This is a genomic window from Pullulanibacillus pueri, from assembly GCF_014639255.1.
Lineage (GTDB): Bacteria > Bacillota > Bacilli > Bacillales > Sporolactobacillaceae > Pullulanibacillus > Pullulanibacillus pueri.
Window position 1 is genome coordinate 57,672 of record NZ_BMFV01000015.1, and the last position, 43,878, is coordinate 101,549.

Sequence of the window (43,878 nt, forward strand, 5' to 3'; positions counted from 1 at the left end):
CGTGTTTTCTCTATGAACGATTTAGTCTAATATCTTTTCAATCCATAGGTTCATCAACGTTACTGAACTGGACATAGGAAGGGAGACAAGTACGAGACTGGTCTCCTTTTTAGTCTGGTTTTGTGAAAGATCTTAAAAGGGAGAAATTAGCCATCGCCATTAAGCCGTGGTGACAACTTTTATCGGGAAATCGTATGCCTGAACGTCAGGCTGTGCTGAGGGAAGCGGTGGATGTGCAAGTCAAGCTTTCTCAGCTTGGAAGACTGTTAGAAAATAAGACATAGATTATTGTTATTACAAAATTCATTTAATTTTGGATATGATGATTAACAAGAAGTCAACAAGGAGGGGAAATGAAGATGAGGTTAGTGGAAAATACAATTGAGACATTAGCGCCTTTAATTAAAAGCAAAGAGCTCTCCCCAGTCGAACTCGTTAAGGATTGTTTAGAGAGAATCAATGAAACAGAGCCTGCATTGAATGCTTATATTACGGTTCTTGAAGACCAGGCGATGTTAGCGGCCTATAAAGCTGAAAAAGAAATCATGAACGGGCAGTATAGAGGCCATCTCCATGGCATCCCTTATTCTGCTAAAGATCTTTTTACAACAAAAGGGGTTTTAACGAGCGCGGGTTCCAAAGTGCTGTCTGATTATGTTCCTGATGAGGATGCAGCTGTTATTGAAAAGCTCACCGAAGCAGGGGCCGTTTTAGTAGGCAAAACCAATTTGCACGAATTTGCTTATGGTGGCACCAATGAAAATGAGTATTACGGACCGGCACGAAATTATTGGAATACAGAAATGATTCCTGGGGGATCAAGCGGCGGATCGGGAACCTCAGTGGCGGCTTCAAGCTCTATTTTTTCATTGGGAACAGATACGGGCGGCTCAATTCGTATGCCAGCTTCTCTTTGCGGTGTTGTTGGCATTAAAGCGACCTATGGAAGAGTGAGCAGACGCGGTGTGCTGCCGTTAAGCTCATCACTTGATCATGCGGGACCGCTTGCGAAATCAACATGGGATGTGGCGGCCGTTCTATCGGTTATTGCTGGTGAAGATAAAAAAGACCTCACATCATCAAAACTTGATGTCCCTGATTACATAGAGACCTTGAATCAGGGGGATGAGGGATTAAAGGGGCTGACCATTGGTATTTGTGAACGCTACTATTTCGAAAATATTGATCCCGAAGTAGAACAAGCAGTAAGGGCGTCCATCCCTGTTTTTGAAGCATTGGGAGCCCATATTATTGAAGTGGATATCCCCTCATTATCGGAGGTCACTCAATTACAAGGTGTGATTACATCAGCGGAGGCTTATAGCTACCACGCCAAGCACTTAGCTGAGCGAGCAGAGGACTATGGGAGTAATATTCGTGGTCGTCTATTAATGGGTCACTTTACACCTGCTTGGGCCTATGTTCAGGCTCAACGTTTGAGAAAAGAGTACCAAAAACAGTGGTCAGAGATATATAAAAATATGGATATTTTGTTGGCACCGACAACGGCCATTACTGCTTTCCCCATTCATGCGGAGACCATTACTTTAGGCGGTAAGGTGGTCAATCCTCGTGATCTTGGTGTATTGGGAAGAACTTCTCCAAGTAATTTTAATGGCTTTCCGGCTCTCTCAGTTCCCTGTGGTTTTAATCGACAGGGCTTACCGATTGGGCTTCAATTGCAAGGAAGACCTTTTGAAGAAGCTATTCTATTAAAGGCTGCTTATGCTTATGAACAGGCTCAAACCTTTGTGAAGACAACGGCGAGTTAATCTTGTTAGAAATGGAGGAACCGTAAATGGAATTGGAGATGCTCAAGCAGATGAGTGAGTATATCAATAATCGTTCATGGGATCCCGCGTTTGCCAAAGAAATCGAAAAATCAATAGAAGAATTCCCTGAAACGATGAAAGCACTCTTTAATCTCACTAAAGATTTCCCAATGGATCTAGAGCCTGTACCAATATTTATGCCCTTAGTTATGGATACAGGGTCTATTGATAGGGAGTGAGGGAGCAAAAGAAAAGGACGACGAACCAAAGAAAGCAAGAGAGAAACAAAAATCGAGAAAGCGAGTGATGAGAATGTCGAAAATCAAGGTCGCCACAGTTGCGATGGGGGTTACCTTTAACAAAGAAGACAATTTAAAAAAGTATTTAGCTTTTATTGAGCAAGCAGCCCTGCAAGAAGTTGATTTGATCGTTTTTCCAGAACAATCGCTCCAAGGGTATCTAAAAAATTTATTTGCGCTTGATAGGGATAATGTAACCTATCAATATGAGCAAGCTGAAACTGTCCCAGAGGGTCCTTCTGTCCAAACCGTGATTCAAGCTGCTGCAAGATACAATATGCATGTTGTTTTCGGTATGACGGAAAGAGAGCGGGGAAAGCCTCACGTTTTATATAATTCAGCTGTACTCGTTGGCCCAGAAGGTTATATTGGGACGTACCGCAAAGTCCATCAACCGGGAGATGAAGTACATGTTTATTATCCTGGAAAAGATTTTCCCGTTTTTGATACGTCATTGGGTAAAATCGGAATGCTTATTTGTTACGACAAAATGTTCCCGGAAAGTACACGTGAACTCACGCTTAAAGGGGCAGAGTTATTGATTATGCCGACCGCTTGGCCCTTAGAGGAAGTGGGGGCCGATCCTAAGACAGACGCTAATGGTTTCTCCTATGATTTATTAGACAGAGTAAGAGCGTTGGAAAATCAATGTTGGTTCATTTCGTCTGATATGTCTGGGATTCATGGCGATCATGACTTTTATGGACATAGTCGCATTGTTGCTCCGACAGGCGAAACGTTGGCTGAATGTGGCTATGAAGAAGGGATGGCTGTCGTGGAAATTGACGTGATGGGGGAGATTGTTCGCTCGCGCATGTCACTCAATGTTTTAAAGGATCGACACGCCCAGCATTATACAGCGTTAAAAGGGTTAGAGACTCAGGTAAGCCCTCCCCGCGCAACTATTCCGCTTTCTACTAAGCAAAAGCTGTCAACGACTTTGGTTTTAAATGAGTAACAGATCTTAAAAGCACTCGTTTGCTTTGACAAAGAATAATAACACCTAAATAACCTTATCCCTGAGCAGGGATAAGGTTATTTAGTGTCGATACCAATGCTCGAAAGGAGGCTTAGAAGGAGAAGGAGCCTATATGTCTCTTAATGGTTACTTTTAATGGTATTGTAACCTTCCTGAAGCTTGTTGAGTTCAGTTTCAATTGCATTGAGCTCCTTTAAAATCCTTATAGCGTGTTTTAAAAATAATGATCCCTCTTCTGTCAGTTTAATGCCCTTTGAACTTCTTAAAAGGAGTTGCACCCCTAATTTTGCCTCTAATTTTTGCAGTCTTGATGTGAGTGCCGGTTGTGTGAGATGCAAATGGTGAGCCGTTCTAGTGATGCTTTTTTGATAGGCAACTTTAACAAAACAATATAGGTCCATCGAATCAATATCCAAAAAACAACCTCCCTAGATGCCCCCTTTGATTAACCGAATGAATATTTTATATCTTTTATATTTTTAAAAATAACTGAACATACGGGCGATGTCTTTAGTTTTGTAAGGAAATATGACATAAAATTTAACTATTACCCGTTTCAACAGCTTTATAGTATGCTTGAAAACATAAAACCTGAGTCATCTAAAGCATTAAAGCATTAGGGTATGTAAGAAAAGTTAACAAGGAAGAATAATGGCAACATTTAAGAGTATGAAGAATGCTGATGACCTTCACTCATGTTTAGTGAAACAGACATTGGTTTGATTAATAAATGAGAGGGTGTGTCTATTATGTCAGAGGTTTTACAAATTAAGGATCTCGTGACCAAGTTTTCAACTAAAAAAGGAATGGTCCCTGCTGTCCGCGGCGTCAATCTATCAGTAGAGAGAGGCAAGACCTTGGTCATTATTGGAGAATCAGGATCAGGCAAGAGTGTGACATTACGCTCAATCTTAGGATTGTCACCGCAAGGGACTGAAATTACGGGTTCAATCAAATTCCAGGGCGATGAACTACTGGTGAAAAACGAGAAGCAAATTCAGAAGATTCGTGGGAATAAAATCGCGATGGTGTTTCAAAATTCATTATCTGCCTTTGATCCCTTGTATCGGGTGGGCAAACAAGTGGAAGAAACGATTAAAGCCCACCGTAAAATTTCGAGAAAAGAAGCAAAATCAATAGTGATCGACTTATTCCGAGAAGTGGGGATCCCTTCACCTGAAGAAAGAAGGAGGGTCTATCCCCATGAAATGAGTGGTGGCATGCGGCAGCGGGCGGTTATTGCCATGGCATTAGCTTGTAATCCCGACATCTTATTAGCAGATGAACCGACTACTGCTTTAGATGTCACCATCCAAGCACAAATTCTTAACCTCTTTAAGAAAATCCAAAAAGAGCACGGTATGTCTATTATTCTAGTGACTCATGATATTGGTGTCGCTATTGAAATGGCCGACCAGATAGCCGTGATGTATGCAGGGAAAATTGTGGAATACGGCGAAGCGCGTCAAGTCCTTTCAGAGCCCTCCCACCCTTATACGCAAGCGCTAATGGCTTCTACTCCACAGAAAGAGATGTCGGGGAAGATTGTCACGATTCCGGGTCAACCACCACTGATTACCAATATGCCTGAAGGATGCGCATTTAGTGACAGATGTCCTTATGCTGAGTCCGCTTGTACAAAAGCAAGTCCGGAGTTGGATCTATTGACTGAACAGCATCGGGTGGCTTGTTTTATGCAAGACAAAATGAGTAAAGAGGCTTAAACGCTAAAGGAATCGTCTTTTTCAAAGGGGGATATCGATGAGATCAAAAAAGATACGTTGTGTTGCATTACTTATCATGATAATGAGCTTGTTCATTTTTACAGGGTGTGGAACAAACTCTTTAGGCAGCAGCTCTTCTACAAGTCAAACCTTAGTGATTGGCATGTCAGCATCTAATATCCCGACCACGGATGTCTCCCCTAGTGAAGGATACGAAGGGTGGCGATTTGTAGGCTTTCAACTTTATGAAGGTTTAACAAAATGGAATCTTACCCAAAGCGATCAGCCGGCCGAAGTAGAACCTGGATTGGCGACCTCTTGGGAAGTTTCAAAGAGTGACCCTACATTATGGACCTTTCATCTCCGTAAGGGTGTCGTTTTTCATGATCAAACCCCATTTAACGCCGACGCCGTTATTTTTAACCTTAATCGTGTTCATAACTCAAAATCTAAATATTTTAATCCGACATTAGCCGGAGGACTTTCAACCAGTCTTAAATATATTAAGGACTATAAAAAGATTGATGAGGATACGGTGCAAATTAAAACAAAAGAGCCTTATAGCTCCCTTCCATACGATTTAACGCAAGTTGTTTTTGCAAGTCCGACGGCGATAAAGAAATATGGAAAGGACTATCAAGAGCATCCCGCAGGAACGGGCCCTTTTAAATTCAAAAGTATCACCAAAGGTCAAGAACTCGTACTTGAAAAGAATGAAGACTATTGGGGAAATGTGCCAAAACTTAAACAATTGGTCTTGCTCCCAATGCCGGATGCTTCCACCCGACTAGCGGCTTTGAAGTCAGGGGATATCAATTGGGCCGAGGTTCCGCCTTCTGAGGCTATTAAACAACTGAAGAAGGATCATTATCAAGTCCTTGAAAATGAATATCCACACAATTGGGCTTACGTTCTTAACTTAAACGAAAAACCATGGAATGATAAACGCGTGCGTCAGGCTGCCAATTATGCGATCAATCGTGAAGGCTTATCAAAAGCGCTATTAAACGGTGCGGCGACTCCGGCAACGCAAGTCGATTATCCGGGAAGCACTTGGTATAGCGATGATGCTATTCAATATAAGTATGATCCAAAGAAGGCCAAAGAACTGCTAAAAGAGGCAGGCTATCCTAAAGGATTTAAAACCACCTTTATGGTGCCAACGAGTGGTTCCGGAAATATGTGGCCGATAGAGATGAACGAATACATTCAAAAAAATCTTAAAGCCGTCGGCATTAATGTCACCATTGAAGCGGTCGAATGGCAAACTTTACTCAATCAATATCTTTCCGGTTTTCCAAAAGATAACTCAGTGGGGGCTATCAATATATCTTTACCGACGAATACACCGATGATTTTTGACCGCTATTTTTCAACACGTTCAAAGTTTCCAAATGGCAGTAATATCGGAGGCTATTCCAATCCAAAAGTCGATCAATATATCCAAAAGGCGACCGGGACTTTTGATACCGCGCAGAGAGATAAAGAGGTCCAGCAAGCTGCAAAACTTATCGCTGAAGATGCGCCCTGGATTTTTGTGGCCCATGACTTGAACCTCAGAGTCCTGGCACCAGATGTTCAAGGTTTCGTGCAACCTCAATCTTGGTTTGCTGATCTCACGACAGTTTCCATCAACCAGCAAAATAAATGAGGAGGTGTAAGTCGTGCTGAAATTTTTGACCCATAGAGTATTATTAATGATTCCCACTTTAATTGGGGTATCGATTATCGTCTTTTTAATGCTACAAATTGTCCCTGGTGATCCTGTAGACTCTATTGTACCTGTTGATGCGAGTAAGGAAGTGCGCGCTCAGATAACAGAGCAATTAGGACTTAACCACCCCCTCTATATTCAATATGTCGATTGGTTAATGCGCAGTCTCCACGGGGATTTTGGTCAATCGATTGTAAGGCAATTAAGTGTGAATGCCTTATTGTTCCCGGCGTTATTGAATACTCTTATTCTTGCGTTAGGGGCGGGGATCTTTGCCTTCGTCATTAGTCTCGTGATTGGTGTCTACAGTGCCTATAAACCGAAGTCTTGGCTCGCTTCGATTGGCAATTTAATCGGTCTAACGGGGATCAGTATCCCCAACTTTTGGGCAGCCCTCATTTTAATCGGGATATTTTCCGTTTTGTTTGGCTGGTTACCTCCAATAGGTATGAAATCGAGTGTGAATGGCGGGAGCTTTGCTGATGTGTTTTATCACATCATAATGCCAGCAGTTGCAGCTGGGATGACGACACTAGGGGTTATGACGCGAATGGTTCGGAGCGCTGTCTTTGATCTATTGCACCAGGATTTTGTCCAAACATTGCAGGCTAAAGGTCTAAAACCCTTTCGGATCCTACTGCATGTCTTAAAAAATGCGACGCCCAATCTGCTTACGGTTGCTGGCTTGCAATTAGGTTATCTCATAGGGGGATCTGTTCTAGTTGAAACCGTCTTTGCTTGGCCGGGGATAGGACAATTAATCTATCAATCGGTAAGTCAAAGAGATTATCCGATTATTCAAGCGGGGGTTCTGATCGTAAGTGTCATTTTTATTTTATTAAATTTAATTGTCGATCTTCTGCATTCCATTATCGATCCAAGAGTGAGAGGGTCTTAAAGGAGAGGTTAGCATGTTAAATGAATCAGAATTAACAAATCCATCTCTGCTAAGCAATGAAATAAAAGAAGATTCCCTGTTGAAAAAGGTATGGCTTGAATTTTATAAAAATCGCATTGCTTTTATTGCTTTAATTGTTCTTGGTATTGTTGTTCTTTCTTGCCTATTAGCCCCTCTCATTGCTCCTTTTGGCCCTTTGGATGGCGAGATAACGGATAGATTATTACCTTTAGGCTCAACAGGCCATATTCTCGGGACCGATGAACAAGGGCGTGATATGCTCACGCGGGTGTTGTACGGCGGGCGTTTAAGTTTATATGCTGGCTTTCTCCCTGTTGTTATTTCCATTGTCATCGGAGGCGCCTTAGGAGTGATCGCAGGTTACTTTGGCAGGATCCTCAATACGATCATCATGCGAACACTTGATATCTTTTATTCTTTCCCAGCTATTTTATTAGCTATTGGTATTTCAGCAGCGTTAGGACAAGGGATTAATAACATCGTGATTTCGATTTCTATTATTTTTATCCCGCCTGTTGCTAGGGTTGCAGAATCAGCGGTAAAGGGGGTGAGAGAAGAAGAGTTTATAGAGGCTGCAAAGTCCAGCGGTGCTCAAAGCATTTCAATTATTCGATATCATGTGATCAAAAATATCTTTGCTAAGGTGTTTGTTTATGGGACGACTCAGATCAGTATTAGTCTTGTGCTTGCCTCAGGTTTAAGCTTTTTAGGTCTAGGTGTCTCGCCCCCCACACCCGAATGGGGGATCATGCTGAACAACCTTAAGGGGCAAATTTTTATTAATCCTTTAGTGACGATTATTCCTGGGCTCTTTATTTTTATTACAGCTCTGACTATTAATCTCGTAGCAGATGGGCTGCGTGATGCACTAGAGATCAATTCTTGACGGGAAGGTGATTGGAATGAATACGATTTTAGAGGTTAAAGGTGTGAGTAAGTCATTTCCTGTTAAGGGGAGTTTCGGTAAAAGTAAAGGGGCTGTTTCGGCGGTTAGTGATGTGTCCTTCTCGCTTAAGGAACGAGGCACACTGGGCATTGTCGGAGAGTCAGGATGTGGGAAATCAACACTCGCTCGTTTGCTTCTGAGACTGATTGAACCTGATGAAGGGGAGGTGCTTTATCGCGATCAAGATATCCTTACATTAAAAGGAAGGAAATTAAATCAAATCAAAAGAAAAATTCAAATGGTCTTCCAGAATCCTTACTCTTCCATCAATCCGAAAATGACCATAGAAAACAATGTCGCATTTAGTTTATGGACGAATGGCGTATCCAAAAAAGAGGCGAGAAAAAAAGCGAATGATTATTTGGAAGCCGTCGGATTACCACGTTCTTATGCCCATCGCTATCCACAAAGTCTAAGTGGCGGGCAAAGACAGCGAGTAGCTATTGCGAGAGCCTTAGTGTTAGAACCTGAAATAATTATTGCCGATGAAGCTGTTTCCGCGCTTGATAAATCCATTCAAGGGCAAGTGCTTAACTTATTTCAAGATCTTAAAAAGGATTTTAATCTTTCCCTGCTCTTTATTTCCCATGATCTGAATGTTGTGGAGTATATGAGTGATGAAGTGATGGTCATGTACTTGGGAAAGGTGGTCGAGAAAGGGTCCGCTCAGCACATTTATTCCAATGCCAGACACCCCTACACGAAAGCTCTGTTAAATTCAGAGCCTTCAATGAAGGTTGGTGTCTCCAACTTAGATAAGCATCAACTCATAAAAGGGGAATTGCCGAGTCCCCTAAACCCACCAAGTGGATGCCGATTTAGAACCCGTTGTCCCCATGCCACCGCACAATGCGGAAACGCTCAATTACCAACAATCGAAGTAAACACAGGTCACCATGTCGCCTGTCATTTGTGGGACATGGGGACAGGATCCTTGTCCCAAAATAAACAATCTGATGTTTTGCCTATCTAAAAAATATGAGGAGGCTATTTAAATGAAAGCACATTTAAATCCGGAGGAAGCTGCACTTATTCTTGTTGATATCCAGAATGATTTTTGTCATGAAGCTGGCGCTTGTGCCAATCGAGGAAGTGATGTCACTGATGCTCAGGCCATCATTCCTCAGGTTCAAAAATTAATCACAGAGGCAAGAAAAATGAATGTTCCCGTCATCTTTATTCAGATGACATTAGACGAGAATACGGTGTCTGAGGCTTGGAAAACACGTCTGAGTCTACAAAAACCCTCTCAAGACCCTTTGGGTATCGTGAAAAAGTATTCATGGGGAACGGAATTCTATAAACTTGAGCCTCAAGCTGAAGATATCATAGTAGAGAAGCATCGATACAGCGCCTTTATCGGAACTGATTTGAATATGATCCTACAAAATTTAAAGCGAAAGTCGATCATTATGACAGGCGTAGCAACAAATGTATGCGTGGAATCTACCGCCCGTGATGGATTTATGCTCGATTACAATGTCACGCTTGTTAAGGACGCCAGTGCTTGTTACTCAAGGGAACTCCATGATTCCACCATCATGAATATCGAGAATACCTTCGGGCTTGCGCTTGATACCGATGACATCATCAATTATTGGTCGAAAACACTGACAATGAATGTGTAGTGAAAGGAAGAGGCTGGGACAGAAGTCTTTCACTCAAAGAAAAATCCGAACATTCTTGAAGTTACCCCAAAAGGTTAGACATTTAGACAGGTTAGTTATTAGACAGCCTGTTGGGCAAGGGTTCGATATTGTATCGGATTCTTGCCTTTTAATTTCGCCTTAATCCATTTGTTATTATAGTAATCCATATATTTATCCAGCTCTTGCTTAAAGTGATCAATGCTTTCAAATGCTTTGAGATAAAGGAATTCAGATTTCATAATGCCAAGAAATTCTCAATCACGGCGTTGTCATAACAGTTCCCTTTACGTGACATACTTTGGGTTATCCCACGTTCTTTTAGGCCCAGTCGATACTGCTTCATCTGGTAATGCCATCCTTGGTCAGAGTGAATAAGTAATGTATCACCATCTGTTAATCGCTCAAAAGACTTCTCCAACATCTCTACCACAACCAAAACTCTCCGTTATATCTCAGATTTGAAGGTGAGAAAACCTCAACTCCATTTGATTGTGAGTGATCGATTAAGGAGAGCTTTTATCAATGGCTAAAATAGGGGAGATGTTAAGTCCCATTGACCGCTTGAGTTTTTAGTCAATCTCATTCATTTCATGTTCAATGCCTCTGGACACTTTAAACATCCTTGCCTCACTGCTTGCAATTTTATACTTTTTTTTTAAGAGGAATAAAAAGTGCACTTATTGTAAATTTTTTCTAAATTTAGATTAATCTCCTCGGATTACTTATAAAATCTCGTGCGAAACTTTTTGAAAAATGCTTCACATCGGCTCTTTAGATGATGGTGACGGTAACGCAACTAGGGACAAATTAACGAAATAATCGCGAAGTTCTTCGCATACATTGTAATAATGAAAAGTGGGACAGGGAAGCAAAGCTGGGCGATTATAATTTAAATTTTAAAATGGGGTTGTCAGCCTAGCGGACAGTGCGATCACCGCCCAAATGATTGGAAGGCTAACGTGCAAATGATAGGAGGGATATTTTTATGATGAAACATGAGATAGGTTTAACGCTTTTAAGAATCATGTTAGGGATTACCCTTTTTGTTCACGGCTTAGTAAAGTTTCAGGGGGGGATCGGCAATGTTGCTGGATGGTTTCAAAGCATAGGTCTCCCGGGTTCTTTGGCTTATATTGTGGCTTGCGTTGAATTAGTCGGCGGGATTTTCTTGATATTAGGACTCTTTACTCGAGTTGTCGCGGCTCTAGGCGTCGTCATTATGATCGGTGCCATTATCTTCGCACATTTATCTTCCGGATTCTTAGGTGGTTATGAGCTTAATCTTCTAGTTATGGTGATCGCTTTTTATCTTGCTTTATGTGGCAGTCGATTTTTGGCGTTGGATGCTTTAAGGGCAAGAAAATATTAAAATAACTTAAGAGAAAAGTCTTCTAGAAACAAAGTTTTCTATTTTTAAAGCACAAAAGGACTTGAAATGTAACTATATTAGCACTACAATCTGTAGTGGAGGCTCGTTTTAGATGAATATTAAAAATTTTAAATATGATAAAGTCGGGTTAGACCGTTTTTTTGGCTCCTTAGAAGCGAAAATAATGGATTATTTGTGGGAAGTCGAAAGTGAACAACCGATTAAGAGTGTTCAGCAGCATTTAGAAAAGGACAAGCCGATCAATTTTAATACGGTGATGACAGTGATGAAGCGCCTAGTTAATAAAGGTGTTTTGGTTAAAAGAACAGAGGGCAGAATTTCGCTTTTTCGACCCGTGCAGACTAAGGCTGCCTTCGTTGAAGAACAATCCAAGAAATTAACGGAGAATCTGCTAGATGAGTTTGGTGGTGTAGTCATTAACCACATGCTTGATGCGATGGAGACTATCGATCAGGAGCTTCTTGCAAAATTAGAGGATAAAATTCAGGAATTAAAAAAGGATCAATCATAATGTGGCAAAAAAAGTCTTTGTACCTCTTTGGTAGCGGTCTTGTGATGGCGGGCATTGTGTGGAGTCAAATGGGGATGTATTTACTCCATATCTTTTTTGGCGTGAGGCTCCATGTCAATCTATTTGAATTTTGCATTGGTTTAGTTATGAAGGATTCTATTTATTATTTCTGCATTCTCCTGGTCATAAACGCATGGATTACTTATAGTTTTTTGATCATGGTGATAAGTACGGGAAGATATTTTTATTTCTTTAGAAGGCTGCAAAGAAAGTTGAGCCAACTTCAAAACATAAACATCACAGAACAGGTATCTCGGCGGTATCAATTAAAGTGTGAAGCGATCTTAATCATTAATCATAATGATCCCCTCGCTTTCACATGTGGCCTAAGACGCCCACGAATGGTTATGAGCACAGGTTTGTTGACCTTATTGGATGAACTTGAACTTGAGGCAGTGTTGAAGCATGAGCGTTTTCATCAAAAGAATCACGACCCTATGAAGCTCTTTATCTTACAACTTATATCCAAGTCTCTCTGGTTCCTTCCCCTTCAAAAGTGGTTGTATCAGAATTATAAAATTGTCTGTGAGCTTTCAGCAGATGAATTTGCGATAAAGAAGACAGGCTCTGAATTAGGGCTGAGCACAGCACTATTAAAATTAATAAAAAATGGTTTTCATAAGCAGCCTGCGCCAGTTCTTGTTCATTTTTCAGTAGAATCGGTCAATTATCGCTTGCAGCACTTGATCAACCCGAAGCAGGGGATCCCATTAAAATTGAAAGCACATTCACTCATCCTTTCACTGCTCATCATTCTTATAGAAATGATTCTAGTGGCAGTTATTTAGTATTGTCACTTGTTTTTTAGTCACTTACACTACAATGTGTAGTGTTGATAATAATTAACATAAAATTTGAATGGGAATGGAGTGTCCTTATGGTTGCAAAGAAAAAACGGAAGAAGACTAATAAGAGAAATGTCAAAAAACAAAAGGCCCGTGGGTATATATATGGAGCGATTGGGCTCTTTGTCATCGCACTGGCTGTTGTTATCATTGTCGGTAATGTTCAAAAAACGGAAGCGGCCTTTGATTACAAAGGACAACCTTATTTAGGCGATAAGCGTGCGCCTGTGAAAATAGTGGAATTTGGCGATTATAAATGTCCCTATTGCAAAAATTTTAATGAAACAGCATTTCCTGAAATAGAGAAAGACTTAGTAGACACAGGGAAAGCTAGCTTTTATTTTTTGAATGACCCGTTTATTTATACGGACTCAACAAGATCGGCACTTTTTGCAGAGACTGTGTACCATGCATTAGGCAATCAAATCTTTTGGAAATTTCATGACCAATTATACGGCAAACAACCCGCGGATTCTAAATATGAACAAATGGATGTTTATACAAATGACTTTTTACAAAAAACATTACAAGAAGTGACGAGTCAAGCGAAGGTAGACAAAGTTATGAAGGCATTTAAAGCAAAGAAATATGAAAATGATTTAAAAAAGGATCAGTCCTATGTCAGCAAATTAGGTATACAAGGGACTCCAGCCTTTTTTATTAATGGTAAAGAATTTAAGGGAACCACTTATGATGATTTAATTGAGATGGTCAATAAAGCGGCTAAAACAGACTGAATGAAAAAAATCCCCCTTCTAACCATTCGTTCATTGTTACTATGGATAGATGCCTCAGGTAATATGACACATTAAAAAGGCGATAGGAGTGACGTCATAGGTTAATGGCCAAGCGGTACCAAATGCCAGTGCCTTTTAAACTATGTGAATCATAGGAAATTAAGTGATGATTCCCTTTCAATATAAATCTTTAACCCCCTTAGAGCATACTCTAAGGGGAGCTTGTCTTTTATCCTAGGGAGAAATTACATTTACAAGTTTATGAGGGCATGTCGTTGCCATTGGCATTGTAAAAAGCAATCTTTAAATCAATGATGTTGAGGTTTTTCTTCAACTCACTCATTTGTCTCAGCACTTCTTTGCGATGCTCTATCATGAGCTGTTTCCGTGTCTCGAAGGTGTCGTCACCTTCCATAAAGAGATCAATATAATGCTTGATTTCTTTAATAGGCATACCGGTATTTTTTAAGCAACAAATCAGTTTGACAAGTTCTAAATCTCTTTCCGAGAATTCTCTCTTCCCGCTTTTACTTCTTGAGATAAAAGGGAGGAGCCCTTCTTTATCATAAAAACGGAGGGTATGAGCAGAGAGGTCACAAATCTCAGCAACTTCATTAATGGTGTACATGAATAAAAACTCCTTTTATAAAAAATAATGGCTTGACTTCGATATAACTCTAAGTAATACCATGAGTATAACCCATGATGGCAAGATATGAAATAAAGTAAGGCTGAGTCATATTAGAGGAATTAAAATGACACACCTTATTAAAGAAGGAGAAAAAGTAAATGACATTAATGAAAGCCGCTCAAGTGTCTTATCCAGGTGGAAAGTTTGAATTAGTAGAAAGAGAGATACCGAATCCAGGCCGCGGTCAAGTCCGCATTAAAGTAGAGGCATGCGGTATTTGTCATAGTGATTCCGCAGTTAAGGAGGGGTATGTTCCAGGTCTCTCGTATCCACGGATTCCAGGTCATGAGATTGCGGGCTATATTGACGCCGTCGGTGAGGATGTCACGTCTTGGAAAGAAGGTCAGCGTGTGGGTGTGGGCTGGAACGCCGGACATTGCTTAGAGTGTGAGGCCTGCCGAAGAGGGGACTTTGTCAACTGTGAGAAGGCTTTAACGTGTGGGATTTCCTATGATGGGGGTTATGCTGAATATATGGTGGCTCCACAGGAAGCATTAGCCTTGATTCCAGAACAACTAACATCAGTAGAAGCCGCCCCATTACTTTGTGCGGGAATTACTACTTTTAATGCCTTACGAAATAGCGGAGCAAGGGCAGGGGATGTTGTCGCCATTCAAGGGATTGGTGGCTTAGGACACTTAGCCATTCAATTTGCAAATAAAATGGGATTCAAAACAGTGGCCTTGTCTCGAGGCCAAGACAAGGAAACTCTAGCGAAAGAATTTGGCGCACATACTTATATTGATACAAGCGTCCAAGAAATAGGGGAGGCGCTCGGCAAATTAGGAGCGAAGATCATTCTCGCAACGGCTCCTAACAGCAAGGCCATCTCTGGACTAGTGGATGGACTAGGCGATAATGGTAAATTGTTAATTGTTGCTGCGACAGGAGAGCCGGTCGAAGTCAATCCAGCTGTACTGCTTGCTGGGCGGAAATCCGTACAAGGCTGGAATAGTGGGACGTCCATAGATTCAGAAGATACTTTGAATTTTAGTGTGCAAACAGGAACCCGACCGATGATAGAAACGTTCAGTCTGGAGCAAGTGAATGAAGCCTATGAAAAGATGATGAATGGACAAACGCGATTTCGTGCAGTAATAAAATTTTAAAAGGATTGCAAGAGGGGCAGGTTTTCATTCAATGGGGTGGGAGACCTGACCCTTTTGTTTTTAAAGGATGATTTCCTCCATGAGCTTTCCCTTTAGTTTGATGATCTCCTCTTGAAGCTGGGCAAGGACCAAGAGTTGTTCTGATAGTTTTTGGTGGTCATCAGCTTGTTGATCCCTCAGTGCATTGAGTTTATCCACTAATGTTTTTAAGGACGCTTGAGAACGCTCCTTTACGTTTTCATACCCTTGCTCTACTTCTAACTGCCTTTGTTCTAATGTTTGGAGGGTCTTCTGCTGACTTTCGTAGTCTCCATGAAGCGCTTGGTGTTCCCGATTAAGCTTATTTAAATTGGTTTGAATGTCTTGAAGGATCTGCTGTGAGGAATGGTTTAATTCAACAATATGTTGTTTAGCTTGTTCATTGTCCTGTCTGAGACTTTCTACAGATTCAACCAGTTGATTTTTATAATAATAACTTTGTTTTGGAGCCGGTGGCGCCTTTTTTGTAGTGTACATTTGTGGAGAGAGCTGCGCATTAAAATAAATGTGATTTCCCATGATGCATACCTCTTTTGTCAATGATCTCTTTTTTTAGCGTATGTTGAGTCTAGGATAAGTGTCCATAAAAAATTGACTCTTTTTTAATGTATGGTTAAACTGATAACAGAATGAACATTCATTCCTTGTTGAAGAAAATGAAATGAAGGAGTTTATGATGAAGGAAGCATTAGTGGATAAGAGATCCGCTGCTTTGAAGGCAACATTAGCGCTGATTTCAGAGCAAGGATTTCATGGGACCCCCATGTCGCAAATAGCAGAAAGAGCCAATATAGGAATCGGTACTATTTATCGTTATTTTAAAAATAAGGAAGACTTGATCAACGCCCTTTATATAGAAGTTAAAAAACGGATGGCGGAACACATTTTCAATCATAGTTTTAAAGATACTCCCGTTGAGGCGCAACTCAAGCAGTACCTTATCCAATTTATCCGATTTTCCATTGAACATCCACAGGAATTGAATTTCACTGAACAATATGAAAATTCACCACTTATTACGGAAGAAACTCGTGCCGAAGCTATGCGGGTGCTCGAACCACTCATGACATTATTCCAGCGTGCAGTAGAACAGCGCTTATTGAAAGCCATGCCTATTGAAATGTTAGTCGCTATGCTCGGGGGATCAGCAATAGCGCTGGCCAAGCTGTATCTTTCTGATCAAAAGCGATTAGATGAGCACACACTTGAAGCAGGTGTGAGTGCCATTTGGGATTTAATCAAAAAATAAAACTCAGGTTCCACATAGATTGTTGCTATTAAAATAAAATTCCGACGAAACTCCAGGTTGATTTACTGTCCGAGCTGATTGTGTGGTTCCTGAGCGATTTTTTTAGTATTCAATATTGTAAGAGCGTGTGAACCAAAATTATCAAATTTACGTTGCAATCTATGTCAATGACTCAAATTCATGCCCATGAAAAAACAATAATCTTCAAGAAAAAAGCTAAAGAAAAATATTTTGTAACAATAGGAATGAATATTCATTCTGTGTTTAATAAAAGGAAAAGGTGGTTGGGATTATGCAAAAAAGAAGACTAGGTCAAACTGAATTTGAAATCTCACCGATTGGATTGGGTTGTATTCAATTTTCACAAGGAAGTGGTTTTGTAGGCAAATTTTATTCACCGATGGATCAAAAGACCATGAATCAGGTCGTGAAAGCGGCATTTAACGGAGGGATCAATTGGTTTGATACGGCTGAGAAATATGGGAATGGAAAATCAGAAGAAGCATTGTCCACGGCCCTAAAGCAAAATAATATCATGCCGGGAAAGGCCATCGTAGCGACAAAATGGTATCCGGTTTTCCGAACGGCTGAGCATATTAAAAAGAGTATAGATACTCGTTTGCAGGCGCTTCAAGATTACCCCATTGATCTGTATCAAATTCATCTTCCCTATAGTTTGTCCTCTATTTCAGCACAAATGCAAGCGATGGCATCACTAAATCAGTCGAGAAAAATTAGGAGTATTGGCGTAAGTAATTTTTCAGCTCAGCAAATGTTGAAGGCTTATGAGACATTAAAGGCTCAGGGGCTCACTCTTGCATCCAATCAGGTGAAAATAAGTCTTCTTGATCGCAACATTGAAACCAATGGAGTGCTCAATATGGCACGGAAACTTGGTGTGACTTTGATTGCCCATTCGCCGCTTGGCTCTGGCATTCTCACTGGGAAATTTCATGAAAACAAAGACCTTATTAACACTTTGTCCCCCTTAAGGAAGATGCTAGGAAGGTACAGTTCTCGAAAACTTGAACGCACTGCAAAGCTTGTTTCAGAGTTAACAGCTATTGGGCAGGCTCATGGTATCTCGGCAACACAGGTGGCTTTAAATTGGTTAATTACCTACTATGGAGAGACCGTAGTGGCGATCCCGGGAGCATCCAAACCACATCATGCTGAGGCTAATGCTTCAGCGATGAGTGTTCGATTAACCGAATCAGAACTACAGCGCATTGATGAACTCTCGAGGCGTCTCATGAAATAGTCCTTGACTTTCCTCTTTATCTTGGGGGATGTAACACAATGACTATAGGAAAATAAACCTAGAGAACCAAAGGCTGTGGTATAGTAAGAGATAAGAATAAAGGGAGCACAGTACGAGGGGGTAAGTGATGAATGGCCTATAATCAGTATTTATCTTTACTACTTTTGGCGATCACGTGTTGCTTGTTATTTATTGCTTACCTCGCATGGAGAAGAAAAGAATTTTCAGCTGCCACTAGCTTATGTATTGGGATGTGTGCAGGAGCCTTTTATTCGTTTGGGTATGCTTTTGAAATCATCAGTTCAGATTTGGACCAAATCCGTTTTTGGTTAAAAATTGAGTATATTGGCATACCCTTTGGCCCGATCCTTTGGTTTTATATGGTTTTACAGTACACCGATCATCAAGCGTGGCTTCGGAAATGGGTCATGGTATTACTTGCAGTTGTACCTTCATTAACTTTGATTAGCCAATATACAAACCCGTGGCATCACTTATTTTATACTAAAATAGGGGTGGATGATTCTCAAGGTTTTCCACTAGCTTCAACACATGTGGGACCATTTTACCTGATTCATGTCTTTTATTCTTACACTATAGTTGTCATTGGGCTCGTGATGCTCATTAAGATGTATCGTACATCTTCCAATCATTTGAAGAAACAAGTCGTTTTTATCATTATTGGATCGTGTGGCCCTTACGTTATTACACTCATCCATTTAAGTAATATCCTGAAGACTCCAATCGACATCTCTCCATTTGGTTTTCTTTTGTCGGGTATTTTCTTTATATGGGGTATTTATAAATATAATATGATGAAATTAGTCCCGCTTGCCTTCAAAAAGGTCTTTGATGCCATGAAGGACGCCGTTATTGTACTGGATTTGGACAATAGCATCACAAACTTTAATCAATCATCCACACTTGTTTTTTCCGAGTTAAAGGATCAAAAGGTTATAGGCCAGTCTGCTGAACGTTTCTTTTCTCCTTACCCGGAATTAATTGAGATTATTAAACTGGGAGTGGCCACACGAAGGAAAATAAAGATAGAAACTCAGAGTCAGCTTACTTATTATCAAGTCGTCCTCTCAGAAGTTTGCGATAAGAAACAGCATCTTGTAGGAAGAACACTACTACTCAGCGATATAACGGAAGTAGTCCTAACCGAAGAAAGGTTACGAAGCAATTCGAAGCAATTAAGCGAGCTTAATACATTTAAGGATAAAATGTTTACGGTCGTTGCTCATGATATTCGTGACCCTCTTTCGATCCTTGTCAGTTTGATGGAGATATTAAAGGATGAGCTTCATCAACTTGATGAATCGCACGATGAAATCACTCATGAAATGGACCAACAGATTCAAAACACCTTCACTATTGTCGAAAGTTTGCTGGATTGGTTCCGGAGTCAAAAGGGAGGCATGATGTTTAATCCTGTAGCCTGGAATCTTTCCAAGGCGGCAAAGCGAACGATCGATTTGTTACGCATCAAAAGTGACCGAAAGCGTATTCAAATGGTTTCTCGAATACCTGATGATACGCTCGTTTATGCTGATAAAGAAATGCTCGACTTAATTATTAGAAACCTCTTGACCAACGCCATAAAATTTACTCATTACGATGGAAGAATCGAAGTCGATGCGAAGCCATTAGAAGATAAAGTGATCGTCTCTATAAAGGATACGGGGAAAGGCATAGAACCAGGACAAGCACGTAGATTGTTGCAACAACAGGATGATTATCTGATGTCTTCAACAGGAACCGCTGGGGAGAGAGGGATTGGTATAGGTCTCTCGCTTTGTCGTGAATTTGTTCACATTCATGGAGGGGAGATGTGGTTCGAAAGTGTGCCCAATCAAGGAAGCCGCTTTTATTTTTCCATGCCCATGCCTACTGCTGCAAAGCGTTGACTATTTGATGAAGAAGTGGGGGGATAGTGATGAAGGTTGTTACAATCGATGATGAAAAGGCCATGCACCTAATAATGAAACGAATGATTGCTGAAATTGACAATGTTGACATCGTCGGTAGTTTTCAGAGGACATCAGAAGCTTTTTCATTTCTGCAAAATAATCTAGTCGATTTAGTCTTTGTTGATATTAATATTCCAAGGGAGAACGGTCTTGATTTTGCAAAACGTTTAAGAGAATTAGACGAGCGAATGAAAATTGTCTTTGTGACCTCTTATAAGGAATATGCTCTCTCGGCATTTGATGTGTACGCTTTTGACTATATCGTAAAGCCTCTTACTAAACAGAGGTTAAATCAGACCATCAAACGAGCCCTTGAAGAGGAAAGTAGTTTAAAGGCAAAAGAACAGTCCTCACAAGAGGCTCTGCCTTCCCTTGTCGAGCCTTTAACCAAACGTGAAAAACAAGTGTTACAACTCATGGGAAATGGACTATCGAATAAGGAGATAGCGAAGACATTTAATCTCACTGAAGGGACAATTAAAAATCATGTTGTGAATATCTTCGGCAAGCTACAAGTGAAAAATCGAGTCCAAGCTATCCTCATTGCGAAAGAGCTCAAACAAATCACTTAATTCGATCCTAAATCCTCATTGCTTTTATTCCATGGTTCCCTCTAGCCACTGGCAAATTGGCGAAAGAGGGTGGTCCGCTGGATAAATTGGCTAAGGAAAAAGCTGTTCAGCCAGCGCAGCTTGCATTAGCATGGCTTCTTAAACGGTCACCTGTCATGCTTCCAATCCCAGGGACATCCTCTGTTGGTCATGTTGAAGATAATATTGCAGCAGCCAGCATAGAGTTAAGTGAGGACGAATTTGAAGCTCTAGCTGGTGCGGTAACGAAATGATGGTTGTTAAAGATACCTTCATATGGAGGGTCTAAGGGATTACTAAGAAGGACTTTAAATAATATGAGACAACGTCTTCAACTGATGCGCTCTCGCATCTTGGGACAAAGGACCTGATCCTTTGTCCCATTTACTTTGTAAGCTGGTAACCTACACCCTAAATCGCCACTAAGTTGAGAGTATAAGAGTCTTGTTCAATTTTTTCTCGTTCTTTCCGAATGTGTACGGCAGCAGTGGTACTATCGCTGATAGATCCCCATTTTTAAAATGACTTAATTCAAATATATCATTTTGTGATTGGTTTGGTCTTTTCGGTTTATAGGAATGATATATAAAAAGCTATATACTTAAAGGGAGATCCTTATTCTTTTCATTGATAAGGTAAATAACGGTAACTGATATCGCTACATTATAAGGGTAAATTAGTATATAATGGGAATTATTTATAGGTACCCAATAACCTTAACGCGGATACTGGGATTTATACTGTTTATTCGATTAAAATAAAGATTGTAAAAATTTAAAAATATAATATTGACATATTAAATATCATTGTTATAATGATGTTGGAATGAAAGCGTTAACAAAAAGAGGAGAAAATGTACGAGGATGGGGGCGATGGTTCTCAGAGAAAAGGTTTGTTGATGTAACTTGAGGTGAATTGAAAAACATCTTAACTTAGCGCATGCAGTATCGGAGACGGCTAAGACTATTAGTCACATAAGGAGTAATCTATTTTTCCCCATTTGATTAAAGTTTAAAGCAGTCAGACGAATTCCTACTGGACTCCAATTCGAATTTTAATTCGGAATAAGTAAGTGGACAATAAGTTGTAGATTTTGTTAGCACTTGGACTAAATTTAAAACTTAATAAAGTATGGAGGGAAGGTTATGCGTTTTAAAAAGGGCTTGTTAAGAGGTTCTTTAATTGCGGCTGGAACGATGTTACTTTTGACAGCGTGTTCTCCTGATAGTTCTTCTACGAACGGTAAAGCTTCGGGGGATAAAAAGGCTAGTGGAACCATTACATATGCGGGAGGGTGGGCAACAAATGGTGTTACAAATCCCTTTGGATCAAACAATATTATTCAGAATGACCTCTCATATGTTCCTTTAGCTTGGTATAAGTACACCGAAGATTTTGATTATTGGAAGGTGTTAGCGGATAGTTGGGAAATGAGTGATGATGGTAAGACCTTCACTGTAAAGATTAATCCGAAAGCGAAATGGTCTGATGGCTCAGCATTAACAGCGAATGATGTTTATGTGACCTTTGAACTCCAATGTTTAACAGGTGCTGCCGAGGGATGGGGACTAAGTAAAATAAACGTTGTAGATGATCATACCGTTCAATTTCAAAGAGATCCAAAAACTTTATATAGTAAGGTGATGTTTGAAAGACAGATTTTGAATAATGTTGCTATTTTACCTGGGAAGATCTACGAAAAATACATTCCAGATAACCTTTGGACACTCGTTAAAGATTGGGGAGGCGACAAGGAATCACAGGCTACTAAAGATGCGACGGCTAAATTAACAGAATATGCTAAAAAGGCACAAAGTGTAAATCTTAATCCAAAGGATCTTATTTTCGATGGACCATGGGAACTTGTAAGAACAAGTTCTTCGCAGCAACTGTATCAAAAAAATCCAAATTATCTCTATGCGGATAATGTCAATGCAGGTAAAGTCGTTGCTATTAATCAGACAACAAATGATGTCACCTGGAGAGCATTGAAAAATGGTGAATTGGATTATGCTGGAGTTGGGTATTCGAAAGTAGTATACGATCAAGTCATGAAGGTGCATAAGAATTCTTATATTGCGGCTCCTATGAGTCAAGGTATGGCATTATACTTTAATGAAAATATTAGTCCGTTTGATAATGTAAAAGTTCGGCAAGCATTGGCCTATGCCATTGATCGAACAGCTGCACAAAAAATTGGTGAACCTATAGGAGCATTAGAATCTGGAAAGATAAATGGTTTGTATAAAACTGTTGCTGAACAGTGGTTAAGTAAGGATCAACTAGACTCATTGGAAGCTTATGACCCCAATCCTGATAAGGTCACTGAATTGTTAAAATCTGCAGGTTTTAACAAGACAGATAAAGGTTGGATGGTGCCTAACGGAAAGCCATTTAAATTTAATGTTACAGTTCCAAATTTATCTGACTGGGTTGCAGGGATCGATGCTATTACCAATCAGTTACGCAAGCAGGGGATTCAAGCCCAAACTTCTGTTGTTGATACTACAACTTGGACACAAGAGGTGCCATTAGGTAAATATTCGATATATGCGAACTGGGACGGAGGTTCGGATATTAATCCTTCTCAAGCGTTTAACCAATTGTATATCACTGACAATAACTATTCAGTAACTCCTTCAGGGAAATTGAAGAATACAGCCACCTCTCCTGATCAGCGCCAGGAAGCAATACCTGAAACGATTAATGTCCCTTCACTTGGTAAAGTCAAGCCAATGGAATTAACCTTACAACTTTTAGGCGATCTTTCACAAGAAGAGAAAAAAGGTTTAGTTTATAAATTAGCAAAAACAACTAACTATTATATGCCTTTTATTCCAATTTGGTGGCAAGCCGCCGGACGTACCATATCAACACAACGTTGGGAATGGCCAGACATTACAAATAAGCCTGAATTAGAAAATCAATATACGTATCACACACCGTTTGTTGTCTTCCAAACACTCGGTTTAATGAAACAAAAATAATCTAAGGAGTTGGCGTGCAGTGAGAACTGGAAATGATCGGATGAGTTTCATGGAAAGGATTGTGACTGGTGCACGCCTTTTCTTTGTTTTGTCAGTGTTTTTATTATTACTAGAAGTGATTACCTGGTTTGGGGCAACGGCTCAAGCTTCAAAAGTTTTAGATGCTTTTGCCATGCTAATTACTTTAATTTTGTTATTAGCCACTACACTGGGTGTCCGCTTGTTAATAAAATGGCAGTCCAAACAAGAGAGGCATGATTAAGATGAAGTGGATAAACCGAATTATTATGGCGATACTGACTGTGTTTGTCGTAGCATCTCTCACCTTTTTCTTAGTTCGACTGATGCCTGGTAGCCCTGTTCAGGTCATGTATCTTGAATTAATACAAAAAGGAATTCCTGCCAATCAAGCAATGAATCAAGTGAACATTATTTTAAATGTCATTCCCAATGAACCTCTATTTCAACAATACATTCATTGGCTTGGGCAAATCATTCACGGTGATATGGGGCAATCAATCCAACAAACAGGTGTTCCGGTAATAAGGCTGATATTTAATGCTCTACCATGGACGCTTATAACGGTTGCCATTGGATTATTAATTAGTTTTTTCATAGGCGTTCTATTAGGTGTGTTAAGTGCTTTTGTGAGGGAACGTTGGACAAGTAGTTTAATTGATAATATTGGTTCAGTTGCACATGCCATTCCCCAATTTGTTACGGCGGTGGCCTTACTTTACATTTTTTCAGTTTTGGTCCATTGGTTTCCGTCTTCTGGAGCGTATAGCATAGAAGTATTTCCAGGCTTTAATGGCCCTTTCATTATGAGTTTTCTTTATCATATGGCTTTACCTGTATTTACTTACGTGCTAACAGGCTTTGGTGCATGGACTTTACAAATGAAAGCCTCGACAGTCTCTGTACTTAAAGAGGATTTTATGATGGCTGCTCGATTAAGAGGGTTAAAGCAAAATACGATCATGGGCTATCTCGGGTCAAATTCAATTTTGCCTTTATTCACTGGATTGATGTTAAGTTTAGGGGCAATGTTTGGAGGGTCGGTCTTTATAGAAGGAACCTATGCATTTCCGGGGATAGGGAATCTTTTGGCGACGGCAATCAACACGCGTGATTATCCTGTGATGCAAGGCTGCTTTATTTTAACAACCGCAACAATTATTTTTGCAAACTTAATTGCAGATTTTGCTTATACAAAATTAGATCCACGAATAACCGATTAAGGGGAGATACCGATGCGACTTGTTTGGAAAGTGCTTAAACGTCGCCCGTCCCGATTGGTTGGCGTTGCATTTTTATTATTGTTTACCTTAATGGCGATTTTTGGGAATCTTATATACTCACATGCCTTAAATGTGGATCCAAACAATATCTACGCTGCACCTTCTTGGAAACATATCTTGGGGACAGATTATGCAGGACGGGATGTATGGGAACAAATCGTGCGAGGATCAACTAATGTTCTTTGGGTAGCGGCACTAGCAGCTTGTTTTACAATGGCACTTGGTACTATTATTGGCCTTGCAGCGGGATATTTGGGTCGGGTGGTAGATGCGATATTAATGCGGATCACGGACTTATTTCTAACTATTCCTTCGGTTGCACTGTTATTAATCTTGGCAGTCACTTTAGGAATGAGTAATATGGTTGTTCTGGCTTTACTGTTAAGTTTAACGAGTTGGGGTGGATTAGCCCGAGCCATTCGTTCTATGGTTTTAAGTTTCCGTGAACGTAGCTTTGTTGAAGTTTCAAGGGGTCTTGGACTCGGGCGATGGCATATTCTCCTTCATGACATTTTACCCAATTTGATGCCTTTTGTATGGACGCACCTTATGCTGGCGATCACTGGTGCAATCTATGGTGAAGTGGGTCTGTTTTTCCTAGGTGTTGTTCCCTTTAAAGCGAATAATTGGGGCGTAATGATGAATTTCGCTACGGGAAGTTCAGGGGCGATGTATAGTACACAATCTTTCATGTTTCTTGCAGCCCCTATTTTAGCCATTGTGCTATTACAAACAGGTATAGTTCTGTGCGTGGATGCTGTAAATGAATTAGCTGATCCAAGATTGAGAAGTTCACATTAGGGGGGAATGACGTGGAAAATGTGCTAGACGTTCAAAATTTATCAATTGAATTTCCCACAGAAACTGGTGTTGTGCGCGCCGTTAAGAATGTGAGCTTTCAAATTAAAAAAGGAGAAAGTCTAGGTATTGTAGGAGAAAGTGGCAGTGGGAAAAGTACAGTTGCCTTTGGTTTATTCAATAGTGTTCCTGATCCTGGAAGAATTAGTAGTGGAAGTGTACGCTTTTTAGATGGGCGAAATTTCCTTAAAGTAAATACTGAGGAGCGTCGGCGTTTTTATTGGGAACACATTTCGATGGTTTTCCAAGCTTCACAAAATACTTTAAATCCTTTGCTTCGTATTCGCAGACAAGTAGATGACATTGCCGAGGCTCATCAGTTTAATAAAAAGAAGCTCCGTCAAAAAGCGCAAAGTCTTTTCGAGATGATGTATCTTGATACAGATCGCGTAATGAATGCCTATCCGCATGAATTATCCGGCGGAATGAAACAACGTGTAAGCATTGGGTTGGCTTTGTTACTTGATCCGGAAATCGTCGTATTGGATGAACCGACAACAGCATTAGATGTCATAAGCCAGGGTTCCGTATTGAAAATTTTAAACGGGATTCGTAAGGAACTGAATATTTCACTCCTTTTTATTACTCATGACATTTCTGTTATCAGTGAGGTTGTCGATTCAGTTATGGTTATGTATGCTGGGCAAGTGATAGAACGTGGTCCGGTTAACCAGGTCATGTCATCTCCTACCCATCCCTACACATTGGGCCTCATTCGTTCCATCCCACCTCTTGTTGGAGATGTCAAGAATACCAAGGGTATCTCGGGAAGCGCCGTTCAGTTAGATTTACTGCCAAAAGGCTGTCCATTTTATTCTCGGTGTGACATGAGGATGACCAAGTGCTCGGAAATTCCCCCACCTTGGGTTACCTTAGATAATAATGTCTCTGTAGCCTGTCATCTAGCAAAGAATGAGGGGGGAGATAAGAATGATAGAACTCAAGAACATTTCAAAACAATTTGATATAAAGGGAAAGGGCCACAAAAAGAAGAGAACCTTTGTTGCGGTTAACCAGGTTAATCTTACATGGAAACGTGGAGAATTCATTTCTATTGTCGGTGAAAGTGGGTGTGGAAAAAGTACACTTGCAAAAATAATTGCTGGGTTAATCTCACCATCAGAAGGATCGTTATTACTTGATGAAGTCGAAAACAAAATAAACACTCAAGCACAAAGGGCAAGGTGGGCTAAGGTCGTTCAAGTTGTGCCCCAAGATCCCTACGCATCATTAAACCCTGTAAGAAAGATACGCTCATCGATGGGGGACGCACTTCTATACCATAAGATGGCGAAGCGAAATGAATTAGATCACAAAATTGAAGAAATGTTGGACTTAGTTGGTTTAAATAGTAAAGAGACACTGAATAAATATCCCCATCAATTATCAGGTGGGCAACGCCAGAGGTTGGTCATTGCTCGAGCACTTTCTCTTGACCCAGACTTTTTGATAGCCGATGAGTCGGTTTCAATGATGGACGTTTCTCTACGTGTAGGTGTGCTTGATTATTTTAAGAAAATTGCAAGTGAAAGAGAACTTGGGTTGCTTTTTATCACTCATGACTTTCGTATTGCGCGTTATATTTCATTTGATGGAAAAATAGCGGTTATGTACTTAGGAAATATTGTTGAATTTGGAGATACTCAAGAGGTCCTTTCCCATCCCTTGCATCCCTATACACAGTCACTCATTTCAGCGGTTCCTCTCATTGCTGGAAAAGAGCGGAGGATTGAGGAAGTCATACCAAAGTCTTTTGAAGTAGGGAAGGTTTATGCAGATCGTCAGCAGTGTCCTTTTGCAGATCGTTGTCCTTTTGCAAGAACTGATTGTTATGAGCAGAAACCATTATTAAAAACCTATAATGGGAATGGATCGTCAAGCACGCATCAAGTCGCCTGTCACTATGCAGAAGCCCGTGAACTTATAGAGAATGTGTAAGTAGCTGCTGGACAGTAAACAATTGATGGGGAATTTTTGGTAATAGGCATCTCCTCTCGCTGGGGGATGCCCTTTCACAATATAATTTGGTCAATGGGCTTGGCAGTAGTTTCATCTCCATCTGATGATTCTTTGACTAAACAAGTGAATAAAATAAAGAACGTTTTCGGTTTCAGCACAGCCCAAAGATCTATTGTCATTTTTCCACCCTTATACGCTAATTGACTTACACATTATCTCATCCTCAATACTATAGACTCTCATTAATGATTCCCGCATAATTACTAAAAATTGAACGTTTATCCCGATTTGTAAACCTATATTAGGGAGTTTGGCCTGGCATTTTTCTGATTCTAATTGTTCTGGCATCGTGTCAGTTCTAATGAAGGATCACTGGATTACACAAATTGCTCTATTATTACACCAAAGAACATAGTGATTAATAAGGAAATATAAATTAAGTCAAAAATCTTAGAAGACTGAACCTTATTCTAAATTTTATAGTGGCTGCGAATAGGGGAGTCTTTTGATCTATTTAAGGGAGGGAAGATGTAAAATGAGCCGTATATTAAATGTTGGGATCGTTGGCACAGGGGAAGTGGCACAAGTGATTCATTTACCTATTTTGGCCACAATGCCTGATAAGTATCGAGTGGCAGCTTTATGTGACATTTCTGAGGCATCACTGGCTTACAATGGAGAGAAGTACAAAGTGGATCAGTTATACACGAACGCAAAAGAGTTGGTGCAGCAATCGCATTTAGATGTCATCTTTATCCTCAATAGTGATGAATACCATGCTGAGGTGGCCATAGATGCTGCGAATGCAGGTAAGCATGTCCTCATAGAAAAGCCTATGGCTTTAACTTTAGCTGATGCGGATGCCATCATAGAGGCAAAGAATAGAAATCAGGTAAAGATGCTCGTCGGCTATATGAGAAGATACGCCCCTGCATTTGTAGCCGCCATAGAAGAAATTGGCGGAATGGACGATATCCTTTATGCGCGGGTCAGAGATATTATTGGTCCTAATGCCTTTTTTGTGGATCAATCAGGTCTCAATCCAAGGCGATTTGCGGATATGCCTGAGGTTGCATTACATGATCGGCAAGAGCGGGCTGAAAAAATCGCCAGTGAAGTTTTAGGAGAAGCTTCGGCCGATCTCGGGAATATATATCGCTTTTTGGGTGGGTTGGGGAGCCATGACCTCTCTGTCATGCGGGAAGCTTTAGGCATGCCCAAGGCTGTAGCAGGAGCAACACTTGGTAAAAAAGGGAATTTTTTAAATGTTTTGTTTGAATACGAAACGTTTAATGTGAGCTATGAGACTGGTGTGGACTATCAAGGACGGTTTGATGCTCACTTGGAAGTGTACGGTGAAACTAAATCCGTTCGCGTTGAATACGAGACCCCTTATATAAAAGGCTTGCCTATTAAACTGATCATCAACGAAACGATTGATGGTGAGTTCAAAGAAACCGTCCGCCGTCCGACTTATACAGATCCCTATACTATTGAATTAATCGCTTTTCATAAAGCAATCACAATGGGTGGCGAAATCAAAACGACTCCCGAGGATTACCGAAATGACCTTGTCATCTTTAACATGATTATAGAGCAGTTAAAAACTAATCTGAAATAAGAAGCACCCTGATGCTAATAAGACTATGGCTGTGGGAGAATATAACATTGATGAATGATGAATCACTTTAATCATGAAAATATAGTCATGCTTGGATATACAGTATTATGTTCTGCGATCAATATCCAGGCTTTGATAGAAAGGATGAGTAGAAAATACGAGAAGGAAATCCTCCCGCCATCAGAGATAAAATTAAATATCAGCTTTTTGCTCATTTCTTTCATAGCCATTATGTTCATACGAGGCTTTATTTTTTTATTCGCCATTTTCATATTAAAAAGCTTATTTTTGAAGTTGGTCGCTTTGATTTTATTATGTACAGATCTGCTTTTAACTTATGGATGGGGATTTAATGCCGGTGCAGAAGGCAAACCAGTGACTAAGACTGAATACACATTTAGAACGGTGCATTTGATTTTGGAGGTGTGTTTTATCCTGTTTTTCTTTGTTTTTTCTCTCTGTCAAATTGATTTTTAGTAGGAGTTATTCACAGTGTTTAAACTGTTAGGGCAAGGTATGTGGGAATGTGGCAAGCGGCCAGTCCTTTTAATGGAAGAAGGAAAATATAGAACGGTCAATTCCTTATAAAACAATTCAACTCATGCTAGGTTAATAGTATAATATATCATGCTATTATCAGTGAGGATTATTCTCTTGGTGTATGAGTTTGCTAATTTTTAAAAAGGGCGTGAGTTGTATTGTGGTTCAATTAAAAAATTCTGTGCTCGGCCAAGCATCTTTCGCGAATTATTGGTTTGCGCAAATCCTATCTTCTACTTCGTTTCAAATGCTTTCAGTGGCTATCGGCTGGCAAATGTATGAGGTGACTCATGATGCTTTTAGTCTTGGTTTCGTGGGGCTCGCCCAGTTTATTCCGATGGTGCTGCTTACTTTAGTTGTGGGACAAGTTGCGGATCGGTTTGATCGCCGAAAGATTGTGTTCATTTGCCTGACGGTTGAAGCCACCATCGCAGCGCTTTTATTGTTTGGAAACCTTGCTGGCTGGCTTGGGCGTGAGCAAATCTTGGTGGCAGCGGCGATTATTGGTGCTAGTCGTGCGTTTGAAGGCCCATCATCTTCTGCTTTATTACCCCAGTTAGTGCCAAAGAAAATACTGACTCAAGCCATCTCCTGGAGTACTTCGGCAGGACAAACGGCTCAAATTTTAGGGCCATCTCTTGGCGGGTTACTTTTTTCTATCGGTCCGACTTTTGTTTATTTGACAGCGATAATGGCGCTTCTAGTTGGTGCTTTCCTTATTATTTTTATTCGTATGGAACGAAGCGTACGTAAATCGGAGCCTGTATCTATGCGCTCAGTTTTTTTAGGTTTAGTCTTTATATACCGCCATCCCATTATCTTAGGAACGATATCGCTTGATCTATTTGCGGTCTTACTTGGAGGTGCAACAGCACTTTTACCTATATTTGCTCAGGATATTCTTCACACAGGAGCTTGGGGTTTAGGTATTTTGCGGACGGCCCCAGCAGTCGGAGCCTTATTAATGTCTATTGTTTTTGGTTACTTTCCACTTAAAAAGGCTTTTGGTCCAACACTCTTCGGGGCACTTGGCGTTTTTGGATTGGCTACAATGCTCTTCGCTCTATCTAATAGTTTAATGGTTTCCTTGATCGCGCTACTTCTTATTGGGGCCTCCGATGTCGTCAGTGTTGTGATTCGGTCAACACTTGTGCAATTGCAAACACCTGATGAGATGAGAGGGCGGGTAAATGCAGTCAACTCGCTTTTCATAGGAACTTCCAACCAGCTGGGTGAATTTGAATCTGGTATGGTTGCAGGATTTACAGGTGCTCCTCGCGCTGCCTTTATCGGTGGCATCGGGACCCTTGCTATTGCTGGCCTTTGGATGTATTTATTCCCATCACTCCGACGTCTTCAATCCTTGTCAGAGGTGAAGGAAGGTTAGACAACCAGTGACTATAAACAATAATGAAACAATTCTAAAGGAGGCGGGAGATCACATCTCTCGCCTTTTTTAATAGAAAAATACAGGATGGAACAGGTTCGGATAAGGGGTACCAAGGCGCTAGTGCTGTTTTAAACAGTAAATAAGAAGGCAACCATGATAGGATCTAACATTGAAGTTCTTTTAAACAGAAAGAGGAGAAATCAGATTAGTAGAGTCCGAAGAAGGCTTCCCTTTAGACAGAAAAGGGAGAAAGAAGATCATCAGAGTCTGAAGAAGGTTTCCCTTTAGACAGAAAGGAGAGATTGTGAGTCGGTAGAGTCCGAAGAAAGCTCCTCTTTAGACAAAAAGGAGAGATTGTGAGTCGGTAGAGTCCGAAGAAGGCCCCCCTTTAGACAAAAAGAAGAAAAAGCAGGTCAACAGAGTCCGAAGAAGGCCCCCCTTTAGAAAAAAAGGAGAAAAAGCAGGTCAACAGAGTCCGAAGAAGGCCCCCCTTTAGACAAAAAGAAGAAAAAGCAGGTCAACAGAGTCCGAAGAAGGCTCCTCTTTAGACAGAAAAGGGAGAAAGAAGGTCAACAGAGTCCGAAGAAGGCCCCCTTTAGACAAAAAGAAGAAAAAGCAGGTCAACAGAGTCCGAAGACGGCCCTCCTTTAGACAAAAAGAAGAAAAAGCAGGTCAATAGAGTCCGAAGAAGGCTCCCCTTTAGACAAAAGGGAGAAAAAGCAGGTCAACAGAGTCCGAAGAAGGCTCCCCTTTAGACAGAAAGAAGAAAAAGCAGGTCAACAGAGTCCGAAGAAGGCTCCTCTTTAGACAGAAAAGGGAGAAAGAAGGTCAACAGAGTCCGAAGAAGGCCCCCTTTAGACAAAAAGAAGAAAAAGCAGGTCAACAGAGTCCGAAGACGGCCCTCCTTTAGACAAAAAGAAGAAAAAGCAGGTCAATAGAGTCCGAAGAAGGCTCCCCTTTAGACAGAAAGAAGAAAAAGCAGGTCAACAGAGTCTGAAGTTAACCTTCAACTTATATCTATTGATAATAGGTGCTGCTTGTATTACCGATGGCCGTATAGTTTTTCTTCAGAACTCTAGCAATGGTCTTCTTATTTAAATCAGCGTTGCACCAGTCATAGATACCCGGAGTTGTTATTTTGTCATTGGGAAATAGCACCCTATATTCTTCTGTGTTGCGCAAAATAGCATGATGGATGCTTTCGTGATGTCCACAATTTTTACAAATAAAATCTCTCTTTATTATTGAGACTAGAAAGGACTTGCAGTTCTCGCAATAAACGCCCTTTTGAAGAAGCTCATAATCGTAACTTGGTAATGTAGTAAATGGGTTTTTAGAATGATTTAATGCTATTAGTTTTTGAGCAAGCTTTTTGTGTTTATCATTTAACTTGGAGGGGATTTTGTTTAAATCAACCAAGAAACGATGAAGCTGGGTGGGTAAAATAATGGGCTTATCCATTGGTGCTTGATATAGAGTGAATTCAGGGTTAATGAAGATAACGAAGGATTCAACAAGAAAAGTTTGTTTGAGATTATTTAGAAGTTGACGAAATAGGGTTTCACATCTTTTTAATTGATCGACAGGATTTTTGTATTCATTTTGGTTAGACACTTTATAGAGTCTATTTGCTTCTAAGTACCAATCTCCTTGGAAATTTTTAATATCCAATAAATGGATAACACCTTGAGAAATAATAAGGGTGTCTATTTGAAAATAAGAGTTATTCACTTCAAAGAGCAAATCGTTGATAACATATCTTTCTTCTTGAAGACTTTCTAGCAGCTGATCACATTTCGTCTCTCCTTCAAAGCCCTTTTCAAGATTTGAATAGATGAATTTTTCCTTTTCGGATAATTTCATTCGGATGTTTAAATAACGCAATACTTTATGTTCGTACGATTTGGTACGTGTTTTAAGTACATGGTTAGAGTCCTCCTATGGGCTATTTCATATTTAAAAAGGAAATTAAGTGTTAGTGATAGCTCTTGTGTAGGGGGTGTGAAGTCCGTAGAGTCACCTATTGTGGGAGTGACAGGCATGGTGGTGGCATTCTTGTAGTGAGGCTCGCCTGTTAAACAAACATGATATATTTTTCCGCTCTTTCAGGGAAAACACATTGTGTAAAGTCGCAGCTCCAGAAGAGCTCCTCGTTCTTTCTACCAAGAATACAATCTATGAGCATTCCCTGAGAAAGTGATTGGCAAGGTAAACCTAGAACAGGATAGCACCTCTGTGTATCCAATTCGGTTAACAATACAATGTTACCACTGACTTCGGTGATCTTGTAGATACTGTCCAAAGTATTCTCTTGAGTCTGAATCTGTTGTGCTAAATTTTCGATGTCTTGATCATAGTTCCAGTCGTCTTGATAAAAGTTTGGGAATTGGCTGAGGAAAAGTTGGTTGAATAGGTCTTCACACTGTTGAAGGGGAGATGCAGCTTCACTGACATAGCGGTTGACAACAGATGCCCAAGAGGTTCCAACGCGTGTATCCAACCAGTGGATAAAACTTTTTAATTGAGTGAGGAATTGCTTAGTTTCATTTTTTTGGGGACTAATCTTAGTAACAAGAGGGATGTAGGCGAAGATGAGTTCTTCCCAAAATGGGGGATAGCAGTGTTCCCATGATGGCGGGCAATCCTCCTCTAGATGATCGGTCATATAATATGAAAAATCGTCAAGAAAATCATTCACTCTTTTATCATTTCGGTAGATCCGCTTATAGGCTATCAAATCCTTGCCGTAGTATTCAAAAAGCCCCCGATACCTCATGTTAAATTCTCTACTTAGGTCAATATCGTTTAACAGCTCCTGACGCTCTTGCGGACTATTAAAGGTTTTCAGCATAATATTGATTTGCTTAGGAGACCCGCAGCATAATTTCTCAGGAATTCCGCTACCACAAGGACATAGATTCAGCTTTTTACTCATTCAATTAACCTACTTTCATTATAGTTTTTATGCATTTGGCTTAGGAAAAAGAGAAAAGAAGGGATGTCTTAGGAGAGGTTGGACAAGGGAAACATACGAAAATTATAACATAATATTTCAAAAATTTAAATCAGAAAAAGGAAAACTTATACAATAAAATTTTCGTCGAGTAAAAAAATTGGAGTGGACAAGGGGATCTAAATAAAAACATCCATAGAGCTTAAGATTCCATGGATGTTTCGTAGGTTTTGTCTTAGACACTTTTTAATGGTTTATTAATGCCAGAATTATAACTTAACGGAAGACCTTATAAAGGTAACTTTGGTTTTCTGCATTTAAGGCTTGGCGAAAGTTGTTTTTCTCACTAATTCACATGGACTGCTTTTTTATCCTTTTCTGAAGAAGGAGAATGGAAGGTGCGGATCCATCGAAAGCGATTCACCTTTACGATAGCGACAAAGCACTTCAAAATTTGGTCGGACTTGAGACAGATGAACACCATTAAGGGTGAAAAGTTAAAGACGAACGCACATAAAGTGGAAGCAGGAAGTACAATCAACCACATGAAGATACTGTCGTTGTATAACACAAAGCGAGTATCGCCTCCCGCTCGAACAATCCCCGTTAAGGCTGGCATTTGATACGCTGTGCCACAGACGGTGATAGAAAGCACAATCATAAATTGTAAAGATAGCGCCCGCGCCTCTTCTGAGATCGAATAAAAGTCGAGAACAAAGTCCTTTAAAATAAAGAGAATCACACCTGTACAGAGGCCGAAAATCAGATATAGAATCTGCAAGGTTTGGGCGTAAGCCTTAATTTTATCTAAGCTGCCTTTGCCGATGGTCTTTCCAATCACTACGGTCGTCGCATTAGCAGAGGCATAAATGCCTACAGATACAATCCCAAAGAGCGTTGTTGCGATACTGTTGGCTGCTATCGAAGCGCCACCCATATGACCCAAAATCGAGGTTTGCATGGCCATCGCTATGCCCCAAATAAAGTTGGACATAAGGATAGGGGAGCCAATCTTAAGATATTGCTTAAATAATTCACCTTCAACTTTATAAAAATCACGTAATTTCAAAACAAGCTTGCGATCAAAGCGCTTCACGTAAAGACAAATAATCATAAGCTCGATAATTCTAGCGGCTAGTGTGGCAATGGCAGACCCCTGCACACCAAGCCTCGGAAAGCCCAGGTGACCATAGATTAAAAGATAGTTAAGACAAATATTGATGATGAGCGTAGATGAGGACAGAATAAAACCGATTTTTACCGTCTCTACACTCCTCAGAGTGGCAAGCAAAATATTGGTGATAGCAAAGAAAACATAAGAAAAACAGATAATTTGGACGTATTTTGTACCTTCGTGGATCACACTTTGATCATTGGTAAACAAACTCATAACGCTTTGTGGGAAGAAAAAGATTACCGCCCACATGATCAAGCCGACAAGAAGGGAAAGCCGCATCCCGATGCTGGAAATTTTCTTAATGGAAGGAATATCTTTAGCTCCCCAATATCTAGATGCCATAATGACTAAGCCTTCACCGACACCCATGACGAGCATTTGTAGGACAAATTGAATTTGATTGGCGAGCGCAACTCCAGAAAGGGCAGATTCACTGTATCCTCCTACGAGGAAGTTATCGGATAAATTGACGCCAAAAGTGATAATATTTTGCAGACCAATGATAACCGTTAACGTAAAGAATGATTTATAGAATGCTTTTTCACGTACCCATATGCTCATGGCGGAACCTTCTTTAATCTTTAATGTTATTCTTGATTAACTTTCTTTAAATGGCTTTATCAATTGATATTTGTGGATTGACATTCCCCCAATAGGCAATGGGTAAATGGTGTGCTAAAACGCTCTCTAGAGGATCGCTCTATAATGGCAGGAGTGATCTTGAAAGAAGGTCGTTTGAGCATTCATATGCCCTTTACAATTCTAAAATTTTATATAGATAGTGTGATTTTATCAGATTATTAATAAAATACAAGAAAACGCTCTCAATATCCTTTGTGTTCTAAATCAAATGTTTGGATATAAAAGGTGTAGCCTATAGTAAGTTCCCAATCCGGCATTGGTAAGGCTCGTTATAAAAACATAGTGAGAAAAGGTTCCAGCGTAATTACAAGTGATACGGATGAAACCATTAGCTTTCCTTTCGATGCCTGTCCCTTTCAGATTAACTAAGGAGTGTTATGTTTACGTAAAAGAGGGCATTGACTAATAAAAGAGTTGCCATACTAACAAATGGGTGCCACAACTTATAAAAGGTGCACATATTGAAGGTGAACTCACAAATGAGTGTTGCGTCCGAACAAAAAAGCAAAATAAAGGACAGGTCCTTGTCACTCATCTGTCCAGTAACAAGAGCACTGTCCTTAAGCCATGCTCATTATTTGTTGGTGCTGTGTTGTTTATTAGGTAATTTATGATTTTCATGTCCTTTGTTTTGACGCTCTTCATTTTTCTTCGCTTTAGATTGTCTCTTATGCAGATCTTCGACGAATTCATGTGTGTCTTCCATACGTGCTACCTCCTTGGTTACTCTTCGTCCTCTTTACTGTTCTTATGGGCTTCATAGGTTGCAAAATCAGCCACAAGTCTTCCTGATTTATCCGGTTCTTTTCCCTCTGTCATCGAAGTGTTTTGGACGTTTTCAGGGTGTCCCTTTTTCTTATGATTAAAGCTTTTTCCTCGACCCATTCTCACTCTCTCCTTTCACTCTTTTGACTTAGTGTTGGCTAACTTGAAAAAATTATGACTGTCAGCTTTTTACTTAAAAAGGTAAAAAGTGTCGCGGGGAAATCTTGAATTTTGAAGTAATAGGCTTTTTTTTAAGTCATGAACGTGTTAATTTAAAAATGAAGAATGAATTATATTCTCATCTATCCAAAAGAACGGCGTCAATCTTCTTTTTTGACATCACCTTACACGGTTTTGGTCTGGGGCATTTAATGGATTTTAAGTGAATTTTTCGACATGGGCTCCTTTGCCGAAGGATTGCAAGCTCCCTGTATTGATTGTGTACAAAACGTGAGGCTTTTTAAAAGGCTGTGGATTAAGGGTGTTTACCATACAACATAAGAAAATATTGGAGTTGAAGGAATCAATGATGGGACAAGGGACCTGTCCCCAAGGAGGAAAAAATATGAGTAAACTGACAGGGTACATAGGGACTTATACAAACGGTGAAAGTGAAGGTATTTATTCTTTTGAGCTTGATACTGTAAAAGGAAGGATTGAGGATATCAAGGTTGTGGCAAAACTTGATAATCCTACTTATCTGTGTTTTAGCGAAGATCATGAACATCTTTATTCAGTCATAAAGGAAGGGGAGTTTGGGGGAATTGCGGCGTTTTCTGTTGATCATTCGTCAGGGCAGCTTCAACGGATCAATGCTAAGGTCAGTGCAGGTTCACCACCATGCCATGTCAGTATAGATAAAGAAGAAAAATTAGTATTTACAACAAATTATCATAAGGGAACGGTTGAATCCTATATAGTAAATTCCGAATCTGGAGAGATCAAAGACCTTGCAGGAGTGGCTCACCACGAAGGTCATGGTCCTGATCCAAGGCAAGAAAAAGCCCACACGCATTTTGCAGGGATGACACCTGATGGGAAGCATTTAGCGGTTGTGGAATTGGGTTGTGATCTTATTATCACGTATTCAGTCGCTGACAATGGTGAGTTAACCGCAATGAATAGGATGGAAACAGCCCCAGGAAGTGGCCCAAGGCACCTCGCCTTTCACCCTAAAGACCCTTCTATGGCTTATGTGATGACTGAATTTAGCTCAGAAGTGATCGTATTAACTTATGATGATTCCAACGGTAGTTTTCGTGTCAAGCAGACAATAAAAACCATTCCTGAAGATTTTATAGAAAACAACCAAGGGAGTGCGATCCATGTCTCTAGCGATGGTCGCTTTGTTTATGCCGGGAATCGCGGTCATAATAGCATTGCTATTTTTAAGGTCGATGAAGAGACTGGGAAGATAAGCCTGGTTGATCGTGTCTCAACTGAAGGTGACTGGCCCAGAGATTTTGTTATAGATCCTACTGAAGCTTTCATTGTCGCAACCAACCAAAATTCGAGTAACCTCACACTCTACTCAAGAAATAGCGAAACAGGCATGTTAGAGTTGCTACAAAAAGACATAAAAGTCCCCAACCCCGTTTGTGTGAAGTTTTAGTGGGACAGGTTCATTGTCCCACTTCAAAGACGTGTGAATGGTCGAGTACCCAATATTGGTTTTGTGCAGGAACCCTAACTGAACAGTAATAAAAAGAAGGGCAATCCATGTATATTTGGCTTTGCCCTTAAAAGCTATATGAGGAAAACATGTCCTTTGTCGCAAAGTTATTTTGCTGGTTAAAAAAGATTTTCGTCTGGATCAGGACCGAATCGATAGTCTTGATTCATTTGATCAATCAAGCGCATGTCTTCTTCAGAGAGAGTAAAATCAAAAATATTAGCGTTTTCAATAATACGTTCTTTATGAACGGATTTAGGGATCGTGACAATGCCATGCTGAATATCCCAGCGCAGGACGATTTGAGCAGGTGTCTTCCCATATTTGGACGCTAACTCCGTAATTTCTGGTAAATCGAGATTGCCTTTCATGATGGGCGACCAAGCTTCCAATTGAATGCCTTCATCCTTACAATATTGAAGGAGCTTTTGCTGGTTGAGCAAAGGGTGAAACTCGACTTGGTTTACCGCAGGAATGGTGTCACTGTTTTGCTTCAAGGTTTCGAGATGGTGAATTTTGAAGTTACTGACGCCAATCGCACGAATGTAGCCTTCCTTATGTAATTTCTCAAAGGCCTTCCAAGTTTCAACGAACTTATCTTTCCCCGGCCAGTGGATGAGGTATAAATCAATATAGTCAAGATCTAATTTGCGACGGCTAGTTTCAAACGCTTGAAGTGTGGATTCATAACCCTGATCCCTATTGGCCAATTTTGTTGTAATGAACAGTTCCTCTCGAGGGATGCCACTCTGTTTAATGGCCGTCCCAACACCCGTTTCATTTTGGTAGCCAGCAGCGGTATCAATAGCACGATAACCCGCTTCTAAGGCACTTTGTACAGAATGGATCACTTCATCTCCATCCTCCACTTGAAAAACACCTAATCCGAGCCAAGGCATGCGGACGCCATTATTTAATGCCGTATAGTCAGTAATGTGTTGAATACTCAAGCCCATTCCTCCTATCCTTTTTTTCACCCTTATTGTATAGAAATACACCACTGAATGTAAGGAGTAAAATATTTTTAACTAGATCCACTTTGATTGACTAGCTCATCTGAGGTCATTTAGGACGATAAAACACTTTGCACGGTGTTTCTTATAACGACAGCTTTTAGCTTTACGGAAACGCTAATAAGGTCAACTTTGGCATTCATTATTGAGGCTTGGTGATAAGCCATGTTGTTACCGTGTATTTTTAAAAAATTCTAAAAAGGGTGGATTTTATATTGTTAAAAACTATAATATAGGTACATTCACTTAAACGATTAAGTGCGAGGAGATGTGAAAAATGAAGTTTGATGCCTTGTTTAACCCATACCCTTCCCAACGAATGACGACATATGCAAGAAAAGGCATGGTGGCAACAGCACAGCCACTTGCGGCACAAGCAGGTATAGAAATACTGAAAAAAGGGGGCAATGCCATTGATGCTGCCATTGCAACAGCGGCTTGTCTCACCGTGCTTGAGCCCAATTCAAACAGCATTGGTGCAGATACGTTTGCCATCGTTTGGTATAAAGGTAAGCTTCATGGATTAAACGCCAGCGGTCCCGCTCCAAAGGCGATATCCATACAATCTGTCAAGGCGGCGGGCTATCACAATATTCCAAACTATGGAATGCTACCAGTTACTGTTCCTGGAACACCGGCTGCTTGGGCGGGATTATCTGAAAGATTCGGTCAATTACCATTGACCGAGGTGTTAAGCCCAGCCATCGACTATGCAGAAAATGGCTATCCTGTTTCGCCAACGATAGGGAAATATTGGGACGATGGATTTCAAAATATTCGTGCATTAAAAGGTGAAGCATTCACTCCATGGTTAGAAACGTTTGCGCCTAAAGGAAGAGCACCACGGATTGGGGAAATGTGGCGATCACCTGATCATGCAAAAACGTTATCTTCTATAGCAGAGACAGGAGCCCAGTCATTTTATGAAGGAGAATTAGCAGATAAAATTGATGCATTTTTCCGCAAATATGGTGGGTTTTTACGAAAGGAAGATTTGGCAAGCTACAAGTTAGAATGGGTAGACCCGATAAATATTAACTATGGAGGATATGATATTTGGGAAATCCCGCCTAATGGACAAGGGATCATCGCATTAATGGCTTTAAATATTCTTAAAGGCTTTAAATTTACAGCAAAGGATACTTTAGAGACATATCATAAACAAATCGAGGCGGTAAAACTGGCGTTTATCGATGGCTTAAAATATATTACAGATCCCAAACATATGAAGCTATCCGCTTCGCAACTTCTTTCTGAGCCTTATTCCCGTTTGCGAAGAGAACTTATAACGGAAGAGGCTTTGATGCCTCAAGCGGGTGAACCTTTTAAAGGGGACACGGTCTACCTTTCTACGGCAGATGGAGAAGGGAACATGGTCTCATTAATACAAAGTCATGCGGGCGATTTTGGATCAGGTATTGTCATCCCAGGCACGGGGATTTGTATGCAGAACCGTGGCACTGGTTTTTCATTAGATCCGTCCCATCACAATGCGCTTGCGCCGGGAAAGAAAACCTATCATACGATTATACCGGGATTTATTACAAAAGGAGAACAAGCCATCGGTCCGTTTGGTGTGATGTGTGGGATGATTCAACCGCAAGCGCATGTCCAACTTGTGATGAACTTGATTGACTTTCATTTGAATCCACAAGCGACATTAGATGCCCCAAGATGGCGCTGGATAAAGGAAAACATCATTGAAGTTGAACCAGGGTTTCCAGATCATATCGCCCAAGCGCTCGTAAGAAAAGGACACATTGTCCAGCGGGCAACAGATTCAGGGATGTTTGGTCGTGGGCAAATCATTTTGAGAGATCCTGAAAGCGGTGTACTCGCCGGTGGAACAGAACCGCGAGCCGATGGTGAGGTCGCTGCGTGGTAATCTCTAACCAAGATGAAACATGGAAAATTCGTCGAGGGCTTGAAGGCCGGCTATCCATTGTTCTAGAGATGAAACTTCTAAAAATCTCCTCAGCGGCCACTCGACCCAAAATCGTAGTATAATATACTTTTGAGTCACTTTTATAGAAGAAGCAGTAGGTGGACGTTTTGAATACAGTTGCAACGAAGATCAACACGGATGGCCTTATTTATCGACGGTTAGTCCTACATAATCACTATTCGCCTGAACAGCAGATGTGTATAGAGCGTACAGTAAACAAATTGTTACAGCATTCCACAAGTGCTGATCGGCCAGGGATGTTATTAGGGAGAATTCAAAGCGGGAAAACACGAACCTTTATTGGCGTGGCTGCGCTTGGATTTGATAATCATTATGACATGACCATTGTATTAACAAAAGGAACCCGAGCGCTTAGTCAGCAAACCTATGAGCGGCTGAACAAAGAATTTCGCTCACTTCGGGAGGACGATGTTGTTCAAGTCTTTGACATTATGACCTTACCCGATAATCTTATTAACTATGAGCTTGACCAAAAGCTGATCTTTGTCGTTAAAAAGGAAATGAATAATTTACAAAGGCTTAGAGCGGCATTGTTTGAGACCTATCCACAGTTGGCGGAAAAGCGCATCCTTATTATTGATGATGAGGCGGATTTTGCTAGTTTTGGATTTACGAAAACGAAAGCAGAAATTATAGAAATCAACCGGATTGCAGGACACATTGATGACCTACGCAAGAATCTGAAGCAGGTGGATTTTTTACAAGTTACTGCAACGCCTTATTCTTTGTATTTACAACCCGAGGCATATACTTTTAGGCATTCCGATCGGACCTTTAAACCCATTCGACCGGCATTTACGGAGCTTGTTCCTGTCGGCAAGGGTTATATTGGTGGAGAATACTATTTTAAGGAAAGTGAGGAGGACCGTTCGCTAGCTTCCTTCCTTTATGAACCGATTGCTTTAGATGAACTTGTGGTTTTGAAGAAGGAAGATCGGCGTCGTTTTAAAATTGAGCAAGCACTTTCAAGTCAAAAGATCCATTCATTAAGACAGGCTATCGTCAATTTTATGGTCGGAGGGATTATCCGCCGATGGCAGGACGAAAAGCAAAATAAAAGGCCAAGGAAGTATAGCTTTATTATTCATACAGAGCAAGCGAAAGCCTCACATGGCTGGCAAGAGGCGGTCATTCTCTCCTTGAAAGCGCAGTTGGTTTCCGCACTTGATCAGGAGCCTCTTATCCTTGATTCCCTCGTACGTCAGGCTTACGAAAATATCCGCCGATCGTTGAAGAGGGTCAATGGCGATGTACCAAAATATGAAGAAGTGAAATATCACGTGTACTATGCCATTGGCCATGATCATCTCATGATTACCAAAGTCAATTCGGAAAACGATATGAATCAGCTTTTGGATGAAACGGGGGAGTTGAGACTAAGGGCGCCGCTGAATATTTTTATCGGTGGGCAAATTTTGGACCGGGGAATTACGATTGGGAATTTGATTGGCTTTTATTATGGCCGCAACCCGAGGCGTTTTCAGCAGGATACGGTTTTGCAACATTCGCGGATGTTTGGCTATCGTCCTCTGGAGGATCTTGCGGTCACACGTTTTTATACCACACTGGAAATTTATGAAGTGATGAAAACGATCCATGAATTTGATACAGCCCTCCGTAATGCCTTTGAACGAGGAGGACAAGAGGGTGGCGTTGTCTTTATTCAAAAAGACGCAAGCAATCATATCATTCCGTGCAGCCCTAATAAATTGATTTTATCTACGACCACCACGCTCAAACCGTTCAAGCGCTTATTGCCTGTCGGCTTTCAGACAGGTTATAAAACCTATATTGCAAAAACCATCCAAGCCCTTGATCGGAGCATTTTACAGCATCGGGTGGATCAGCCCTTTTTGCTCGATGTTACAGAAGCTACGAGGATCATTGAAACCATCAAGACCACATTTGATGACGAAGCGGCTAAGCCGTGGTCAGCACAAACATTCATTTCAACGATGGAGTATCTCGCAACTTTGGGTAAAGGAAAAGAAGCGGGGAAAGTATGGTGCATTGTTAAAACCGATAGACAGATGGCACGGGTTAGAAAGAATGGTCGCTGGGAGGATGCCCCTGATACCCCGCGTGGGAAAGACAGTGAACTAACGCTCGCGCGTGAGGTAGCTCAGTATATCCCTGCGTTGATCTTACTTCGACAAAACGGTGAAGAAGACAAAGGATGGAGAGACACACCATTCTGGTGGCCCGTATTAGTTACACCCCGTCATACGCCGACCACGATATTTGCAGAATCCTAGCCTTAAAACGATGAGGCTGTCTCAGAAGTCCTGAAAATTGGACTGTTTGAGACAGCTTCATCTTGATATTCAATCAAATTGAATTTGTAGGATATAAAAAAACAGAGGGAAAAGCCATATTATGCGACTTTCCCCTCTGTTTTTTCCTCTTTTTTAACCTTCGGTTTTAAATGGTTTGACCATTTCAATAAGTTATGTGCAACGCAAATAAGACCCCATTCCACCCTTATTTTGGAAAGGCCTCTTAACATAAATGGATTAAATCCTCGGTTATATTTTATCTGTCCAAATACTGGTTCGACATCACATTTTCGTCTACGGT

General features: G+C 40.6%; 41 protein-coding genes and 1 pseudogene. 30 read left to right on the plus strand and 12 right to left on the minus strand.

The window, feature by feature from the left end:
• The first annotated feature begins 359 nt into the window (after positions 1–359).
• The 3 genes from IEV91_RS10835 to IEV91_RS10845 all read left to right on the plus strand — a co-directional run bounded on the left by IEV91_RS10835 (position 360) and on the right by IEV91_RS10845 (position 3,029).
• Entirely contained in the window at positions 360–1,772 is a 1,413-nt protein-coding gene (locus tag IEV91_RS10835; RefSeq protein ID WP_188497450.1) for an amidase, read from the plus strand.
• A gap of 26 nt (positions 1,773–1,798) precedes the next feature.
• On the plus strand, positions 1,799–2,011 hold the full coding sequence (locus tag IEV91_RS10840; protein WP_188497451.1) for a hypothetical protein: 213 nt from the start codon (positions 1,799–1,801) through the stop codon (positions 2,009–2,011).
• Between the two features lie 73 nt (positions 2,012–2,084).
• A complete protein-coding gene (locus IEV91_RS10845) occupies positions 2,085–3,029 on the plus strand; it encodes a carbon-nitrogen hydrolase family protein (protein ID WP_188497452.1) in 945 nt (314 codons plus the stop codon).
• A 140-nt stretch (positions 3,030–3,169) separates the two neighbouring features.
• On the opposite strand, the gene IEV91_RS10850 is transcribed toward IEV91_RS10845, so the two are convergent.
• Positions 3,170–3,466, minus strand: a complete 297-nt coding sequence (locus IEV91_RS10850; protein WP_188497453.1) for a LysR family transcriptional regulator — start codon at positions 3,464–3,466, stop codon at positions 3,170–3,172.
• A gap of 333 nt (positions 3,467–3,799) precedes the next feature.
• Here IEV91_RS10850 and IEV91_RS10855 point away from each other — a divergent pair, with 333 nt between their 5' ends.
• Genes IEV91_RS10855 through IEV91_RS10880 form a run of 6 tightly spaced genes read left to right on the plus strand, consistent with a single transcriptional unit; the run spans position 3,800 to position 9,981 of the window.
• Positions 3,800–4,774, plus strand: coding sequence for an ABC transporter ATP-binding protein (locus tag IEV91_RS10855; protein ID WP_188497454.1), 975 nt, complete (start codon positions 3,800–3,802; stop codon positions 4,772–4,774).
• A gap of 37 nt (positions 4,775–4,811) precedes the next feature.
• Complete coding sequence (locus tag IEV91_RS10860; RefSeq protein WP_188497455.1) at positions 4,812–6,425, plus strand: ABC transporter substrate-binding protein; 1,614 nt, start codon at positions 4,812–4,814, stop codon at positions 6,423–6,425.
• 13 nt (positions 6,426–6,438) lie between these two features.
• Positions 6,439–7,386 carry an ABC transporter permease gene (locus IEV91_RS10865; RefSeq protein ID WP_188497456.1) on the plus strand — a complete coding sequence of 316 codons (948 nt, stop codon included), beginning with the start codon at positions 6,439–6,441 and terminating at the stop codon, positions 7,384–7,386.
• Positions 7,387–7,399: 13 nt separating this feature from the next.
• Positions 7,400–8,293, plus strand: a complete 894-nt coding sequence (locus tag IEV91_RS10870) for an ABC transporter permease (protein WP_188497457.1) — start codon at positions 7,400–7,402, stop codon at positions 8,291–8,293.
• Positions 8,294–8,309: 16 nt separating this feature from the next.
• Positions 8,310–9,326: an ABC transporter ATP-binding protein gene (locus IEV91_RS10875; protein WP_188497458.1), complete on the plus strand. Its 1,017-nt coding sequence runs from the start codon at positions 8,310–8,312 to the stop codon at positions 9,324–9,326.
• Positions 9,327–9,348: 22 nt separating this feature from the next.
• On the plus strand, positions 9,349–9,981 hold the full coding sequence (locus IEV91_RS10880; protein ID WP_188497459.1) for a cysteine hydrolase family protein: 633 nt from the start codon (positions 9,349–9,351) through the stop codon (positions 9,979–9,981).
• Between the two features lie 98 nt (positions 9,982–10,079).
• On the opposite strand, the pseudogene IEV91_RS10885 reads toward IEV91_RS10880, so the two are convergent.
• Positions 10,080–10,435 (minus strand): annotated as a pseudogene (locus IEV91_RS10885) (transposase); the annotation flags it as partial.
• A 552-nt stretch (positions 10,436–10,987) separates the two neighbouring features.
• Here IEV91_RS10885 and IEV91_RS10890 point away from each other — a divergent pair.
• The 4 genes from IEV91_RS10890 (at position 10,988) to IEV91_RS10905 (ending at position 13,545) form a co-directional block, all read left to right on the plus strand.
• Positions 10,988–11,371 (plus strand): DoxX family protein, encoded by a 384-nt coding sequence (locus IEV91_RS10890; RefSeq protein WP_188497460.1) that lies wholly within the window; start codon positions 10,988–10,990, stop codon positions 11,369–11,371.
• A 112-nt stretch (positions 11,372–11,483) separates the two neighbouring features.
• Positions 11,484–11,903 (plus strand): BlaI/MecI/CopY family transcriptional regulator, encoded by a 420-nt coding sequence (locus IEV91_RS10895; RefSeq protein WP_188497461.1) that lies wholly within the window; start codon positions 11,484–11,486, stop codon positions 11,901–11,903.
• Positions 11,903–12,751, plus strand: a complete 849-nt coding sequence (locus IEV91_RS10900; protein WP_188497462.1) for a M56 family metallopeptidase — start codon at positions 11,903–11,905, stop codon at positions 12,749–12,751. The genes IEV91_RS10895 and IEV91_RS10900 overlap by 1 nt, the downstream gene beginning before the upstream one ends.
• 89 nt (positions 12,752–12,840) lie before the next feature.
• The gene (locus IEV91_RS10905; RefSeq protein ID WP_188497463.1) at positions 12,841–13,545 is read left to right on the plus strand and encodes a DsbA family protein; all 705 of its coding nucleotides are present in this window, start codon (positions 12,841–12,843) and stop codon (positions 13,543–13,545) included.
• A gap of 259 nt (positions 13,546–13,804) precedes the next feature.
• On the opposite strand, the gene IEV91_RS10910 is transcribed toward IEV91_RS10905, so the two are convergent.
• Positions 13,805–14,173 (minus strand): MerR family transcriptional regulator, encoded by a 369-nt coding sequence (locus IEV91_RS10910; RefSeq protein WP_188497464.1) that lies wholly within the window; start codon positions 14,171–14,173, stop codon positions 13,805–13,807.
• A 161-nt stretch (positions 14,174–14,334) separates the two neighbouring features.
• Here IEV91_RS10910 and IEV91_RS10915 point away from each other — a divergent pair, with 161 nt between their 5' ends.
• A complete protein-coding gene (locus tag IEV91_RS10915; RefSeq protein WP_188497465.1) occupies positions 14,335–15,345 on the plus strand; it encodes an alcohol dehydrogenase in 1,011 nt (336 codons plus the stop codon).
• Between the two features lie 60 nt (positions 15,346–15,405).
• Here the strand turns inward: IEV91_RS10915 and IEV91_RS10920 are convergent, their stop codons facing one another.
• Positions 15,406–15,903 (minus strand): hypothetical protein, encoded by a 498-nt coding sequence (locus tag IEV91_RS10920; RefSeq protein ID WP_188497466.1) that lies wholly within the window; start codon positions 15,901–15,903, stop codon positions 15,406–15,408.
• Positions 15,904–16,045: 142 nt separating this feature from the next.
• Here IEV91_RS10920 and IEV91_RS10925 point away from each other — a divergent pair, with 142 nt between their 5' ends.
• From IEV91_RS10925 to IEV91_RS10975, 11 genes are all read left to right on the plus strand, one after another.
• Complete coding sequence (locus IEV91_RS10925; protein WP_204871303.1) at positions 16,046–16,633, plus strand: TetR/AcrR family transcriptional regulator; 588 nt, start codon at positions 16,046–16,048, stop codon at positions 16,631–16,633.
• A 292-nt stretch (positions 16,634–16,925) separates the two neighbouring features.
• Positions 16,926–17,894, plus strand: a complete 969-nt coding sequence (locus tag IEV91_RS10930) for an aldo/keto reductase (protein WP_188497467.1) — start codon at positions 16,926–16,928, stop codon at positions 17,892–17,894.
• Positions 17,895–18,025: 131 nt separating this feature from the next.
• Positions 18,026–19,804 carry a sensor histidine kinase gene (locus IEV91_RS10935; protein ID WP_188497468.1) on the plus strand — a complete coding sequence of 593 codons (1,779 nt, stop codon included), beginning with the start codon at positions 18,026–18,028 and terminating at the stop codon, positions 19,802–19,804.
• 29 nt (positions 19,805–19,833) lie between these two features.
• Entirely contained in the window at positions 19,834–20,439 is a 606-nt protein-coding gene (locus IEV91_RS10940) for a response regulator transcription factor (RefSeq protein WP_188497469.1), read from the plus strand.
• A 56-nt stretch (positions 20,440–20,495) separates the two neighbouring features.
• The gene (locus IEV91_RS21895) at positions 20,496–20,711 is read left to right on the plus strand and encodes an aldo/keto reductase (protein ID WP_275584389.1); all 216 of its coding nucleotides are present in this window, start codon (positions 20,496–20,498) and stop codon (positions 20,709–20,711) included.
• A gap of 891 nt (positions 20,712–21,602) precedes the next feature.
• Positions 21,603–23,444: an ABC transporter substrate-binding protein gene (locus tag IEV91_RS10950; RefSeq protein WP_188497470.1), complete on the plus strand. Its 1,842-nt coding sequence runs from the start codon at positions 21,603–21,605 to the stop codon at positions 23,442–23,444.
• A 19-nt stretch (positions 23,445–23,463) separates the two neighbouring features.
• Entirely contained in the window at positions 23,464–23,706 is a 243-nt protein-coding gene (locus IEV91_RS10955) for a hypothetical protein (protein ID WP_188497471.1), read from the plus strand.
• A gap of 1 nt (position 23,707) precedes the next feature.
• Positions 23,708–24,685, plus strand: coding sequence for an ABC transporter permease (locus tag IEV91_RS10960; RefSeq protein ID WP_188497472.1), 978 nt, complete (start codon positions 23,708–23,710; stop codon positions 24,683–24,685).
• Between the two features lie 12 nt (positions 24,686–24,697).
• The gene (locus IEV91_RS10965; RefSeq protein WP_188497473.1) at positions 24,698–25,546 is read left to right on the plus strand and encodes an ABC transporter permease; all 849 of its coding nucleotides are present in this window, start codon (positions 24,698–24,700) and stop codon (positions 25,544–25,546) included.
• An 11-nt stretch (positions 25,547–25,557) separates the two neighbouring features.
• A complete protein-coding gene (locus IEV91_RS10970) occupies positions 25,558–26,568 on the plus strand; it encodes an ABC transporter ATP-binding protein (protein WP_188497474.1) in 1,011 nt (336 codons plus the stop codon).
• Entirely contained in the window at positions 26,534–27,541 is a 1,008-nt protein-coding gene (locus IEV91_RS10975; protein WP_188497475.1) for an ABC transporter ATP-binding protein, read from the plus strand. The genes IEV91_RS10970 and IEV91_RS10975 overlap by 35 nt, the downstream gene beginning before the upstream one ends.
• A 74-nt stretch (positions 27,542–27,615) precedes the next feature.
• On the opposite strand, the gene IEV91_RS21900 is transcribed toward IEV91_RS10975, so the two are convergent.
• Positions 27,616–27,741, minus strand: a complete 126-nt coding sequence (locus IEV91_RS21900; protein WP_268236382.1) for a hypothetical protein — start codon at positions 27,739–27,741, stop codon at positions 27,616–27,618.
• Between the two features lie 356 nt (positions 27,742–28,097).
• Between IEV91_RS21900 and IEV91_RS10980 the strand changes: the two genes are divergently transcribed.
• A complete protein-coding gene (locus IEV91_RS10980; RefSeq protein WP_188497476.1) occupies positions 28,098–29,183 on the plus strand; it encodes a Gfo/Idh/MocA family protein in 1,086 nt (361 codons plus the stop codon).
• 700 nt (positions 29,184–29,883) lie between these two features.
• Positions 29,884–31,110: an MFS transporter gene (locus tag IEV91_RS10985; protein WP_204871304.1), complete on the plus strand. Its 1,227-nt coding sequence runs from the start codon at positions 29,884–29,886 to the stop codon at positions 31,108–31,110.
• Positions 31,111–32,130: 1,020 nt separating this feature from the next.
• Here the strand turns inward: IEV91_RS10985 and IEV91_RS10990 are convergent.
• The 5 genes from IEV91_RS10990 to IEV91_RS11010 form a co-directional block, all read right to left on the minus strand.
• Complete coding sequence (locus IEV91_RS10990; protein ID WP_308420034.1) at positions 32,131–32,997, minus strand: nuclease-related domain-containing protein; 867 nt, start codon at positions 32,995–32,997, stop codon at positions 32,131–32,133.
• 190 nt (positions 32,998–33,187) lie between these two features.
• Complete coding sequence (locus IEV91_RS10995; protein WP_188497478.1) at positions 33,188–34,048, minus strand: hypothetical protein; 861 nt, start codon at positions 34,046–34,048, stop codon at positions 33,188–33,190.
• 364 nt (positions 34,049–34,412) lie between these two features.
• Positions 34,413–35,804 carry an MATE family efflux transporter gene (locus IEV91_RS11000; protein WP_188497479.1) on the minus strand — a complete coding sequence of 464 codons (1,392 nt, stop codon included), beginning with the start codon at positions 35,802–35,804 and terminating at the stop codon, positions 34,413–34,415.
• A 655-nt stretch (positions 35,805–36,459) separates the two neighbouring features.
• Complete coding sequence (locus IEV91_RS11005) at positions 36,460–36,591, minus strand: DUF4023 family protein (protein WP_188497480.1); 132 nt, start codon at positions 36,589–36,591, stop codon at positions 36,460–36,462.
• Between the two features lie 17 nt (positions 36,592–36,608).
• Positions 36,609–36,770 (minus strand): hypothetical protein, encoded by a 162-nt coding sequence (locus tag IEV91_RS11010; RefSeq protein WP_188497481.1) that lies wholly within the window; start codon positions 36,768–36,770, stop codon positions 36,609–36,611.
• 445 nt (positions 36,771–37,215) lie between these two features.
• Here IEV91_RS11010 and IEV91_RS11015 point away from each other — a divergent pair, with 445 nt between their 5' ends.
• Complete coding sequence (locus IEV91_RS11015) at positions 37,216–38,262, plus strand: lactonase family protein (protein WP_188497482.1); 1,047 nt, start codon at positions 37,216–37,218, stop codon at positions 38,260–38,262.
• 179 nt (positions 38,263–38,441) lie between these two features.
• On the opposite strand, the gene IEV91_RS11020 is transcribed toward IEV91_RS11015, so the two are convergent.
• Positions 38,442–39,278 carry an aldo/keto reductase gene (locus IEV91_RS11020; RefSeq protein WP_188497483.1) on the minus strand — a complete coding sequence of 279 codons (837 nt, stop codon included), beginning with the start codon at positions 39,276–39,278 and terminating at the stop codon, positions 38,442–38,444.
• A gap of 334 nt (positions 39,279–39,612) precedes the next feature.
• On the opposite strand from IEV91_RS11020, the gene IEV91_RS11025 reads away from it, so the two are divergent.
• On the plus strand, positions 39,613–41,220 hold the full coding sequence (locus tag IEV91_RS11025; RefSeq protein ID WP_188497484.1) for a gamma-glutamyltransferase family protein: 1,608 nt from the start codon (positions 39,613–39,615) through the stop codon (positions 41,218–41,220).
• Positions 41,221–41,378: 158 nt separating this feature from the next.
• Positions 41,379–43,556 (plus strand): Z1 domain-containing protein, encoded by a 2,178-nt coding sequence (locus tag IEV91_RS11030; RefSeq protein WP_229745544.1) that lies wholly within the window; start codon positions 41,379–41,381, stop codon positions 43,554–43,556.
• Positions 43,557–43,675: 119 nt separating this feature from the next.
• Here IEV91_RS11030 and IEV91_RS11035 read toward each other — a convergent pair.
• On the minus strand, positions 43,676–43,878 hold a 203-nt coding region (locus IEV91_RS11035), incomplete at its 5' end, for a transposase (RefSeq protein ID WP_188497485.1).

Bases quoted from the DNA above. Each gene is read 5' to 3' on its own strand.
- IEV91_RS10835 (WP_188497450.1), top strand. From the start codon at position 360: ATGAGGTTAGTGGAAAATACAATTGAGACATTAGCGCCTTTAATTAAA.
- IEV91_RS10840 (WP_188497451.1), top strand. From the start codon at position 1,799: ATGGAATTGGAGATGCTCAAGCAGATGAGTGAGTATATCAATAATCGT.
- IEV91_RS10845 (WP_188497452.1), top strand. From the start codon at position 2,085: ATGTCGAAAATCAAGGTCGCCACAGTTGCGATGGGGGTTACCTTTAAC.
- IEV91_RS10855 (WP_188497454.1), top strand. From the start codon at position 3,800: ATGTCAGAGGTTTTACAAATTAAGGATCTCGTGACCAAGTTTTCAACT.
- IEV91_RS10860 (WP_188497455.1), top strand. From the start codon at position 4,812: ATGAGATCAAAAAAGATACGTTGTGTTGCATTACTTATCATGATAATG.
- IEV91_RS10870 (WP_188497457.1), top strand. From the start codon at position 7,400: ATGTTAAATGAATCAGAATTAACAAATCCATCTCTGCTAAGCAATGAA.
- IEV91_RS10875 (WP_188497458.1), top strand. From the start codon at position 8,310: ATGAATACGATTTTAGAGGTTAAAGGTGTGAGTAAGTCATTTCCTGTT.
- IEV91_RS10880 (WP_188497459.1), top strand. From the start codon at position 9,349: ATGAAAGCACATTTAAATCCGGAGGAAGCTGCACTTATTCTTGTTGAT.
- IEV91_RS10890 (WP_188497460.1), top strand. From the start codon at position 10,988: ATGATGAAACATGAGATAGGTTTAACGCTTTTAAGAATCATGTTAGGG.
- IEV91_RS10895 (WP_188497461.1), top strand. From the start codon at position 11,484: ATGAATATTAAAAATTTTAAATATGATAAAGTCGGGTTAGACCGTTTT.
- IEV91_RS10900 (WP_188497462.1), top strand. From the start codon at position 11,903: ATGTGGCAAAAAAAGTCTTTGTACCTCTTTGGTAGCGGTCTTGTGATG.
- IEV91_RS10905 (WP_188497463.1), top strand. From the start codon at position 12,841: ATGGTTGCAAAGAAAAAACGGAAGAAGACTAATAAGAGAAATGTCAAA.
- IEV91_RS10910 (WP_188497464.1), bottom strand. From the start codon at position 14,173: ATGTACACCATTAATGAAGTTGCTGAGATTTGTGACCTCTCTGCTCAT.
- IEV91_RS10915 (WP_188497465.1), top strand. From the start codon at position 14,335: ATGACATTAATGAAAGCCGCTCAAGTGTCTTATCCAGGTGGAAAGTTT.
- IEV91_RS10920 (WP_188497466.1), bottom strand. From the start codon at position 15,903: ATGGGAAATCACATTTATTTTAATGCGCAGCTCTCTCCACAAATGTAC.
- IEV91_RS10925 (WP_204871303.1), top strand. From the start codon at position 16,046: ATGAAGGAGTTTATGATGAAGGAAGCATTAGTGGATAAGAGATCCGCT.
- IEV91_RS10930 (WP_188497467.1), top strand. From the start codon at position 16,926: ATGCAAAAAAGAAGACTAGGTCAAACTGAATTTGAAATCTCACCGATT.
- IEV91_RS10935 (WP_188497468.1), top strand. From the start codon at position 18,026: ATGGCCTATAATCAGTATTTATCTTTACTACTTTTGGCGATCACGTGT.
- IEV91_RS10940 (WP_188497469.1), top strand. From the start codon at position 19,834: ATGAAGGTTGTTACAATCGATGATGAAAAGGCCATGCACCTAATAATG.
- IEV91_RS10950 (WP_188497470.1), top strand. From the start codon at position 21,603: ATGCGTTTTAAAAAGGGCTTGTTAAGAGGTTCTTTAATTGCGGCTGGA.
- IEV91_RS10960 (WP_188497472.1), top strand. From the start codon at position 23,708: ATGAAGTGGATAAACCGAATTATTATGGCGATACTGACTGTGTTTGTC.
- IEV91_RS10965 (WP_188497473.1), top strand. From the start codon at position 24,698: ATGCGACTTGTTTGGAAAGTGCTTAAACGTCGCCCGTCCCGATTGGTT.
- IEV91_RS10975 (WP_188497475.1), top strand. From the start codon at position 26,534: ATGATAGAACTCAAGAACATTTCAAAACAATTTGATATAAAGGGAAAG.
- IEV91_RS21900 (WP_268236382.1), bottom strand. From the start codon at position 27,741: ATGACAATAGATCTTTGGGCTGTGCTGAAACCGAAAACGTTCTTTATT.
- IEV91_RS10980 (WP_188497476.1), top strand. From the start codon at position 28,098: ATGAGCCGTATATTAAATGTTGGGATCGTTGGCACAGGGGAAGTGGCA.
- IEV91_RS10995 (WP_188497478.1), bottom strand. From the start codon at position 34,048: ATGAGTAAAAAGCTGAATCTATGTCCTTGTGGTAGCGGAATTCCTGAG.
- IEV91_RS11000 (WP_188497479.1), bottom strand. From the start codon at position 35,804: ATGAGCATATGGGTACGTGAAAAAGCATTCTATAAATCATTCTTTACG.
- IEV91_RS11005 (WP_188497480.1), bottom strand. From the start codon at position 36,591: ATGGAAGACACACATGAATTCGTCGAAGATCTGCATAAGAGACAATCT.
- IEV91_RS11010 (WP_188497481.1), bottom strand. From the start codon at position 36,770: ATGGGTCGAGGAAAAAGCTTTAATCATAAGAAAAAGGGACACCCTGAA.
- IEV91_RS11015 (WP_188497482.1), top strand. From the start codon at position 37,216: ATGAGTAAACTGACAGGGTACATAGGGACTTATACAAACGGTGAAAGT.
- IEV91_RS11020 (WP_188497483.1), bottom strand. From the start codon at position 39,278: ATGGGCTTGAGTATTCAACACATTACTGACTATACGGCATTAAATAAT.
- IEV91_RS11025 (WP_188497484.1), top strand. From the start codon at position 39,613: ATGAAGTTTGATGCCTTGTTTAACCCATACCCTTCCCAACGAATGACG.